Source organism: Arthrobacter sp. MYb227, assembly GCF_002975435.1.
Classification (GTDB): Bacteria; Actinomycetota; Actinomycetes; order Actinomycetales; family Micrococcaceae; genus Paeniglutamicibacter.
The window spans coordinates 343,845-401,515 of the sequence record NZ_PCPT01000001.1 but is presented as its reverse complement, the minus strand read 5'-3'; the positions used below and the strand labels follow the sequence as shown (position 1 = coordinate 401,515).

Annotated in this window: 60 protein-coding genes (2 of these 60 cut by a window edge); 50 read left to right on the top strand and 10 right to left on the bottom strand. The window is 56.7% G+C overall.

Annotated elements, in window-relative coordinates; all coding sequences use genetic code 11:
* On the top strand, positions 1–38 hold the 3' end of the coding sequence (gene tsaD / locus CQ018_RS01875; RefSeq protein WP_105548265.1) for a tRNA (adenosine(37)-N6)-threonylcarbamoyltransferase complex transferase subunit TsaD. Its footprint begins 1,042 nt before the window's first position; only the last 38 of its 1,080 coding nucleotides appear in the window; its start codon lies off the left edge, out of view; its stop codon occupies positions 36–38.
* A 71-nt stretch (positions 39–109) separates the two neighbouring features.
* Here tsaD and CQ018_RS01870 read toward each other — a convergent pair whose 3' ends face one another.
* From CQ018_RS01870 to CQ018_RS01845, 6 genes are all read right to left on the bottom strand, one after another.
* Positions 110–1,252, bottom strand: a complete 1,143-nt coding sequence (locus tag CQ018_RS01870) for a glutamate--cysteine ligase (RefSeq protein ID WP_105548264.1) — start codon at positions 1,250–1,252, stop codon at positions 110–112.
* 136 nt (positions 1,253–1,388) lie between these two features.
* Positions 1,389–2,642, bottom strand: coding sequence for a class I SAM-dependent methyltransferase (locus CQ018_RS01865; protein WP_105548263.1), 1,254 nt, complete (start codon positions 2,640–2,642; stop codon positions 1,389–1,391).
* Between the two features lie 48 nt (positions 2,643–2,690).
* A complete protein-coding gene (locus CQ018_RS01860; RefSeq protein ID WP_105548262.1) occupies positions 2,691–3,065 on the bottom strand; it encodes a flagellar assembly protein FliW in 375 nt (124 codons plus the stop codon).
* Positions 3,062–3,937: a flagellar hook-associated protein FlgL gene (gene flgL, locus CQ018_RS01855; RefSeq protein ID WP_105548261.1), complete on the bottom strand. Its 876-nt coding sequence runs from the start codon at positions 3,935–3,937 to the stop codon at positions 3,062–3,064. The genes CQ018_RS01860 and flgL overlap by 4 nt, the downstream gene beginning before the upstream one ends.
* A gap of 14 nt (positions 3,938–3,951) precedes the next feature.
* Positions 3,952–5,367, bottom strand: coding sequence for a flagellar hook-associated protein FlgK (gene flgK / locus CQ018_RS01850; protein ID WP_105548260.1), 1,416 nt, complete (start codon positions 5,365–5,367; stop codon positions 3,952–3,954).
* A gap of 9 nt (positions 5,368–5,376) precedes the next feature.
* Entirely contained in the window at positions 5,377–5,862 is a 486-nt protein-coding gene (locus tag CQ018_RS01845; protein ID WP_105548259.1) for a flagellar protein FlgN, read from the bottom strand.
* A gap of 223 nt (positions 5,863–6,085) precedes the next feature.
* Between CQ018_RS01845 and CQ018_RS01840 the strand changes: the two genes are divergently transcribed.
* The 37 genes from CQ018_RS01840 (at position 6,086) to CQ018_RS01665 (ending at position 40,111) form a co-directional block, all read left to right on the top strand.
* Positions 6,086–6,904, top strand: a complete 819-nt coding sequence (locus CQ018_RS01840; RefSeq protein ID WP_105548258.1) for a sigma-70 family RNA polymerase sigma factor — start codon at positions 6,086–6,088, stop codon at positions 6,902–6,904.
* Positions 6,905–7,026: 122 nt separating this feature from the next.
* The gene (locus CQ018_RS01835; protein ID WP_105548257.1) at positions 7,027–7,890 is read left to right on the top strand and encodes a flagellin; all 864 of its coding nucleotides are present in this window, start codon (positions 7,027–7,029) and stop codon (positions 7,888–7,890) included.
* A gap of 195 nt (positions 7,891–8,085) precedes the next feature.
* Positions 8,086–9,411 carry a flagellar filament capping protein FliD gene (fliD, locus tag CQ018_RS01830; protein WP_105548256.1) on the top strand — a complete coding sequence of 442 codons (1,326 nt, stop codon included), beginning with the start codon at positions 8,086–8,088 and terminating at the stop codon, positions 9,409–9,411.
* A complete protein-coding gene (fliS, locus tag CQ018_RS01825) occupies positions 9,411–9,824 on the top strand; it encodes a flagellar export chaperone FliS (RefSeq protein WP_308728880.1) in 414 nt (137 codons plus the stop codon). The genes fliD and fliS overlap by 1 nt, the downstream gene beginning before the upstream one ends.
* Positions 9,817–10,143, top strand: coding sequence for a hypothetical protein (locus CQ018_RS01820; RefSeq protein ID WP_105548255.1), 327 nt, complete (start codon positions 9,817–9,819; stop codon positions 10,141–10,143). The genes fliS and CQ018_RS01820 overlap by 8 nt, the downstream gene beginning before the upstream one ends.
* Before the next feature lie 113 nt (positions 10,144–10,256).
* Entirely contained in the window at positions 10,257–10,598 is a 342-nt protein-coding gene (gene flgB / locus CQ018_RS01815; RefSeq protein WP_105548669.1) for a flagellar basal body rod protein FlgB, read from the top strand.
* Complete coding sequence (locus tag CQ018_RS01810) at positions 10,598–10,987, top strand: flagellar basal body rod protein FlgC (RefSeq protein ID WP_105548254.1); 390 nt, start codon at positions 10,598–10,600, stop codon at positions 10,985–10,987. The genes flgB and CQ018_RS01810 overlap by 1 nt, the downstream gene beginning before the upstream one ends.
* Before the next feature lie 5 nt (positions 10,988–10,992).
* Positions 10,993–11,295, top strand: coding sequence for a flagellar hook-basal body complex protein FliE (fliE, locus tag CQ018_RS01805; RefSeq protein WP_374954174.1), 303 nt, complete (start codon positions 10,993–10,995; stop codon positions 11,293–11,295).
* Positions 11,295–12,893, top strand: a complete 1,599-nt coding sequence (gene fliF, locus CQ018_RS01800) for a flagellar basal-body MS-ring/collar protein FliF (protein ID WP_105548252.1) — start codon at positions 11,295–11,297, stop codon at positions 12,891–12,893. Before fliE ends, fliF begins: the two co-directional genes overlap by 1 nt.
* The gene (gene fliG / locus CQ018_RS01795) at positions 12,890–13,921 is read left to right on the top strand and encodes a flagellar motor switch protein FliG (RefSeq protein ID WP_308728878.1); all 1,032 of its coding nucleotides are present in this window, start codon (positions 12,890–12,892) and stop codon (positions 13,919–13,921) included. The genes fliF and fliG overlap by 4 nt, the downstream gene beginning before the upstream one ends.
* A 13-nt stretch (positions 13,922–13,934) precedes the next feature.
* Complete coding sequence (locus CQ018_RS01790; RefSeq protein ID WP_219843980.1) at positions 13,935–14,537, top strand: FliH/SctL family protein; 603 nt, start codon at positions 13,935–13,937, stop codon at positions 14,535–14,537.
* Complete coding sequence (locus CQ018_RS01785) at positions 14,537–15,856, top strand: FliI/YscN family ATPase (protein ID WP_105548250.1); 1,320 nt, start codon at positions 14,537–14,539, stop codon at positions 15,854–15,856. Before CQ018_RS01790 ends, CQ018_RS01785 begins: the two co-directional genes overlap by 1 nt.
* Complete coding sequence (locus tag CQ018_RS01780) at positions 15,856–16,278, top strand: flagellar export protein FliJ (RefSeq protein WP_105548249.1); 423 nt, start codon at positions 15,856–15,858, stop codon at positions 16,276–16,278. The genes CQ018_RS01785 and CQ018_RS01780 overlap by 1 nt, the downstream gene beginning before the upstream one ends.
* On the top strand, positions 16,278–17,120 hold the full coding sequence (locus CQ018_RS01775) for a C40 family peptidase (protein WP_258142366.1): 843 nt from the start codon (positions 16,278–16,280) through the stop codon (positions 17,118–17,120). Before CQ018_RS01780 ends, CQ018_RS01775 begins: the two co-directional genes overlap by 1 nt.
* Positions 17,121–17,308: 188 nt before the next feature.
* The gene (locus CQ018_RS01770) at positions 17,309–18,706 is read left to right on the top strand and encodes a flagellar hook-length control protein FliK (RefSeq protein ID WP_181149690.1); all 1,398 of its coding nucleotides are present in this window, start codon (positions 17,309–17,311) and stop codon (positions 18,704–18,706) included.
* A 16-nt stretch (positions 18,707–18,722) separates the two neighbouring features.
* Positions 18,723–19,205 (top strand): flagellar hook capping FlgD N-terminal domain-containing protein, encoded by a 483-nt coding sequence (locus CQ018_RS01765; protein WP_105548247.1) that lies wholly within the window; start codon positions 18,723–18,725, stop codon positions 19,203–19,205.
* A 77-nt stretch (positions 19,206–19,282) separates the two neighbouring features.
* Complete coding sequence (locus CQ018_RS01760; RefSeq protein WP_105548246.1) at positions 19,283–20,455, top strand: flagellar hook protein FlgE; 1,173 nt, start codon at positions 19,283–19,285, stop codon at positions 20,453–20,455.
* A 266-nt stretch (positions 20,456–20,721) separates the two neighbouring features.
* The gene (locus CQ018_RS01755) at positions 20,722–20,958 is read left to right on the top strand and encodes a flagellar FlbD family protein (protein WP_105548245.1); all 237 of its coding nucleotides are present in this window, start codon (positions 20,722–20,724) and stop codon (positions 20,956–20,958) included.
* A 12-nt stretch (positions 20,959–20,970) separates the two neighbouring features.
* Complete coding sequence (locus CQ018_RS01750; RefSeq protein ID WP_105548244.1) at positions 20,971–21,792, top strand: motility protein A; 822 nt, start codon at positions 20,971–20,973, stop codon at positions 21,790–21,792.
* On the top strand, positions 21,789–22,601 hold the full coding sequence (locus CQ018_RS01745) for a flagellar motor protein MotB (protein WP_258142365.1): 813 nt from the start codon (positions 21,789–21,791) through the stop codon (positions 22,599–22,601). The genes CQ018_RS01750 and CQ018_RS01745 overlap by 4 nt, the downstream gene beginning before the upstream one ends.
* Before the next feature lie 134 nt (positions 22,602–22,735).
* Positions 22,736–23,623 carry a flagellar motor switch protein FliM gene (locus tag CQ018_RS01740; protein ID WP_105548243.1) on the top strand — a complete coding sequence of 296 codons (888 nt, stop codon included), beginning with the start codon at positions 22,736–22,738 and terminating at the stop codon, positions 23,621–23,623.
* Between the two features lie 2 nt (positions 23,624–23,625).
* On the top strand, positions 23,626–24,372 hold the full coding sequence (fliN, locus tag CQ018_RS01735) for a flagellar motor switch protein FliN (protein WP_105548242.1): 747 nt from the start codon (positions 23,626–23,628) through the stop codon (positions 24,370–24,372).
* 1 nt (position 24,373) lies between these two features.
* On the top strand, positions 24,374–24,853 hold the full coding sequence (locus CQ018_RS01730) for a flagellar biosynthetic protein FliO (protein WP_181149689.1): 480 nt from the start codon (positions 24,374–24,376) through the stop codon (positions 24,851–24,853).
* Positions 24,850–25,656: a flagellar type III secretion system pore protein FliP gene (gene fliP / locus CQ018_RS01725; protein ID WP_105548240.1), complete on the top strand. Its 807-nt coding sequence runs from the start codon at positions 24,850–24,852 to the stop codon at positions 25,654–25,656. The genes CQ018_RS01730 and fliP overlap by 4 nt, the downstream gene beginning before the upstream one ends.
* 3 nt (positions 25,657–25,659) lie before the next feature.
* Complete coding sequence (gene fliQ / locus CQ018_RS01720; protein WP_105548239.1) at positions 25,660–25,935, top strand: flagellar biosynthesis protein FliQ; 276 nt, start codon at positions 25,660–25,662, stop codon at positions 25,933–25,935.
* 1 nt (position 25,936) lies between these two features.
* Positions 25,937–26,701 carry a flagellar biosynthetic protein FliR gene (gene fliR / locus CQ018_RS01715; RefSeq protein WP_374954173.1) on the top strand — a complete coding sequence of 255 codons (765 nt, stop codon included), beginning with the start codon at positions 25,937–25,939 and terminating at the stop codon, positions 26,699–26,701.
* Positions 26,698–27,849 (top strand): flagellar biosynthesis protein FlhB, encoded by a 1,152-nt coding sequence (locus tag CQ018_RS01710; RefSeq protein ID WP_105548238.1) that lies wholly within the window; start codon positions 26,698–26,700, stop codon positions 27,847–27,849. Before fliR ends, CQ018_RS01710 begins: the two co-directional genes overlap by 4 nt.
* A gap of 63 nt (positions 27,850–27,912) precedes the next feature.
* The gene (locus tag CQ018_RS01705) at positions 27,913–29,967 is read left to right on the top strand and encodes a flagellar biosynthesis protein FlhA (RefSeq protein WP_105548237.1); all 2,055 of its coding nucleotides are present in this window, start codon (positions 27,913–27,915) and stop codon (positions 29,965–29,967) included.
* A complete protein-coding gene (locus tag CQ018_RS01700) occupies positions 29,942–31,033 on the top strand; it encodes a hypothetical protein (RefSeq protein WP_105548236.1) in 1,092 nt (363 codons plus the stop codon). Before CQ018_RS01705 ends, CQ018_RS01700 begins: the two co-directional genes overlap by 26 nt.
* Before the next feature lie 41 nt (positions 31,034–31,074).
* Positions 31,075–31,329, top strand: coding sequence for a carbon storage regulator CsrA (csrA, locus tag CQ018_RS01695; RefSeq protein WP_105548665.1), 255 nt, complete (start codon positions 31,075–31,077; stop codon positions 31,327–31,329).
* A 321-nt stretch (positions 31,330–31,650) separates the two neighbouring features.
* Positions 31,651–31,947, top strand: coding sequence for a co-chaperone GroES (gene groES / locus CQ018_RS01690; protein WP_071213005.1), 297 nt, complete (start codon positions 31,651–31,653; stop codon positions 31,945–31,947).
* Between the two features lie 62 nt (positions 31,948–32,009).
* Complete coding sequence (gene groL, locus CQ018_RS01685; RefSeq protein ID WP_105548235.1) at positions 32,010–33,623, top strand: chaperonin GroEL; 1,614 nt, start codon at positions 32,010–32,012, stop codon at positions 33,621–33,623.
* 300 nt (positions 33,624–33,923) lie between these two features.
* Positions 33,924–36,026 carry an acyltransferase family protein gene (locus tag CQ018_RS01680; RefSeq protein WP_105548234.1) on the top strand — a complete coding sequence of 701 codons (2,103 nt, stop codon included), beginning with the start codon at positions 33,924–33,926 and terminating at the stop codon, positions 36,024–36,026.
* 242 nt (positions 36,027–36,268) lie between these two features.
* Positions 36,269–37,480: a hypothetical protein gene (locus tag CQ018_RS01675; RefSeq protein ID WP_146111789.1), complete on the top strand. Its 1,212-nt coding sequence runs from the start codon at positions 36,269–36,271 to the stop codon at positions 37,478–37,480.
* Positions 37,481–37,681: 201 nt separating this feature from the next.
* Positions 37,682–39,187 carry an IMP dehydrogenase gene (gene guaB, locus CQ018_RS01670; RefSeq protein WP_105548232.1) on the top strand — a complete coding sequence of 502 codons (1,506 nt, stop codon included), beginning with the start codon at positions 37,682–37,684 and terminating at the stop codon, positions 39,185–39,187.
* Positions 39,188–39,373: 186 nt separating this feature from the next.
* A complete protein-coding gene (locus tag CQ018_RS19975) occupies positions 39,374–39,520 on the top strand; it encodes a hypothetical protein (RefSeq protein WP_181149687.1) in 147 nt (48 codons plus the stop codon).
* 75 nt (positions 39,521–39,595) lie between these two features.
* Positions 39,596–40,111, top strand: coding sequence for a GNAT family N-acetyltransferase (locus tag CQ018_RS01665; RefSeq protein ID WP_105548231.1), 516 nt, complete (start codon positions 39,596–39,598; stop codon positions 40,109–40,111).
* Between the two features lie 41 nt (positions 40,112–40,152).
* Here CQ018_RS01665 and CQ018_RS01660 read toward each other — a convergent pair whose 3' ends face one another.
* Positions 40,153–40,929, bottom strand: coding sequence for a DUF427 domain-containing protein (locus tag CQ018_RS01660; RefSeq protein WP_105548230.1), 777 nt, complete (start codon positions 40,927–40,929; stop codon positions 40,153–40,155).
* 242 nt (positions 40,930–41,171) lie between these two features.
* Between CQ018_RS01660 and CQ018_RS01655 the strand changes: the two genes are divergently transcribed.
* The 10 genes from CQ018_RS01655 to CQ018_RS01610 all read left to right on the top strand — a co-directional run bounded on the left by CQ018_RS01655 (position 41,172) and on the right by CQ018_RS01610 (position 54,162).
* Entirely contained in the window at positions 41,172–41,981 is an 810-nt protein-coding gene (locus tag CQ018_RS01655; protein WP_181149686.1) for a class I SAM-dependent methyltransferase, read from the top strand.
* 747 nt (positions 41,982–42,728) lie between these two features.
* Positions 42,729–43,973: a BtrH N-terminal domain-containing protein gene (locus CQ018_RS01650; RefSeq protein WP_105548228.1), complete on the top strand. Its 1,245-nt coding sequence runs from the start codon at positions 42,729–42,731 to the stop codon at positions 43,971–43,973.
* Between the two features lie 89 nt (positions 43,974–44,062).
* A complete protein-coding gene (locus CQ018_RS01645) occupies positions 44,063–45,208 on the top strand; it encodes a GuaB3 family IMP dehydrogenase-related protein (protein WP_105548227.1) in 1,146 nt (381 codons plus the stop codon).
* 221 nt (positions 45,209–45,429) lie between these two features.
* The gene (locus tag CQ018_RS01640) at positions 45,430–45,930 is read left to right on the top strand and encodes a PTS sugar transporter subunit IIA (protein ID WP_258142364.1); all 501 of its coding nucleotides are present in this window, start codon (positions 45,430–45,432) and stop codon (positions 45,928–45,930) included.
* 124 nt (positions 45,931–46,054) lie between these two features.
* The gene (locus tag CQ018_RS01635) at positions 46,055–46,942 is read left to right on the top strand and encodes an SURF1 family protein (protein ID WP_258142363.1); all 888 of its coding nucleotides are present in this window, start codon (positions 46,055–46,057) and stop codon (positions 46,940–46,942) included.
* Positions 46,939–47,403 (top strand): DUF3817 domain-containing protein, encoded by a 465-nt coding sequence (locus CQ018_RS01630; RefSeq protein ID WP_105548224.1) that lies wholly within the window; start codon positions 46,939–46,941, stop codon positions 47,401–47,403. The genes CQ018_RS01635 and CQ018_RS01630 overlap by 4 nt, the downstream gene beginning before the upstream one ends.
* A gap of 169 nt (positions 47,404–47,572) precedes the next feature.
* Complete coding sequence (locus CQ018_RS01625) at positions 47,573–47,923, top strand: DUF6176 family protein (RefSeq protein ID WP_105548223.1); 351 nt, start codon at positions 47,573–47,575, stop codon at positions 47,921–47,923.
* An 87-nt stretch (positions 47,924–48,010) separates the two neighbouring features.
* Positions 48,011–49,603, top strand: coding sequence for a glutamine-hydrolyzing GMP synthase (guaA, locus tag CQ018_RS01620; protein WP_105548222.1), 1,593 nt, complete (start codon positions 48,011–48,013; stop codon positions 49,601–49,603).
* 293 nt (positions 49,604–49,896) lie between these two features.
* Positions 49,897–53,697: a DNA helicase gene (locus tag CQ018_RS01615; protein ID WP_181149685.1), complete on the top strand. Its 3,801-nt coding sequence runs from the start codon at positions 49,897–49,899 to the stop codon at positions 53,695–53,697.
* A gap of 108 nt (positions 53,698–53,805) precedes the next feature.
* Entirely contained in the window at positions 53,806–54,162 is a 357-nt protein-coding gene (locus tag CQ018_RS01610) for a hypothetical protein (RefSeq protein ID WP_105548221.1), read from the top strand.
* A gap of 3 nt (positions 54,163–54,165) precedes the next feature.
* On the opposite strand, the gene CQ018_RS01605 is transcribed toward CQ018_RS01610, so the two are convergent.
* The 3 genes from CQ018_RS01605 to CQ018_RS01595 all read right to left on the bottom strand — a co-directional run bounded on the left by CQ018_RS01605 (position 54,166) and on the right by CQ018_RS01595 (position 56,086).
* On the bottom strand, positions 54,166–54,921 hold the full coding sequence (locus CQ018_RS01605) for a Flp pilus assembly protein CpaB (protein ID WP_105548220.1): 756 nt from the start codon (positions 54,919–54,921) through the stop codon (positions 54,166–54,168).
* A gap of 133 nt (positions 54,922–55,054) precedes the next feature.
* Complete coding sequence (locus tag CQ018_RS01600; RefSeq protein WP_105548219.1) at positions 55,055–55,276, bottom strand: FmdB family zinc ribbon protein; 222 nt, start codon at positions 55,274–55,276, stop codon at positions 55,055–55,057.
* Positions 55,277–55,420: 144 nt separating this feature from the next.
* A complete protein-coding gene (locus tag CQ018_RS01595) occupies positions 55,421–56,086 on the bottom strand; it encodes a 5-formyltetrahydrofolate cyclo-ligase (RefSeq protein WP_105548218.1) in 666 nt (221 codons plus the stop codon).
* A 77-nt stretch (positions 56,087–56,163) separates the two neighbouring features.
* Here CQ018_RS01595 and CQ018_RS01590 point away from each other — a divergent pair, with 77 nt between their 5' ends.
* Entirely contained in the window at positions 56,164–56,796 is a 633-nt protein-coding gene (locus CQ018_RS01590) for a GNAT family N-acetyltransferase (RefSeq protein ID WP_105548217.1), read from the top strand.
* 301 nt (positions 56,797–57,097) lie between these two features.
* Positions 57,098–57,671, top strand: partial view of a hypothetical protein gene (locus CQ018_RS01585; protein WP_105548216.1) — the 5' portion only. Its footprint extends 263 nt past the window's final position; the window shows 574 of its 837 coding nt (coding positions 1–574); it begins with the start codon at positions 57,098–57,100; its stop codon lies beyond the right edge, outside the window.

Genomic DNA, 57,671 nt, shown 5'->3' with positions numbered 1-57,671 from the left:
CTGGCCAGCCGGTAAGTCTGATCTCGTTACCCGCGTAATCTCTGAGGACCAAAGAAGGCCTGGGTCCGGTTCTGCAAATGAACTGGACCCCGGCCATCATTTTGGCCTCTTATGCAATGTTCATCCGGCGAATATTGTCTTTCACGACTTCGCGCAGATCGCCACTGTGCTCTGCAGCGACCTTGTGCTGCCACTGGTAACCTGCACCACCGTCGATAATGCGTTCTACGTCTTTGAGTTCTAAGGCGCAACCAAGCTTTTCGGCAACGGGTGCTAGCCGCTCAAGTTCCATCCGCAAATGATCGGTGACAAGCATTTCATCACCCGCAGCGTTGAGAATGATGATTGCATCCATACCGTAGCGAGCCGCTCGCCACTTATTCTCGACACGGAACCACGGGGGCATGACCGGGATGGACCCACCCTGATCCAAAGTGGTCGACATGTCATCCACTAGACATTGGGTGAGCGCTGCAATGGCACCAATATCCTGGAGTGAGGATAAACCGTCGGCAATACGCATCTCGACCGTGCCAAATCGTGGCACGGGGCGAACATCCCAGCGGATCTCGGAGATATCGTCGATAACACCCGTATGCATCATGTCTGCTACGTAAGCTTCATAGTCTTCCCACGTGGGGAAATGATATGGAACTCCTGCTGTAGGTAGTTGCTGAAACATCAGAGCCCGATGCGAAGCGTAGCCGGTATCTTCGCCGCCCCAGAAAGGGCTGGAAGCGGAAAGCGCCTGAAAATGAGCCTGATAGTTGATGAGTCCATCGACTATTGGCAGCGCCTTATCGCGGGAATCTAAGCCAACATGGACATGCACGCCATAAATGACCATCTGCTGACCCCACCATTGGGTGCGATCAATCATCCTCGCGTAGCGATCTTTATCGGTGACCGGCTGTAGCTTCGGAGGGGCAAAGGGGTGGGAGCCTGCACAGTAGAGGTCGACGCCCATGGGGTCGGTAACTTCCCGGATCGCTACGAGATTCTCATGAAGCTCGACTTTGGCCTCGGCGACTGTGTCACAGACTCCTGTAACAATTTCCACGGTGTTGAGCAACAGTTCCTGCTTGACGTGTGGGTGTTCCTCGTCTTCAGTTAACGAACCGTGCTTTGCGTGTAGCTGTGCCAGCACGTCTTCGGCCACAGAACTTAGATCTGCGGTATTTCGATCCACCAACGCAATTTCCCATTCAACACCAAGTGTTGACTGGCGTGATGATGCGAATTCAATGTGCATCGTACCTCCATGTTAATTGCGGTGAATCACCCCAAAATTCTTGCAGCTAATAGTCTATCGAGTCTGTGAGGGCTCTTGATGACATCGATGGACTAATCCAAGCTCGTGCCGCAAGTCATGGTGGCAAGGTGCGTGGTTAGGGCAGCGGTTCAACTTCGATGGCCACGCGTGTCTCGCCAATGCGTGTAAGGATCAAGGTTGCCTTATTTTTGGCCCCCTTGCCCATGCCAGCCAGCAATACCTTCCGCAGTTCTTCGGGAGTCACATCCATACCGCGTTTCTTGATATCAAGCACTCCGATGTTTTCCGCCTTGACCCAAGCACGCAGATTTTTGATGTGGTATGGACGCACATTTACTACCCTGAAAGCCTTGGCAAATGGGGTTTGAACTGGTGCTTCAGTACCAAAATAGGCAATGTGGGGGTCCAACAGGTGTCCGCCGGTGCGCTTGAGCAGTTCATCGATGAGACCTGCGCGAATTACCGCACCATCGGGTTCATAAACATAGGCAGGAACCGGCCCTACGGGCACCTCGCCACGTAGTGCCGCATCTGGATCGAAGTCCACCGAGCTAGTGATTTCGTGAGCGCCATGATCATTTGTGACAAGCGCGGCTCGACGAATGTTCGGTCGGGCCAGTGGGCCAAACCACAAGGCTGCCTCGATGACATCCCCATTGACAGAGACCCATTGGACTTCACAATTGCTCGGAATAGCTTCATGTGGGACTCCCGGGCCCATCTTGACGCCTACGGCCAGGCCCTCATCGGCGAGTTTTTCAACGAAGGACAGCGGTGGGCTGAAGGCTTCGGGGTCAAAAATCCGTGAGGTTCCCGAGGTATCGGTGGTGCGGCGTGCCGGATCGAGCCAGACCCCGTCGAATCCCTCAAGGTCAAAACTCATGGCATCGGTATTCACTACCCGAGCATTGGGCCAGGGCATGAGATTTAGTGTCGTTGCAGCTGCGGTGATTTCATCGAGCTCTACTGCCGTGACCTCAATATCGGCACTGGCAAGGGCCAAGGAATCTGCTCCGATTCCGCAACCCAGATCAGCAACCTTCTTGATCCCGGCACGGGTGAAGCGTTGGGCATGTAAGCCCGCAATATTTAGGCGTGTTGCCTGTTCTAATCCAGCCTGGGTAAAAACCATGCTGTCAGCGAAAGGCCCAAATTTTGTGCGTGCCTTGAAACGCAGCTGGGTTTGTTGGACTACTGCCGTAGCCAGTTCGGCCGAATGTCCGGCCTTACGCAGTTCGAGATTGAGCGCAAATGCTGCATCTTTAGTTCCCGCAGACGACGGGTCAACAGAATTAAGTAGTTGCCATCCTTCGGTGGTTAACAAGATTGCAAGCTGGGAGCCGGAAGCATCGGAACTATGTGAGGGCATACGCTTAAGCCTAGCGTCTCGGATTGACTCGAACAGTGTCCTAGCGTCCTAGGCTGGCAGGATGTGTCGCAAGGGCCAGTCTTGACCGTCCAAAATGACTTGTGCGCAGGAGCCAGTGCCAGCGTTCACAAGGATCGGGGCAAGCAAATTCACCGTAGTTTGATTATTAGCCGTATTGACTATGACAAACACGCTTTGATTTGATTCATCCGGGGTTCCAAGAAGTAGGAGCTGATTGTGTGTAAACACTGGGCAATAATCGGGAAAATGGATTGCTGCATCAAGCACGAAAAGCCGCAATTCAGCAACCTGAACAGAGCTCAAAGAGTATAGGCCAACGGCACCCTCAACCGGGTCCAGCGACAATGTGACAGCCGTGGGGAAACCGAGCAATGGGGCTTGCGGAACCAAGACCCGGCTCATCGCAAAAAGTCCATCAAAGAAGGCTGTAACGTACGAGCAGCAGCAGACAATGCCGCTTGATAAGCAAGTTCTTGCTTCTTCAAATCGAGCACAACGGCCCCCAAATCTATGTCTTCAATGATGCTTCGGCGTCCTTCGAGAGCCACAGCATCGTTCAGTAAAGATTCCTCGGCCGCTAGGACGCTCGCGTGACTTGCGCCTATCGTTGAATGCACACCAAGTACCTGCTGCAAAAAACCATCTACCTTTGCTATCCGAGAGCCGATGTTAGTACCCAAGCGGAGCTCTGCAACGATTTCAGTGACTAACGCAAAAACGCTTGTTGTCCCGTTGCCGAACGCTTTGGTGCCATCGACATCTACGCGAACGGTGGAATTATCTCCGACCCGACGTTCCACGCTGCTACCGACAGAAAAGGTGTAGTTATCTTTGTCGAGTGCGTTCGCGCCATTAGAACTTCCCGCGAATATGTGCCGACCGTTGTATTGAGTATTGGCTACAACCATCAATGAGTCTCGAACCTGAATAAGTTCTAAGGCAATTGCTTCTTTTGCCTCGGGAGCCAAGGCACCATCGTTTGCCCCAGCAACAGTTAGATCGCGGAGTTGCTGGATAAGATCTGTGGCGGTGCTCATGGCTCGATCCGCCGTTGAGAGCCACCCATTTGCGTCTTGGGTGTTTCGCGTATATTGGTCAGTCTGCCGCTGTTGGGCGCGAACTGCCATCGCATTGGCAGTCCCGCTTGGATCATCGCTAGGACGACCGATTTCTTTCTGCGTACCGGCCTTGTTCTGTACGGTTGCCAATCGATTCATCGCGGCTTGAAGGTTGCGATCAGTGGTGTTGCTTAATGAAGCGGTAGTAATTCTCATGAGTTTATGACTGCCTATCTTCCAACGAGACCGGTGCGATTGATCAGCGTATCGAGCATCTCATCCACAGCGGTCATGACTCGTGCAGCCCCCTGGAAAGCATGTTGATGGGTTAGCAAAGCAACGTTCTCTTCATCGAGTGATACAGCAGAAACCGAGAGCTGAGCATTCACTGCAGTGGAAGCCGCGACGGCTGTCGAAACTGCTTGTTGTGCTTCGAATTTGGTTGCTACACCGATACGAATGACCAACTCGGACCATTTGGAGTCGGCGCCGTCTTTTAGCTTTCCCAATTGGGAGATCGCTGAAGCATTTGAGCCGTCCAACGGACCACCGGTAGCCGAACCGGTCGCCAAATCACTGGCTCCAATCGCCAAAACTTTTAACGAAAGAGCCGGATTATTTGTATCGATAAAGAAGAAATCAGAGCCTTGAACCCCGTCAACAGTTTTGCCGTTGGCTTGGGCAGTGTTGACAGTGGTGGCCAGAGCCAAGGCAATGGCGTCCAAGGCCTTAGCGCTTTCAGCCAATACACCACCGGTTCCTGCCGCATCTGCAGGGGCCAAGAGCGAAAGCGCACCCGCAATGCGTCCAGTTTGAGCACCAATGGCTCCAGCATTGCTATGGGTCCATTCAATGGTGGGTGCTGGCAACGAATTCATGGACAACGAACCTGTGACTTTGATGGTGCGCGCCGTAGTTCCACTGACCAGCGCATTACCACTAATCAGCACATCGATGGTGCCGTCAGGAGCCTCGCGAACAGTAGCGCCAGTTAATTCTGAGACTTGCTCGGCAAGTAGGGAACGCTGGTCAATGAGTGCATTTGGTGACCCTCCGGACGCGATAACGGAACGAATCTGCCCATTGAGTTCGGCAATGGCATTTGCGGCGCTATTTACGTCTGTGGCCATGGTTTCGAGGCCCGTCCGATGGCTATTCCACTGCGCAGCCATTTCGGAATGCGAGAGACTGATGCGGCTGGCCGCAGCCTTGGCTCGTTCAATGAGAACCGCTGCTGGGGCTGCTTTACCCGGGTCACCTGCGACGTCTTCCCAGCCAGCCCAAAAATCATTGAGCAAGGCGGAAAGCCCATTCTCACCAGGCTCGCGAAGGATGTCTTCCAGATTCGATAGCCCATCGGCCCGAATATCTGAATGCGATGCTATGGCTAAGGTGCCACGTACACGGGCATCTAAATGGGAGTCGGATAAGCGGGCAATTCCAGAGAACCCTACGCCCTGACCAACACCATTTCTGCTCGTCAATAGACCAGTTTGCGTAACTGAACCTACCGAAACAAAGTCAGCACGTTGACGCGTGTATCCCCTCGTTCCGATGTTGGCGAGATTGTTTCCGGCCGTCTCCATTGCCAAACGTGCCGCATTCAATCCCGTCATCGCGGTATTCAGTCCACTGAATGTGCTCACAGGCACTCCTTAAAGATTTGTGTCGATAATATGGGCACCAGAATCGCGAGACGCGGAAGTGCCGGCCGGACCATAAAGCGAAGGGTCTTCGCCTAATTTGGCCAGTGTCTCTTGCGTTGAACGGTACGCGGAGCGAAGATACTGGTCATTGGCCTCACGCAGGGCAGCAATTTCCGTGCTTGTAGATCGAAGTGCCGCAAGGTGGGCTGCAAATATTTCTTTCCAAGGTCCCTCAGGTGCGGAGTCAATGATTTGGGCCAAGGAAGAATCGTCATTGATTCCCCAACTTGAAGCAACGCTTGACGCTTCGATAGCGCGCAGCAAGCCTGCAGCGTTTACCTTTTCTAACACGTTTTCAATTTCACGAGTTGCAAGACTGATCCAGCGCGACTTTCCGGCCACTAAAAGTAGATGTTGTTCTTCCAATTTGAACTGCAGAAGTTCAAGCAATTCGCGTTCTTTCCACAAAAGTACTGAAAGTTCATTGGTTCCCATGAATATTCCTTCCCAAGCCTTAGCTACCCCCCCATTACGCATCCCCAGTTCGAACAACTCTATCGACTGCAAAGCGACGCGCGTTAGTTAGATTCCCACCACTATCAGATTTTGGAGCTAATATCTCTTGTGGCTTGAATTCTTTGGGGAGAAATAGCTGAGTGGCCAGGAACATATGGGTAGCCGGTCAAGTCATTCTCTCTAAGTGATAAGGAACCAACTAGTGGATCAGCACGCACGCAACAGCTTAGTTGTCGAGAACTTGCCGCTTGTCGGCTATCTCGCAGCCGAAATGTGTGCAAAGGCAACTCATCTGTCTCGAGAAGATCTTGCCTCGGTTGGCGCGATCGCGCTGATTTCGGCGGCTGAGGCCTTTGATGTGAACCTAGGTGTCCCGTTCGGTGCTTATGCGCGTCGCCGCATCATTGGCGCCTTCGCAGACGATATGCGTTCAAATGATTGGGCTCCGCGCGGTGCCCGCAAACGCATTACCGAGCTGCGAACCATACAAGAAACGCTGACCGCAGCCATCGGACGTACCCCAACCCTGGCTGAGCTGTCAGACGCTTTGGGCACCGACCAAGAATCCACGTTGTCAATACTCAGTGATTCCGCCCGCACCGTGGTGGGGATCGATGACGCGATGAACGACTATCTCAGCTCCGGCAACCTGACGCCTGAAGAAACAGTACTTGAAGCAGAACACGTGCAGATTGTTCGGGCAGCAGTCGCAGCGCTGCCCGAGAACCTACGCTCAGTGATTGAGCGAATTTACTTCCAAGGCCTAACGGTTAAGGACGTGGCCGCCGAAATGAGAGTTACACATTCGGCTGTGTCGCAGCGCCGAACTGCTGCAATGAAACTTCTGCAAGAAGGGCTGCAATCGCTCTATCTGGTTGATGCCGAACCGGTGCTAGAACAAAGGCTAACTCGGGCAGCCACACAACGCAGGGAACAGTATCTCGGTGAGTTTCATGACCTTGCCGCCGGTGGTATCACCAAGCCGGAGGGCTCTCGAGAAGCTCTTACCGCGACGATGTAGCGACAGTCACTCGAGAATTATTGTTGTGAATGGCTAACCGGATCATGGTGCCGGCCGATAGTTGGTCTTGAGGTCCATGGATGGACCTCGTCTAAGACACCCGTCTCACGGAGGAATTCACCATGGGTATGCAAATTAACACCAACATTTCGGCGCTCAACGCTCACCGAAACCTTTCCAACACGCAGAACGACCTGTCCAAGTCGCTGGAGAAGCTCTCCTCCGGTTTGCGCATCAACCGTGCAGCCGATGACGCAGCAGGCCTGTCCATCTCAGAAGGTCTGCGCGCGCAGTCCAACGGCCTTGGCGTTGCAGCCCGCAACGCCCAGGACGGCATCTCGGTCATCCAGACCGCTGAAGGCGCCCTGACCGAGGTCCACTCGATCCTGCAGCGCGTTCGCGACCTGGCTGTCCAGGCCGGCAGTGACTCGAACAACGATGATTCGCGTAAGGCACTCACCACCGAAGCAACAGCCCTGGGTGACGAGCTGGCGCGCATCGCCGATACCACGAACTTCAATGGCATCAACCTGATGGACGGTGCTGCACTGAGCTTCCAGGTCGGCGCCAACGGCGATCCGTCCTCGCAGATCTCGGTCAACCTGACCGACCTGGCTGACGCAGTGAAGACTGTTACGGCCCTAGTAGCTGGCACCGACGTCGCCGCCGGAACCTCAACACTGGCCATCGATTTGACTTCAGCCACGGCGGCCGCCACGTCGATCACCGCCATTGACACGGCCATTACGGCTATCTCCTCGAGCCGCTCGGAACTGGGTGCAAGCCAGAACCGCTTCGAGTCGGCAATCAACTCGCTGAACGTCTCGCGCGAAAACCTCTCGGCTGCAGAGTCCCGCATCCGCGACGTTGACATGGCTGGCGAAATGGTCAAGTTCACCGCCAAGAACATCCTGTCCCAGGCCGGTACCGCCATGCTCGCGCAGGCAAACCAGTCCACTCAGGGTGTTCTTTCCTTGCTGCGCTAAAACCCAAGGCAGTAAGGCGGTTCCTTGATCGGCATGAGAGTTTGAAACGCTCATCAGGTGCTAGCTATGCAGCTGGCCATTGAGGAAACAAGAAGTTTGACTCATGAATCTCCCGTGGCATCCGCGGTGCACGAAGTGCACGTATGCCACGGGAGATTCGCAATATGTATACAAGACTGAAGAAGCGGAGACGGTATGGGCCTGTCATTAGACGGACTATCCAGTGGCTTGAACACCACTGAACTGATCAAATCACTGATGCAGGTCGAAGCGATTCCGCAGAACATCTTGAAGAACAAGGTCAAATCAACGCAGACCATGGTTAGTGCTTTGCAAGCGCTAAATACAAAGGTCGCGGATCTGGCCGACTTGACCAAAAAACTTGCTATGCCGGAGTCACTGCAGCTCTTCAGCACCTCCAGCAGCTCCGATGGTGTCAAGGCCACGGCCAGTGCGGGGGCCAACCCCGGCTCCTTGGACGTCACCGTCACAAAACTGGCCCAGGGCCAGATTCATGTTTCGGAAGCCCTCACTGAATGGCCGGGATCCACCTTCGACATCAAATCGGCAGACGGTACCAAATCCACGTCCATAGTCGCTTCCTCGAGTTCGCTTGACGACGTGATCAAGGCCGTCAATGCCTCAGATTCCGGAGTCAAGGCCGTCAAGGTTGCCACGGGGGATGGCACAACGTTCCGTGTACAATTCTCTTCGGTAGAAACCGGTGCCACCAACGGGTTCACGATTACCAAGGCGGACGGAAGTACGCCGGAGGATTTGAAAGTCATACGGCAGGCACAAGATGCCGAGCTGACACTGTGGTCCGGCACCGAGGCCGAACAAAAAGTCACCTCCGCCACTAATACCTTCGCGTCGTTGCTGCCGGGCGTGGACATTACAGTGTCCAAGGTTTCTTCAGAACCGGTTACCGTATCGGTGGCCCGGGATACTGAAGCATCCACCAAGGTCGCTTCAGATCTAGTGGATAAGCTCAATGACCTCTTCAAATTCATCGCGGTCAACTCGGCAGTTAGCAGCGGGGCCGGTGGCGCAACGACGGGTATGATCTTCACCGGTGACAGCACTGTTCGGGATGTCAAACAACGTGTCATGGAAGCCGTGACTGCGCCGATTGATGGAAAATCTCCCTCCGAGGTCGGTATCTCGATCACTAAAGACGGCAAGTTGGAATTCGATGCCGAAAAGTTCGCGAAAGTACTTGCCGAGGATCCGGCTCGAATAGATGCGACATTGCAAACAGTTTCCTCCCGAGTCTCTGGTACGACATCGACGTTGTCTGATAAATACGACGGAGCAATTACCTCGCGTATCAAGGGCCAAGAATCCATGGTGTCCAGGCTGGACACGCAAATTCTTGACTGGGACCGTCGACTGGCAACCCGCGAAGCAACACTTAAACGAACCTATTCGGCCTTGGAAGTCCAGCTGAGCAAGCTCAACTCCCAACAGTCATACATGGCCTCACAACTTTCCTCCTTGAATGCTGGAGCACAAAACTGATGATGAATCCAGCCCAAAAACGTGCCCAGCTCAACAGGGAAGCCATTCTTTCGGCTAGTCCAGCTCGGCTGCTGATCATGCTTTATGACCGGCTGGTACTTGACCTGAGCCGAGCCGAAGCTGCCCAGCATTCAGCGGACTGGGCAACAGCGTCCGAGAACCTTGTACACGCCCAGGAGATCATTGCGGAACTTGCTTCGTCCCTGAACGCAGAGGCTTGGGACGGCGCCCACGGGCTGCAAGGCCTTTACACATATGCAACCCAAACACTGATCAACGCAAATATCCGTCGTGACCCGGTACTGACGAGCCACGTCAAAGGACTCATGGAGCCGCTGCGGCAGGCCTGGCATGAAGCCGCGATAGCACCGCTTGTAGCAACCTCACTTAGCACTGGTATGCAAATTGGATAGGGAACCCACCACGGAAGCGACGGAACAAGCCTGGATTGCCGTGTTGGAAGCACTGGAAGCGGACATGGCAGGACTGCGCCGCTTCACGGCCGACCATGAGGTTCTCTTTGAGCTGCCCACCGGGTGGACAGCACCCGCGAATATTGGTCTCATGCCCGCTACCCTGAAAAATCGTGCTCAAGCGGTTTTCGGTCAAATGCAGGAATTAGCCCGAATGCTGACCGAACGCCGAGATGAGACTGCGCGCCAACTGCGGGTTGTTGATTCGGTGCCCCGTTATGAATCGCCTACTTCTCTTTATTTAGATGTGGAAGGTTAGCGAAAACAGCTAACGGCTAGGGATTGTTGGTCGATTGTCTGAGGTGAGCATGGATTGCTCATCCATTTTTGTGCCCAAGGATGGGCCGCATTTCGATTCTGGAGCTTCGTTTCGTGTTCGATTCCGTCACGTCATTGGCATTGGAAAGTGCCCTAGACGGGTTGGCCTCGCGCCAGCGTGCCATCGCCAATAACATTGCAAACGTCAATACCCCCGGCTACCATGCCCGCCGCGTAGATTTCGAAGCCGCGTTGACGCGGTCCGTGGCAAACCGTGACGGCAAGAGTGCAGCGACCACCTCTACCTCGCTGGAGCCCACCCGGCTCGACGGCTCAAACGTCAATCTTGACACCGAGACGCTCTCCAACATTGACACAGTGCTGCGCTTCCAATTCGCTACACAGGCTGCATCGGGTCCCTTTAACAGCATCCGCACAGCACTCAGGAGCAACTAATGCCAGACGCAATCGGCATTGCCGGCACAGCATTGACAGTCCACCGAAAATGGCTTGATGCAATCTCGGACAACCTTGCAAATGCAAATACAGTGACCTCCACCGATGGAGAAGCCTTCCGTGCCCGCTACATCGTGGCGCAAGCCAGCGGGAACAATCAGGGAGTATTCGTTTCGGGTACCGAATTCGGCAACGCCGATGGCCGGATCGTTCACGAACCGGATCATCCCTTAGCCGATGCCGAGGGCAATGTGCGTTACCCAGACATCGACATGTCCGAGCAAATGGGTGCACTGATTCTGGCCCAGCGCGGTTACCAAGTGAATGCCGCGGTAGTGGACCGCGCCAAGGAAACCTACCAAGCTGCACTGCAGATCGGACGCAACTAATGCCCATGAACATTACCCCAGTCACCGGTGTCAGCCCCACTACAGCCACCGGGTTCGCTCAGTCACCTGCCAAGGCCGGAACCGAGGGTGCTGCCTTCGCCAATGCGCTGGGCGGCGCGATCAACGAAGTGCAGAGCCTTCAAAGCACCTCAAATGACCTGTCGATTAAGGCCGTCACCGGGGATCTGACCGACATTCATGCCGCGACGCTTGCTTCAACTCGTGCGGCAGTTGCACTTGAAATGGTTTCAACATTCCGCAATCGTGGGGTTGAAGCATTCAATGAGATCATGCGGATGCAAGCCTGATGGCCGCTGTTCCTGCCCCCTTGGGCAAGCTGATGGAATCCGTGCGTGGGTTCAGCTTGGCACAGCGAACCATCATGATCATCGGCGTTGCCATCCTTGTCATGGGTGCGATCGCTCTTGCTACGTTTCTGAACCAACCCAAAATGACACCCCTGTACTCGGGGCTTGCCCCCGAAGATGCCGCTGGGATCGTCGAACAGCTCAAGACCGACGGCGTCGCCTATGAATTGACCGGCGGTGGTGGAACCATCATGGTTCCCGAAGCAAGCGTCTACGACGCCAGACTCAAGGCAGCGGCGGCAGGCCTTCCCAGCGCGGGAACCGCCGGATACTCGCTGCTGGACCAAATGGGCGTCACCTCCAGCGAATTCCAGCAAAGCATCACCTACAAACGCGCACTGGAGGGAGAACTTGCCGCCACCATCCAGTCAATGGATGGCGTCAAGCTGGCCTCGGTGAAACTTGCCATCCCCGAACAAACAGTTTTTGTGGCGTCCAAAACCAACCCGACGGCCTCGATTTTTGTTGAGACCAGGCCGGGTTCAACACTCACCCGCGATCAGGTGCAGTCCGTGATCCACCTGACCTCGGCATCGGTTGATGGACTCAAGCCCGAAGACGTATCGCTCGTCGATGCGGCAGGTAACCTGCTCTCGGCCGCGGGGGTGGGCATGACCGGGGGAGCAGACCAGCAAGCCTCCGACTATGAGACGCGAGTTGCCAGCTCCGTTCAGGGAATGCTTGACCGTGTGGTTGGAACGGGTAATTCAACTGTTGCCGTGGCCGCGGAGATGAGTCTAGAGTCTGCCGAGCGTACCGAGGAAACATTTACCGATCCCGAGGGTTCTCCTGCCCTGACGGAATCCGAAAAGGAAGAAAGCTATGAAGGAAACGGCGCTCCATCCGCGGGTGTCTTGGGCCCAGACAACATTGCTGTGCCCGAGAATGCCAGTGGCAACGGGACCTTCACCTCAACTGACAATCAACGCACTAACGCCATTAACAAAGTCACCGAAAACCGCATGATTCCATCCGGAACATTGCAGCGCCAGAGTGTTTCGGTGGCGGTCAATGAAAGCGCGGCCCGGGAGCTAAACATGGAGCAGCTAACCGAAATGGTTTCCAACGCAGCAGGGATCAGCGCTGCCCGTAACGACCAAGTCAGCATCTCGGTGGTTCCTTTCAACACAGATTCTGCGGCAGCGGCCCAAAGCGAGCTAGCGGCTGCCGCCGCAGCTGAGACAGCACTGCGTAATGCGGCCTTGCAACGCCAGTTGATCTATGCCGGTGTCGTCGTGCTTGCGCTCATCCTTGCCGTCGTATACGCCTTGTATGTGCGCCGCAACAAGCAGAAGCGTGAGCCGATCGACCTGGGTGAACTGCACGACTACGCGTCCCTGTCTGCGGTGCCGGTGCCCATGGAAAACCCCCATCCGGAGACGGTGGCCCTGACAAACGTGGTGTTACCGCAACCCGTTGCGACGTTCCCCATCTCGCACAACGCCAAGCGTGAGGAACTCTCCGCCCTGGCCGCCACCGACCCAGCACTCATGGCCGACTACTTGCGCACCGTTATGGATGATAAGAGGAACGAGTGAAGCCCCTCGGACCGGGTGGTTCAGCGATGTTGAGCGGAACCCAAAAAGTCGCCATTGTCTTGATGCAAATGGAAAAGGAACACGCCGCGGAAGTGCTACGGCACTTCAATGAATTCGAGGCGGACGAGATTGCCGGAGAACTGGTGCGCCTGCGCCGAGTTGATGCTCAAACCGTGCAAGATGCAATCCACGAGGTCCATGAGCTTGCAACTTCCGGGCAATTGAACGCACGCGGTGGGCGGGAAATTGCCGCCGGGCTGCTGGAAGCATCATTTGGTTCGGACAAAGCCAATTCGGTGATGGACAGGCTCTCCTCATCACTTGCTGGAATGACCTTTGAGTTCTTGGAAGGTACCGATGCCGCACAAGTTGTTGCGCTGCTTGATGGGGAGCTGCCGCAGACAGCTGCCCTAGTCATTGCCCACCTGCGCCCAGATATTGGATCGGCAGTTCTTTCCAGCTTTGAATCAGGTGTTCGAACCGACGTAGCAAGCGCGCTGGCGACCATGGGATCGGCTGCACCTGAGGCCGTGCGTGTGGTGGCCGAGGCACTGAAGAAACGCACCGGAAACATCACCACACCGCGTGAGCCAGTGGAAGCCGTCGGTGGTATCCAACCCTTGGTGGAAATCCTTAATAGGTCGGATGTGGCCATCGAGAAGGATGTGCTGCAATCCCTTGAACTGCGTGATCCATTGCTTGCCGAGGAAGTACGTTCCCGCATGCTCTCCTTCAGTGACATCGTGAAGTTCGAACGCAAAGACGTCCAGCGGGTACTCCGTGGTATCAACCCCACCATCCTGGCCTATGCACTCAAGGGGGCCGGGGATGGTGTCGAGACGACCATTCGGGCGAACATCTCCGACCGCACCAAAGAAGTGTTGGATGCGGAAATCGCTTCAATGGGTCGGGTGCGTGTGTCCCAAGTTGAGGAAGCCCGTGCCGATATTGTTCGATCCATTCGGGAATTGGAAACCACTGGTGAAATAACTATTGAGCGTGGCGACGAAGATGACTTTGTCCTCTGAACCGGAGGGCCTTATGCCACGGGGATTTGAACCTGCCGTATTTGGCCAACTAGAGGTGTCCGGTGAGGCAGCGCGCCAAGGTGCCTTATCGCAAACCCATGGCTACGCAGCAGGATATGCAACGGGTATGCGGGCAGCAGAAGCCGCTGCGCGCAGGCAACGCGAGCACCTTGCCCAAGTTCAGGCAGCGGCCGAAGCACAGCACGCTGCTGAACAAGCACGTGCTATTAGAGCCTTAGCGGCAGCCGCCGACGCGCTAACCCAGCGCACCGTTCCAGTACTTGAGCAGGCGTCATCGGTCATGGCCGAAACCGCCTTGCTCCTTGCCGAAAAGATCATTGGTCAGGAACTGTCCAATGAGTCTCTGGGCGCCAAGGCCGCGATCGATAGGGCACTAGCTGGCATTGAGGCACATACCGTGCGCGAAATTCGGATGAACCACGAAGACCTCTCGCTGCTGGGACTGAGCAAGGTTCCCGGCACGGATATTGCGTTGGTTGCTGATTCATCGCTTGCGCGCGGGGATGCCATGACGGCGTTTGCCGAAGGCTTCTTGGACGCACGCATCAAGACAGCCTTCGAACGCGCAGCCAAGGCATTACGGGGTGGGCTCTAATGCGTTCGAACACGCTTGCCTGGCCGGAACTTGAACTCGCGCTGACAGCGGCTGCCCCAGCTCGTCTCGGCGTCGTCACCTCTGTGGTGGGCCTGGGGCTAGAGATTTCTGGACTCAACGCACCCTTGGGCACAGTTCTTGAAATAGGAGAGCAAAAGGTATCCGCCGAGGTTGTAGCCGCCCGCCGTTCCACCCTGCACTGCATGCCGCTGGGTGAAATCGAAAAAATCAGCGTCGGTGATCTAGTGTTCAACAGCGGATCCGCAGCGTCAGTCCCCACCGGCCCCGGCCTACTTGGACGAGTCCTCGATGGTCTGGGTAATCCCATTGATGGAAAGGGACCGCTGGGGGAACAACAGCTAGTTCCGATGGAGCATACGACGCCAGCCGCACTGGAACGCACCCGCATCACCGAATCCCTACATTTGGGCGTCCGAGTGATGGACACGCTCACCGCAGTGGGCGCTGGCCAACGTATCGGCCTATTCGCAGGCTCGGGGGTTGGTAAATCTTCGCTTCTATCGATGATTGCTCGCGGCTCCGCTGCCCAAATCAATGTCATTGCCCTAGTGGGGGAGCGCGGCCGTGAAGTTCGCGAGTTCCTCGAAGAAGACCTGGGTCCCGAGGGCTTGGCACGCTCCATTGTCGTTGTGTCCACGGCGGATGAGCCCGCTCGTATGCGCCTGCGGGCAGCCTTTGTTGCCACTCGCATCGCGGAGTCTTTCAGGGAATCTGGCGCGCAAGTCCTGTTGATGATGGATTCATTGACCCGCGTGGCCATGGCCCAACGCGAAATTGGGCTTTCCGCGGGCGAACCACCGGCAACTCGCGGATACCCACCATCAACGTTCTCGTTGCTGGCCCGCCTATTGGAACGTGCCGGAAGCGACGCACATGGTTCAATCACCGGGATCTATACGGTGCTCGTTGACGGTGATGACCACAATGAGCCAATTGCCGATTCCACTCGATCGCTACTCGATGGGCACATTGTGCTGGATCGGAAACTTGCGGTCGCCGGGCATTTCCCGTCTATTGATGCACTTGCATCGGTGTCCCGTGTGGCCAACAGGGTCACTACCCGAGAGCAGGCTAAGGCAGCTGCAACACTGCGTCGGGTGATGGCGGCCCGCCGCTCGGTGCAAGATCTGCTGGATGTTGGTGCCTACCAACGCGGCAGTAACCCCTTGGTTGACACAGCGGTTGATAACGAACAGGCAATCAATAATTTCTTGCGTCAGCGTCTGGAAGAGCCAGTGCCCGGGGAACAAGCGTGGAGCGAATTGGCTAACCTGCTACAAACTTTGGGAGTGAACTAATGGGTAGGAACTTTCCTCTTTCGGGACTCCTGCGCTTACGAGAATTGCAGGAAAATAAGGCCGCGGGCGAACTGGCGGCGGCCAACAAAGCCCTGCGCGGTGGGCAAGCCACCATGCGTAAGGTCCGTGAAAATACAGCTCAGACGGAGCAGAATCCAGTCGATGCAGCAACAATGCTCGCTGCTGCCGCGGCAAGAGCATCAACTAGCTCAATGCTCGTAGAACTCAATGCCTTGGTTCAAACCCTCAATGAGAAGGCACAGCACGCACTCCAACTGCACCAACATGCCAGAAGTGATGTTAAGGCACTTGAAAAACTTGCCGAGAAACATGCATGTGAATTGCGTCTTGAAGACTTGGGCCGTGAGCAGGCATTGCTTGATGATCTGAGCTCTAGCGGCTCCCGAGGAAGGGACACATAGTGGGCTACCACGAAGTTGCTTCGCGCATTGGCGCCATCCAAGGAACTCTTGCCACGATGACTGGCTCCAAACCCAGTGCATATTTGGCACCCGCCCCGGTGAAGAGCCTCAATGAGAACTCGGCTCCCGGAGGCCTAGCTTCAACCACGGGTTCGGGAATACCAACCGGGCCGTTTAATGACACCAACTCCACTGATTTCACCAAACTTCTGCAACAAGCCCTAGAACCTGCAACCAGCCGTGTGGACGAAACCAAGACCATTCCCACAGCACCTGAAACTCTTGCCCCTGCAGGGAACCCTACGAGCAAGAAAACAACTACGGAAGTCGAAGCTGTCAAAAAGGTCGCCGATGGCCCCAGCTCGGGTGTCGACGTGGTTCGAGAAGCTCGCAAATATCTGGGTGTTCCCTACGTATGGGGCGGTAACAACCCGAAGATTGGCCTCGACTGTTCATCATTTGTCCAACACACATTTCGCGATCTGGGCGTGGAATTACCGCGTGTGGCTCGCGACCAAGCAAAGCAGGGAACCGAGGTTCCTTCACTGACACAAGCCAAGCCCGGTGACCTGATTGTCACCCGTGGCGGGGCACATATCGGCATCTACCTGGGTGAAAATAAAATGATTCATGCTCCACGTCCCGGTGAAAGCGTGAGCATCCGCAAACTTTTTGAAACCGACGCCCAAATTATGACGATTAGACGTATCGTTCCCGCTCAGGAACCCCCCTCGTCTCAAGAAGCGACGGAAACTCTAATACGCGAAGCCAGCGTCAAAGCCGCGGAACTTACTGCATCGGCCCAACGTGCAACATTCAATACGGCGGTGAAAAATCCTTGATTCCATTCCTCTCAGCGCTCCAACCAACGCCGGGAACATTCCTGCCCTCACGCGGCGGTGATTCATCATCAAACGCATTTAGATCAATAGTTTCCTCGATGTTGCCTTCCGACGCACCAACTTCGCAGCCGCCCGGGTACCTAGAATCGGAGCATTCCCTCGCTGAAGAGAACACGCAGGAGATTCCGGTGAGCCCAGACACGGAAAAGTTGCTCCCCACAGCAAAGATCTCTGCCATGTTCGTGATTCCTGCACAGACTCCTGATAGCACTGCCGTGCTGCCCCCTGCCAAAGAGGAAGCCGTAAGCGAACCGCTTTGCTCCCCGAGCGCCGCACCGGAGGACGTCTCCGCCCCACGGCAACCGGATGAAAACGCAGCCAGTCTTTCGCACCGGGAACTGTTTGAATCGACAACGCCGCTCAAGCAACCGACGCCCGAAACTCAAGGCACACTGCCAGCATCGACAACCGGCCCTGCCGCTCCAAAGGAAAACGCCGGCGTAGCAACCAACAGTCCGCAGACACAAACCGGGATGTTGCCTCATCCCTTGATGGAAGCAACACTGCTAGCTGAGTCCGGCTCAGCCGGGCAGCTTGAACCGGAAGTCGTGGGGAAGCGCCCCCTTGAACAAATGGCAGAGGAACCTCGGCTAATTTCCAGCAGCGTAGAAGACAGCTCATCGAGTGCGACGGCTTTCCCCACGGGTGCTTCGGTAAATACGGCAGTGCTTGGAGCAGCAAGCCAGAACACTTCGCTGCCGCCACAAGCCGCCCTGATCGGTCATCCGGATCTTGCGCTGGCCGAACCTTCAGTTGAGGTTCCGAGCCAGTTTTTCCGTCCTAGCGCTGTACCTGCAAACCTTGCGACAATGCCGGTGAGAACTTCATCCACGGAACAGCACACAACCGTTGTCGATACCTCGCAGACAACGGCGCTAGCGCCGCAGGATCCGATGGTGATCGATGTCCCGCAACCAGCCGCGATGCATCCGCAGGGATCCACTGTTCACCTTTCACCTCAGATACCGGCGCTTGTCTCGCCCGGAACCATAGTTCTCGAAGCACCAGAGACAACCACCGCGAGTCTCGAAGCAACATCCGGGGTTAGTGCGCTCGCCGTGGAAAGCGCAGTAGCCCGAGGCGCACAGACGGTATCGCTGCACCGGCAACTTGTAGGTCCCCTGGTGGCCTTGGCAACGGGTCCTCATGGGGAGAGGACATTGAGCATCAACGTTGCCCCAGATTCGCTGGGTCCGGTAACCGTCAGGGCCTACCTCGGGCAGGAAGGCCTACGCGTCGAATTGAGCGCACCTACCGAGGCCGGGCGAGAGGCCTTGCGCGCCCTGTTGCCAGAATTACGCCGTGATCTGGCAGCTACTGGTGCAGGAACGCTCAGCCTCGGAACGGCAACTGATCTCGGAACCGGAAGTGGAAACCCCAGCGCCGCGGATGGTCAGCGTTTCGGTCCTGGACTCCCCACCCATGTATCGAGGGAACGGCAACCCAGTGATGTACCGGCTGTCCTTCCTATTGCAGACCTCGTTTTACCCGCACCGAATTCCACCCACCTCGACGTGCTGGCCTAGGAAGGAAGCTCACACCATGACAATTTCACCCATCGAAGTATCTCAATTTGGATTGGGAAACCAGCCGGTTCGTGCCCCCAAACAAGCAATGGACGGGGAAATGTTCATGCATCTGTTGGTCACTCAACTAGCGAACCAAGACCCGAGCTCACCCATGGACACCAACGACATGATTGCGCAGACCACTCAGTTAGCCTCCATGGAAAAGCTGAACATGCTCAGTGCCACGCAAGACGTATCTCTGGCCATCCAGCAACGAACCGCTGTCTCATCCTTGCTCGGCCACCAAATCACCTCCGGCGGGAAGGACCCGGTCACCGGCGTTGTCACGGCCGTGTCTTTCGCCGGCATTGATCCCATTGTCACGGTCGATGGTAAGCAGATTCCCTACTCGCACATCGTGTCTATCGGAGCTATTTCTCCGGAAGCAACACCTCCAGAAGACACCGGTGATCAATCACCGGATCCCGAGCCTGAGCCGGAAATAGCACTGCTCTAAACCGAGTCCTTGATCTGTCGCACCAAATTTTCAGCCAACACCATTTGCCCACGTATCCGTAGAAAAGAGTCAGCCACATGCTTCGTTCACTGTATTCAGGAATCTCGGGCCTGCGCGCCCACCAAACAATGCTCGATACCACCGGTAATAATATTGCCAACGTCAATACCGCGGGTTTCAAATCCTCATCTATCCAGTTCCAAGACACGCTGTCCCAAATGACTCAGGGCGCGACCACTCCAGGTGCCAATGCCGGAGGGCGCAATCCCGCACAGGTCGGGTTGGGTGTGCAGGTCGCTGGTATCAGCACTAACTTCGGCCAAGGATCGGCGCAGAACACCGGTCGATCCTCGGACATGATGATCGCCGGCGACGGATTCTTCATTACCCGCAACGGCGGATCCACCACCCTGACGCGTGCCGGTGCCTTTGACTTTGATGCCATGGGTCGGCTGACTAGCCCCAGCGGTGGAATTGTCCAAGGTCGCATGGCAAACAACGGTGTCATGCCAAATGGTGGTGCCCTGCAAGATATTGTCTTGCCCAAGGACCTCGTTGCACCAGGAATCGCCACGACAAACGCATCACTGATCGGGAACCTGCCCAAGGAAACAGCTGTGGGCGAGTCAATTGTTCAGGACAAGGAAATTTTTGCAGCAGATGGCACCAGCCGCACCCTGTCAATGACCTTCACCCGTACGGCCGGCGGTTGGAGCGTTGCTGCAAATGACGGTGCGGGGGCAACCGGAAGTTCCAACCTGACACTCGCAGCAGATGGAACCCTCAACGGCGGCACCTTAAACGTCGGAGGTATTGCCGTGGACCTCGGCAAGATCACCGGGTACGCGGGGCTGAAGACTGTCTCTATCAGCGAACAGAACGGTCGCTCTGCGGGCACTCTTGAGTCATACACCCTTGGCTCGGATGGAACCCTCACCGGCACCTTCTCCAATGGAGCCCAGCAAGCGATCGCACAGATCATCTTGGGTTCCGTGGCGAATCCTGCCGGTCTGCAAAAGGCTGGCGGGTCTGGCCATGCTGTCACCGCGAACTCCGGAGGTATCGAGTTCGGTGCCCCGGGTGATCCCGGTATGGGGAACATTGCCGGGGGCATGCTGGAAATGTCTAATGTTGACCTTTCCCAAGAATTCACTAACTTAATTGTTGCCCAGCGTGGCTTCCAAGCGAACGCCCGCATCATTACCACCAGTGATGAAGTACTTCAGGAACTTGCAAATCTGAAGCGCTAGCGAACGAAACTGTGACCGGAATCTACCTCAAGAAAGAACCGTGCTGGGTTCCGGTCACGGTAGGTCGGATCTTTTGACGATCGTGCTCGAGTGCTGAAGTACAACCGTTCCTGCTCATGATCCGAAGGATTTAGGTCGTGCCCAAATTTCTTGCCTGGCGGGCCGCCCAGCACCTGGTGGATCCGGGATGACTTGGCATCCTTGGGGCCGACCAGCTAACGGAAACTGCGCCGCTGCCGACAGTTCCCTGCGAAAGGACGGGTCACATGATTGTTGTAACAAGGCTGAATAAGAGCCGCTTTTCTATCAATCCGGACCTCATTGAACGGATCCAGGAAAACCCTGACACCGTCATTGTCATGGTCAACGGAGCCAAATATGTGGTGACCGAATCCATGGAAGAGGTCATTGGACTGGTCGTTCACTACCGTGCGGCAGTGATTTCACTGGCAAGCCTGCAAAAAACCGAAGACCTATCCTCGGTACCACCTTCGCTTCGATAGAGGACATTTTCCTTGGATCCCGCAACAATCATTGGCCTACTACTGGCCTTCGGCGCAATGTTTACCATGCTTTTCATGGAGGGTGCCAGCGTCTCGTCGATTCTTTTGCCGGCCCCCATGATCATTGTGTTCTTTGGAACCATCGCCGTGGGAATCGCCAGTGGCACGATTAGCGACACCATTATTGCTTTCAAGACGCTCCCTTCGGCATTCCGCGGCAAAATCACACCCATCACGGAACTAATATCCCGGCTAGTCCAACTTGCCGAGATTGCGCGCAAGGACGGATTACTGGCCCTCGAAACAGAGGCACAGGAGAGCAAAGATCCGTTCCTAGGACGTGCCCTGCAATCAATGGCTGACGGTATCGACGGAGATGAACTTCGGGACCAGCTCGAAGACGAAATTGCTACGCGTGAAAGCACCGACGCAATTGCACACAAGTACTTCTCTACACTTGGTGGTTACGCACCGACGGTCGGCATTATCGGTACCGTAGTCTCGCTGACACACGTTTTGGAAAATCTATCTAAGCCAGACGAGCTCGGACACATGATTGCTGCGGCCTTCGTGGCAACCCTGTGGGGCTTGGTCTCGGCAAACTTCATCTGGCTACCGATTGGCTCACGACTACGTCGCCTCTCCGAACTCGAAGTTGAACGCATGAGCCTTGCGGTTGAGGGTCTACTAGCCATCCAGGCCGGAAGCCAACCGATGCTCCTCGAAGAGCGGTTGCGTGCCATGGCCCCGGCGCACGAACTCAAATCCAAGGGCAAGAAGCCAAAGGCAGAAGCGGAAGACAACCTGCTCAAGGACTTCGAGGAAGCGGCTTGAGTTCCCGGCGCGGTTCCCGGCGCTCACGTAAAGCTCCCGCGGAGCATCACGGCCCCGACGAACGCTGGATGGCCTCATATATGGATATGGTCACGGTCCTTATGTGCCTCTTCATAGTGCTTTACGCAATGTCAACAGTTGACCAGGATAAGTTTGCTGCGCTAAAGAATTCGTTGGCTTCGGGGTTCGGGGTTGAAAGTAGCCAAATCGCCGATACGGCCCAAGGCATTGTGGTTCCTCCCGAACTTGTTGGCTCCGAAGGACTCCTTGCCAATGCGGAAATCGATGATGCGACAAAACAAAAACTTGTCAAACTTGCCCAGGCCGAAGAAGAAGCTCTTTACGACCTGAAGATTCGCATCGATCAGCGTTTGGAAGCCTCGGGCCATAAAGGTGCAGCCGAATTTTCCATCAATCAACGCGGACTCACCGTTCGTTTAGTTAGCGCGGAAACGTTTTTTAGATCCAATAGCGCCGCACTGACCAGCAATGCCAGAGAAATTATTAACTCAATTTCCCCGGTGCTGGCACCAACTAACCGGCACTTTGAAATTGAAGGGTTTGCCGACGAAATTCGGCCCGTGGATCCATACCCGACCAATTGGGAGCTATCGGCAAGCCGGGCCACCGGAGTGCTACGGGCCATGGTCGAAGACGGGGGAGTGAAACCGCACAGGATTTCCTCGGTCGGATACGGCGACGCACGTCCGTTGAAGGGAACCAAAGACCGATCAAAGAACCGGCGCGTGGACATTGTCGTACTCTCTAACCAGCCGGAGAACGTCAGAAACCTACTTCCGCAAACCTAAGGCAGGCCCCGGAGAAATCTTCCGACACTGAGAATTTTTGTGTCGTCTCAACACCACATGACCAATTGGCTAACCATTTGCCGAGGCCGTCCGATAGTGGTGCCAGTGACCCCTCTGTGTGTGGGCCGCCAGTGATGGGCGCCCCGATTCTAAATTCTCCTGCCGCGGCACTTGCCGTGGTCTATGACTTCCGTAGGCCAACTACATTGGCCCGCGAGCATGCGCGCGTCCTTGAGCTGGCCTTTGAGACCTTCGCCCGCCAGTGGGGGACTCAGCTCACTGCCAAAATCCGTGTCATGTCTCAGGTGACTCTCGAATACGTGTCGATGCAGTCCTATGATGACTACGTCACTGGGTTGCCGCCGACCACAGCCATGGTTTTATGCGAATCCGAGGCAACAACCGCCCGCACGGTCATCCAGTTCCCCGCATCGGCGGCGTTGAATTGGATATCGCATATGCTTGGCAGCCCCACGGCGACAGATGTTCCCGAACGTAAGTTCACCCGGATTGAACAAACCTTGGTTCGCGGGCTCATGGACGAAGCGCTCGAAGATCTCCATTATTCACTGGGTGCACTCCTGCAAGATCAGTTGAGTGTGGCCAGCATCCAGCACAATTCGCAATTTGCTCAGGCAGCTACCAAATCGGAACTGGTTATTGCCGTATCGCTGCGCGTACGTGTGGGTGAGCGCAGCACTTTGGCCAGCATCGCGGTACCCGCGGAATTGATCATGGCGCAGCTGGGCGAAACCAATCCCTCTGGCCCCATCGAAAACGCCGGTGAACTGCTCAGCGATTCCTTGGCCGGGATTCCGGTGGATGTTGCCTTGGCGCTGAGCCCTGCCGTGGTGACCTCCGGCACTATTTTGAATCTGGCGGTGGGCGATGTGCTGCCATTGCCGCATCCCACACATAAACCCTTTGAGCTTTCCGTGGAGGGACGCCGTATGGGCACCGCCGCGGCTGGCACCCGGAGCGGTCGGATCGCCGCCGTTATCGTTTCTACCGAGGAGACCTAAATATGATTCCCGCGCCATCAGGCACCCCAGCGCTACATTCGACGGCGCTTTATTCAGCATCCGCCGAAGCTCTTGCCGCGATGCTTCCCACCCCGGCGCCGGTGCAGGCCAGGCTCCTTGCGGGGGCACGGGATGCCTCAATGCTCACGGCCATGGGTGAAATTGTTGGTGCAACATTCGTCGGGCAACTTTCGGCAGACGTGATCATTTGCATCCAGGCCCCACTGCTTGGCGGAACTCCTGGCGGAGCCGGCTCACTGATCTCCACCGCCGATGTTTTGCGTCCGGCGTTGGATGCCGCAACCGGGGTGCTCGGCGCTGGGGCTTTGTCCACCGATGCCATCGTTGGTGCCGAAGCGTTGCTCGGGGATGCCGAGACAGTGTGCTTTGAACTTGCCAGTGACGGATCTGTCATTGGCTGGTATGCCCTGCGGATCCGTGAACACGCAACTCTCGAATCCACTGCGAATACGCAGCGGGAAGACCGCGAGGACGTCTCTGCCCGGCTGGGTCGCATCAGCAATGTGGAAATGGCCTTGACGGTAGAAATTGGGCGTACCCGTATGTCGGTGCGTGACGTGTTAAATCTTGAACCAGGCGCCGTGGTGGAACTTGACCGTTCCGCCGGAGCACCCGCAGACATCCTACTCAATGGACGCTTAATAGCGCTCGGCGAAGTTGTAGTCATGGATCAGGACTACGGTGTGCGCATTACCAAGATCCTTGATGTGAATGAGGGTTTGTCCTAGCTTGGAGAATTTTTTCCTGTTGCTACGGGTCATTATTTCACTGGCCGCGGTGCTCGGGCTCCTGTTTTACCTACGCAAGCGCATCCTTCCACGTTTCGGCACGCAGCAGACCAACCGGGTGAATGTCGTTGAACGCCAAAGCATCGGACCAAAATCCGCTGTGGTGCTCCTAGACGTACAGGGGCGCCGCTATCTGCTGGGCGTGGGGGAGTCCTCGATTAACGTGCTCGACAGCTTTGAAGCCCCCGAACCCCTGGTGCTTGATCCGGTAGCCGGGCAAGACCAGGATGGTTCCGCCGAACAACGCTCGCGATCCTTCGCCGCGACCCTGCAGAAGCTTACCGGCGCCGCACCAACGGAAACCGGAAACCACGGTGAGCCTTCGAGCCTTGCAGCTACCTCACCACTGGCTGGGTCGATTCTCTCTGCGCAGACCTGGCGAAATGCCTGGACAGCGCTGAAGACGGGACGCTCGCTGTGAGTCTGCTTGCCTCGAAACGTTTTCGGCCCCTGGTGCAGCTCTTCGCGGTGCTCGTCCTGGTGGTGCTTTCGAACCTGGTGAGCACCGGTGCCGTGTGGGCAGCACCCGTTGACCCCTCCGCCCCCGAGGGCGGTGGCCTTTCGGTGGAAATTAACGGACCTAACGGAACTCCTAGCTCGGCCATTGTCACGCTGATCGCCATCACCTTGCTCTCGGTGGCACCGGCGCTGTTACTGATGATGAGCTCCTTCACGAAGATTTTTGTGGTGCTTGCCATGACTCGTAACGCCTTGGCGTTGCCGACGATTCCGCCCAACCAGGTACTCGCGGGCCTCGCCTTGTTCCTGTCCCTCTTCATCATGTCTCCGGTGCTCACTTCCATGAACGAGCTGGGTGTTCAGCCTTATCTGGCCGGCACACTCGATTTCAACCAGGCCATGGAGGTCGGGGTTAAACCGCTTGCAGATTTCATGCTGGCGCACACCCGTGAGGCAGACATTGCACTGATGACCCGCGCCGCGGACTTGCCGAACCCGGAAACGGCTGCCGATGTTCCGCTGACAACGTTGATCCCGGCATTTATGATCTCCGAGCTGCGTGCCGCGTTCATCATCGGCTTCGTCATTTTTGTACCGTTCTTGGTCATTGACCTGGTGGTTTCCTCCGCGCTGATGTCCATGGGCATGATGATGCTTCCACCGGTAATGATCTCGCTACCGTTCAAGATCCTGCTTTTTGTACTGGTTGATGGGTGGGGACTGATCATCACGGCCCTCATTGGCAGCTATCGGTTGGGCGGCTAGCACATGGACCAGAACGCCGTATTGGACATTGGACTCTCCGGGCTACTGATCGCGGCCAAGCTTGCGGCCCCGGTGCTCATCACCTCCCTAGTGGTCGGATTCGCGATTTCCCTCTTCCAATCGATGACCCAGATCCAAGAGGTCACGCTTTCCTTCGTGCCCAAGGCCGTCGCAGTTTCCATTGCGCTGCTTGTCTGCGGTCACTGGATGATTTCCGAAATTGTGCTGTTTACTCACGAACTCTTCGACAAGATTCCGGCACTGCTGAGGGGCAGCTGACGTGCAGGTCGTGCTGCCCCTGGAAACCATTGAAGCGATGCTTTTGGCGGCGGTGCGGATCACCGCGTTCATTGTTATTGCTCCTCCCTTCTCCCATAATGCGATTCCCGGGCGTATCAAGGGCACTATCGCCCTGGGACTCGCGCTGGCCGTGACTCCCAAGCTCAGCAGTACGCACCAGCTGATGGACACCGGGCCCTTCCTGGGAGCCGTGATCCTGGAGCTTGTCACCGGGGCAGCACTCGGTTTCTTGGTGATGGTGTTGTTTTCCGCAGTGCAGAGCGCCGGTGGACTAATCGACCTATTTGGTGGCTTTGCCATGGCTCAGGGCTTTGACCCGCAATCGATGGTCAACGGCGCACAATTCTCCCGGTACTTCCACTGGGCAGCCCTAGCCCTATTGGTCTCCTCAGATGGCTACCAATTGGTGCTCGCCGGGCTTTTTCGTTCCTTTGACGCCATCCCGCTGGGCGGCGGCGTGGGGCTTGATGCGCTTGCCGAGAATCTTGTGCATTCGGTGGGACAGATGTTTGTTGCCGCTATCCAGATCGCCGGACCGTTGCTGGTGGTCTTGGTACTTGCGGATATTGGGCTGGGCCTGCTGACTCGTGCGGCGCCGGCACTGAACGCCTTTGCCATGGGCTTTCCTCTGAAAATCTTCCTGACGCTTTCGCTGGCCGGCACCGTGTTTGTGTTGCTGCCCTCGGTGGTCTCCGCATTGGTGCATTCGGGCCTTGAAGCCATGGGCAAGGTGTTTGGCACATGAGCGAGGAATCGGGGGAACGCAGCGAAAAGGCAACACCCCAACGCATGAAGGAGGTGCGTTCCAAGGGCAAGATGACCCGCTCGCAGGATTTGACCGCTTGGTTGGGTATCGCAGCGGCAGCACTCATGCTCCCGGGGCTGCTGTCTCTGGCCGAAGATGCAGGGCGAGAACAATTTGCAGCCATCGCTCGGGTGATTGGTGACCCACAGGAACAATCCGCGGTTCAGGTGTTGGACCTTGGTTTTGGCTCGCTGGCCAAAACCCTAGCACCTTTGTTCATTGCCGTGTTGGTGGTGATCTTGGCGGTTGCCGCATTACAGGGTGGCATTAGGTTTAAGAAATTCAGGCTCGACCCAGCAAATCTGAATCTGCTCAATGGCTTCAAACGTGTTTTTGGTTTGCAAGCATTATGGCAGGGTGTCAAAGCGCTGTTGAAGGTCTGCGTGATCGGTCTGGTGCTCTGGAGCGTAGTTTCTTCACTGATGCCATTGCTCCTGCAATCTGGTTCTCTGCCGATCAATTCGCTGCTCGGTGCCGGGGCCGGCGGGGCAGCCTCGTTGATCAGGGCCTCGGTCCTCGCCGGGTTGGTGCTTGCGGCCCTCGATGTTTTTGTGGTGATGCGCCGCAACCGCAAACATACACGGATGACCCGTAAAGAGGTCACCGACGAAAACAAACGATCCGATGGTGACCCGTTGATCAAATCGCAACGGCGCTCACGGCAAATGGAGATGAGCCGAAATCGTATGATGGCTGCGATCGCCGATTCCGATGTGGTGATAGTGAACCCCATCCACGTTGCCGTGGCGCTGAAATATGAGCCGGGAAAATCCGCGCCAAAGGTGGTGGCCAAGGGATCTGGGAATATTGCATCGCGCATCCGTGAGGAAGCAAGTACCCACCGGATCCCGATGGTGCAAGATATTCCACTGGCCAGAAACCTTCATTCGGTCTGTGAGCTTGGAGATGAGATCCCGTCGGATACTTACAACGAGGTGGCCCGGGTCCTCGCGTTCGTGATGACGCTCAAGACTCGTGGAAGTGCTACAGGAGTGCATACGCTCCCGGGGCCACCGGCACCCCCAGCGAAAGAACATGCGTCTGTCACTATAGGCAGGGGCCGTCGCGCGGCCCGGCCACCTACGTAACTAGCTGCACCACACACCGCTTCTCATTCATCGCCCCCGAAAGTCTCTAAGGAACACCTCTTCATGAAATTCGCGAGTGTCTCAAAGATTGCAGTGCCGTTGGGCGTTGTAGGCATCATCATGCTGCTGGTGGTTCCGATCCCCGCATCCCTGTTGGACGTGCTCTTTGCCGTAAGTATCCTCTTGGCCTTGGTGATCCTCTTGACCACCATGTTTGCCAAACGACCCCTGGATTTCTCGGTATTCCCTTCATTGCTGCTGGTTGCAACCTTGCTGCGCCTGGGTCTGAATGTCGCCTCAACTCGACTGGTGTTAGGAAATGGGTACGCGGGGGAGGTCATTGCAGCATTCGGGAATATTGCCGTGGGTGGGTCACTGATCATTGGCTGTGTGATTTTCCTGATCCTAGTTGTTATTCAATTTGTGGTGGTCACTAAGGGTGCCGAACGTGTGGCAGAAGTTGGGGCACGATTCACCCTCGATGCCATGCCCGGTAAGCAGATGGCGATTGATGCAGACCTAAACGCGGGACTTATCACTGATGCTCAAGCACGTGAACGCCGTGCAGAGGTAGCCGCGGAGGCCGACTTCTACGGTGCGATGGATGGTGCATCAAAGTTCGTCAAGGGCGATGCCATTGCCGGGGTCATTATTATCATCATCAATCTGCTCGGTGGCATCGGGATCGGCATGTTGCAGCGCGGAATGCAGGTTGGCGAAGCCCTGAACACCTATGCATTGCTGACCATCGGTGATGGTTTGGCAACGCAGATCCCCGCACTGCTGATGGCGGTATCCACGGGCATGATTGTCACTAGGTCCAATGCGGCCGATGACATGGGATCCAGTGCTTCAACCCAACTTGCTCAATCTCGCACCGCCCTGCTCATTGCCGGTTCGGCAGCCATTGCCCTTGCCCTGGTGCCGGGCATGCCAAAGTTGCCCTTCGTCCTGATCGGTGGGTTACTGATCTTCAGCGCGCAACGGATCAAGGCACAGAAAGCTAAAGCCGAAGCGATCGCGGCTGTGCAAACTCAAAATCAGGCCTCGGCCCCACAGAAAGAAACTACCGAAGACCTGATCGAAAAAATGCGTGTGCACGCACTAGAGATTCAGCTGGCACCAGACCTAGTCGATGTGGTCAACGGAGGCGGTGACGATTTGCTGGCCCGGGTCAGGGCGCTACGCAAGCGAGTCGCCATGGAACTTGGGGTGGTCCTGCCGCCGGTGCGCACCCGGGACTCGGTTGAACTGCCGCCAGCGACGTATGTTGTACGTATCGCAGGGGTCGAGGCGGGACGCGGCAGTGCGCCGCGCGGAAAAATTCTTGCGCTGGGCGACCACCTCGAGGCACTTCCCGGTGCCAGCGTCGTGGAACCGGTCTTTGGCCTGGCCGGCAAATGGGTTCCCACGGAGCTTCGACACAATGCCGAGATGGCCGGAGCCACAACGATTGACAGGGTTTCGGTGATCGTTACGCATCTGTCCTCGATTGTGCATGCTCATGCGGCCCGGTTGCTCAGCAGGGAAGACGTACGCGTACTGACCGATTCTGTGCGGGATATTAACCCTTCCGCGGTTGAGGAGTTGATCCCTGGGCTGCTTTCCTTGGCCGAAGTCCAGCGCGTGCTTCAAGGCCTACTCCTTGAAGGCGTGCCGATCAATGACCTGCAGCGTATCTACGAGGCCTTGTCGTTACGGGCCAAGGCGAGCACAGATCCGGAAGGGCTCATCGAGGCGGCCCGCGATGCCTTGGGCCCGGCAATTGCTGCAACACATTTGGAAGGTTCACTATTGCGGGTCATCATGATCGATCCCTCCCTCGAGCAGGGGATGCTTGAGGGGTTACGCCCCTCGGAACTCGGTACACAGATCATGCTCGATGCCCATCGGCTCGAATCGGTACTGAGCTCGGTGAAAGACATTACTGCCCAGCTTGAAAGTCGCGGGCTTTCTGCCGTACTGGTCTGTGCACCGGCGCTACGTCCTGCCATGCGGCGTTTGGTCGGTGGACAGGTCAGCGGGTTGGCGGTGCTTTCCTATCAGGAAGCAACAGCCGGCGGAGCCGAAATCGAAACCGTAGGGGTGGTACGTGGTGCCGACGCAATATCGGCGTGAGGCCGAAAACCTTGGAGCGCTCAAGGCACGCATCACCAAAGAGTTTGGTCCACACGCACGGATCCTCAGCGCAGCCTGGGTGAGCCAGGGTGGTCTGGGAAAGTTCATGGCCAGGCGCTTCATTGAGGCGATCATCGAGGTGCCGGGTGAGCCGGAGCTAAATGCCCCGCATGAGCTTTTGAAGCGGGCAAGGATAGCCACCGAAGCATCCCCGAGGGGTGAAACAACGACGCAAACTTCCGGTGTTTCCCCGGCAGGTCCGCATGGCTCGGCGCCGAGCAAACCCACACCGGTGAAATCAGGAATGGCCGAACTACTTGCCCTGGCCGATGCGCAGGAGGAATTTTTGGCCGGGAGGGAAACTGCTCCGCGGAGAAGTGCCGGTAACTCCGAGGCGGAGTTTAGCCGGTTGCTCGATGATCAGAGCTTTGCCTTGAGTCCGGCCACCGGGGTACGGGCTCTAGGTGCGGGGTCGCAGGATTCAGTAGCCGGAAGATCCAGGGAGCCTCTGATAGGTGGTGCAGGGATCAAAGCTGAGCGGGAAGTCACAAGTTCCTTGGCCTTGGACTTGGGACAGTTGTTACCATCGCCGCTTTCGGGACCCGGGGACCTCGTGGTGGTCGTGGGTCTCTGGGGCGATGGGGTGGCTGCCGGGGATCAATTAGGTGAGGATGTCTCGATGCGCCGGCATGCGGGGGAGTTGGCTGCCAAATTTGCCGCTGGAAGTAGCACTCAGCGCCGGCCCATACATGACCGGCGCGGCATCCTGCGAGCTCGGGCCGGTGCCGTTTCGCAAGGGGTTCCGCTGGTGGTTTCGGTTGCCTTGAACCCTCTTGAACAGCTGGGGGTGCAACTTGAGATCTTGCAGGTGTTGGGCGCAGATCAATTATGGGTTGCTGTGGATGCGGGTCGGAAAAGTGAAGATACCGCGGCTTGGGTGAAATTCATTGCCCAGCGGCATTCTCTCTACGCGCTGGTATCTTTGCATGCCAATGAAACGCTGAGCCCGGAATCGGTACTCGATTTGGGGTATCCGGTATTTGATATCACTGCGCCGTTGCCCTGATCCCACGGTGTACTTGATAGCCGTTGGGCTATGATGATGCGGTGCTGGTACTTACACGGAAAGTCGGAGAAAAAATCCTGATCGGCGAGGACATCGTGCTGACGATCCTTGAGGTGCGTGGTGATTCGATCAAGGTTGGTATTGATGCTCCGCGTGATGTCAAAATCCAGCGTGCAGAAATGGTTGCCGCGGTGACCGAAGCCAATCAGGAGGCAGCCGCCGCGGCTTCTGCTGGATCGTCCACGGAGGCACGGCTCAAGGAACTCTTCGGAAACAAACCGCCAACCGGTAACTAAAGTTCTTTCGGAGGCTATGTTGCGCCGCGCGCCGCAACAGGCGATCCATGCCGTGCGTTTATTTTTCATCTTTATGTACAGAACCTTCCTTACCTCGAAGCGACCTGCGGGTCTTTGTAGACTCTGCGCCGAGCGCGAAAATGACCCCGAAATTAGCACTCGCCTTGACCGAGTGCTAATGGTTGCCTAAAGTCAATGGTGTTGCTTGTTGATTCAACGAGCAGCGAAAGCCTGAGGTAATTCGCCAGCTGGCACCGCGACGACGGTTGGTACCACCCGCACGGCCCGTAAACCATTGGTAACTTACGCAAAGGAGAGACGATGTCCGTCTCCATTAAGCCTCTCGAGGACCGCATTGTCGTCCAGCCACTCGAAGCAGAAACCACCACTGCTTCAGGTCTGGTCATCCCCGATTCCGCCAAGGAAAAGCCACAGGAAGGCAAGGTCGTAGCAGTAGGACCGGGCCGTGTCGATGACAACGGCAACCGCGTTCCTGTCGACGTAGCCGAGGGCGACGTCGTAATCTACTCCAAGTACGGCGGCACCGAGGTCAAGGTTGGCGGTGCAGAGTACTTGGTACTCTCGGCCCGCGACGTTCTGGCCATCGTCGTAAAGTAGTTTTCCTTCATAGAGCCCCGGCCCCAAAGCCGGGGCTTTATGTAGCTTACAAGGAGTAAGACATGGCAAAGCAGCTAGCTTTTAACGAGGACGCTCGACGCGCCCTCGAAGCGGGAATTGATAAGCTCGCAAACACCGTCAAGGTGACCCTCGGTCCCCGCGGTCGCAACGTTGTCCTGGCCAAGGCCTGGGGCGCACCGACGATCACCAACGATGGCGTGACCATTGCTCGTGAAGTTGAACTCGAGGACGCCTACGAAAACCTTGGCGCGCAGCTGGCCAAGGAAGTAGCAACCAAGACCAACGATGTTGCAGGCGACGGAACCACCACCGCCACCGTGCTGGCCCAGGCACTGGTCAAGGAAGGTCTGCGCAACGTCGCGGCCGGAGCCGACCCACTGAGCCTGAAGCGCGGCATTGAAGTTGCCGTCGAGGCAGTTGCCGCACGCCTGGCCGAGAACTCGGTTCCGGTTGCCGGCAAGCAGGTTGCCAACGTTGCAGCGATCTCCGCACAGAGCGAAGAAATCGGTGAACTGTTGGCTCAGGCCTTCGAGACCGTTGGCACCGACGGTGTCATCACCATCGAAGAATCCTCAACCACGGCAACCGAATTGGTTGTCACCGAGGGCATGCAGTTCGACAAGGGCTACCTGTCCCCGCAGTTCGTCACCGACGCGGAGCGTCAGGAAGCCGTCCTTGAGGACGCGCTGATTCTGGTTAACTCCGGCAAGATCTCCACGGTTGCAGAATTCCTGCCACTGTTGGAAAAGGTGCTCGAAGCCAAGAAGCCACTGCTGATCCTGGCCGAAGACATCGAGGGCGAAGCACTTTCCACCCTGGTTGTTAACAAGATCCGTGGCACCCTGAACGCGGTAGCGGTCAAGGCTCCTGGCTTTGGCGATCGCCGCAAGGCCATGCTGCAGGATATTGCCATCCTCACCGGTGCACAGGTTGTCTCCCCGGACCTGGGGCTGTCCCTGGATACCGTGGGTCTCGAGGTATTGGGTTCGGCTCGCCGCATCACCATTACCAAGGATTCGACAACCATCGTTGATGGTGCCGGAACCGCAGAGGATGTTGCGGACCGCGTATCGCAGCTTAAGGCAGAACTGTCCCGCACCGATTCCGAGTGGGATCGCGAAAAGCTCTCCGAGCGTCTGGCAAAGCTTGCCGGTGGCATCGGTGTCATCAAGGTTGGCGCAGCCACCGAGGTCGAGCTGAAGGAACGCAAGGCACGCATCGAAGATGCTGTCTCCTCCACCCGAGCCGCGCTCGAAGAGGGCATCGTTGCAGGCGGCGGTACGGCACTTGTTGACGCGCTTGCCGTGCTGGACACCAATGCAGATGTGCTCGCCCTAACCGGCGACGCGGTGGCTGGTGTTGGCATTGTTCGCCGTGCCTTGGTTCAGCCGCTGCGCTGGATTTCGCAGAACGCTGGCTTCGACGGCTACGTAGTGATCTCCAAGGTTTCCGAATCCGGACCCAACGAGGGCTTCAACGCTCTGAGTGGCGAATACGAAAACCTGATCGACGCCGGTGTCATTGACCCGGTCAAGGTCACCCGCTCGGCGCTGCGTAACGCAGCATCGATCGCTGCTCTGGTGCTGACCACCGAAACCTTGGTTGCCGAAAAGCCGGCCGAGGAAGAAAACGCACACGCAGGACACGGCCACTAGCAAACGCTTAAGGAAGTGGCGGGGTGTTTCTCAGGTAGTACTGGGCAGCCCGCACTAGATGCCGCCGGATCTTGTTTCTCTTGTCTCAAACGACGGGAGGACGGGGCCCGGCGGCATTGTGTATTCCGTCGAGAGGCTGGGGACCCCACGGTGCGATGCAGCATCTGTTCCTGGGTGCAGGCCAGCCCCAAAGCATGAATAACGAATAAGTAACGATTCTTTGATATTCTGAAGAGCCGCGGGGCACGCCGTTCGACCCCCCGCCGAAAATCCCCAGACTCCCCAGGATGTGGCACTTCTATGAGCGCACGATCATCTACGAGTAAGGTAGCGCCGAAAACACGAATAACCACCGGGCTCACCGCAGAATTCAGGCCAGAGCTCCAGGGCTTGCGCGCGCTCGCGGTGCTATTAGTGATGGTCTACCACGTCTGGGTTGGCCGCGTCTCGGGCGGCGTCGATGTCTTCTTGATGCTTTCGGCATTTTTCCTGACCGGGTCCTTTATTCGTAAGGTTGAAACCGGGAGAAAACTTGCGCTGAGTAGCTACTGGCTCAATGTTTTTAGGCGGTTACTTCCGGCGGCAGTAGTGGTGCTCCTAGCTACTCTCATTGCCAGTGCTGCACTCTTGCCCAAGGCTAGGTGGAGTTCCATCATGGAACAGATCACCGCAAGCCTCTTCTACGTCCAAAATTGGCAATTGGCCAAGGACTCGGTTGATTATTATGCCGCTAACCACGCAACAGCTAGCCCCCTACAGCACTTTTGGTCCCTTTCAATCCAGGGACAAATCTTCATTCTCTGGCCACTCTTGTTGCTGGGCGGCATGCTCATCTGGAAGAAGCTGCGTGGCAAGTTCCCAGTACTGAGCTACCGAAGCGTCATGGGCATCATTTTTGGTGCTGTATTTATTGCCTCGCTGGGCTACTCAATTAGTACAACGGCAAGCCGGCAGGAATGGGCCTATTTCGATACTGTTGCACGCCTGTGGGAATTTGCCCTCGGTTCGCTGATAGCCATTTCTCTGCCATTGTTGCAAAGAATTCCCCGGGTGATTAGTGTCCCGCTGGGCTGGGTAGGACTTGCCGCGATCATTAGTTGCGGAATGCTGCTGCAGGTCGAATACCAATTTCCCGGGTACCTTGCGCTTTGGCCGGTGCTGGCCGCGGGAGTAATTATTCTTGCCCCTGCTAGCCGTTGGGGGGTCAACCGGGTTCTGGCACACCCGGCGCTGGGCTGGCTGGGGGACGTCTCCTATGCACTGTATCTGTGGCACTGGCCGGTAATGATTTTCTTTCTCGTGGAATCCGGACAAGATGGCTTCTCCTTAGGGGAGGGGCTTGGATTGATGCTGATTTCATTGTTGTTGGCATGGGCAACCACCCGCATCATTGAATCTCCCATGCGTTCATGGACTTGGCTTTCGGCCAAGCGCCGGCGTGTGGGTTGGGGCATCGCAGCATTGATCGCAGTGGTGATGGTGCCACTTAGCGGCTGGGAATACCAGGTAAGCGCCGAAGAACGCCGCGCAGCAGCACAGCAGCCCTACGATAATCCCGGAGCGGAAATTCTCCTGCCCGGATTCACCGACGAGGCAAACCCTAATGCGGTAATGATTCCCTTGACCAGCAAACTCGATGAACAATGGTCAAACTACGGTGAAGACTGCTCAGGAGAATGGGCCCCGGAGCAGGACAGTATGGAAAACTGCCAACAAGGTGGTAACCCACAAGCAAGCAAAACCATCGTGCTGGTTGGCGACTCACACGCCCAGCACTGGAGCGGTGCCGTGGATGTCATGGCCACCAAGCAAGGCTGGCGCTGGATACTGCTGACCAAACCCTCTTGCAGATTCGGGGGACCTTCTGAAACTAGGGGGGAAGAATGCGCAGCGTTCAATACCGCGGCATCTGAATACGTCCTCGAACATAGCCCCGATGCCGTGATCACCCTTGGGTCATTTAGCGTGCTTGGCGAAGACGAAGACGGAAACACTCCCGCGGCACAAGAACATATTGTTCCCGGCTATGAACAAGGCGTGCGGCCCTTCCTTGACGCAGGGATACCTGTGGTCGCTCTGCGAGACACCCCGCGCTTTGTTAATCCGCCACCAGAATGTGTTGACCGGTTTGGATCCGAAGCCCCCGAGTGCCAGGCCTCAGTCGAAGACCTGCTCGCCACCGATTCCCCGCTGCTCGAGTTGGATGAAAGCGGCAGTCTGGGCGAGAACTTTTCGACAATGGATATGAGCGAGGTACTGTGTCCCGATGGTATCTGCAAACCAGTCATTGGAAACGTCCTCGTTTATATGGACGAATCCCACCTCACCGGGGTATTTGCCCGAAGTGCGGCAGCCGAATTTGAGCGGCGTTTTCTCGCATCGCTTAACCCCTCCTTGCAATAAAGTTTGTTTCACAATCCGACCAAGGCCAGAACACCTGGAAAGTTCCGAGACCAAGGGACTGCCACACATAACTTTTTGATGGCCGATAAAAAACCTTAGACGGTATCGTAGTCTTTTCTAGAGGGTCAAGAGCGGATTAGAGGTTTCATCAGTTCCGCACCAAGGGAAGGCAACGAAGAAACCAATGACTTTTCGCGGGCCCCTGCATTCCCGAGTTTCTCACAAACACCGCATCCCAAACCATGGGTAGGTACGAACAAGACGATTCGCGACCCTATGGTGAGTTTGGAAGCACAAAGCTTGGCCGATTGTTGCTCGCTATCCTGAGCTGGTGCCAGCGTAAGCTCATTGTTCCGCCAACCGAGCTGCTCGCACGCAGCAGAAGCAAACGAAGGCTTCTTGCCCACACTCGACGCTGGCGGATCTGCGGGGCCATGGGACTGCTCGTACTGATCATTGCCGCAGCATTCACCGCCGGAAGCATCGCTATTGATCAAAGAGACTTCGAACTGATCAAGTCGCAAGAAATAGCGCAAGGGACGCTGCTTCTTGAGGACTATTCTGCTTGCCTGATGGACATTGACCTGCACGGCCAAACCATCACCGCAAATACATCGTGCAGCACCGGATTTACATTCCCCGCAGGTACACAAATTTCTGTCGTACAAGATCCAGCTGACTCCACACGATATTTGGCTGTGGCACCAGGCCAAGACTGGGATCATGACCCGGTAGACACGATCATCATCGGCTCCATGATGGGCTTGATGATTGCGGGATTCACTGTCGTCATGGGCCACCGACTACTGCCTCGACCGAAGATGCCAAATCGACAACCTGCCATCGAAAGTGCGCCCCTGGAACAAACAAATGACCAAGCGCGATATGCATTCTCTGCCGCGCTCGAGAATACCGATGCGGCCTTGGAACAAAAGAAGCATCAGATCGCGGGTACCTGGTCGAACCTTGCCGAAACGAATATCCGGATCCGCGGCACCCTGTTAGGAATCTTATTGATTGCGGTGACAGTGCTGGCATTCATATTTGGTGCAGCAAATACCGCTGAACTTTCTCGAGACAGGTATCTGGTTCGCAGCGAACCCGTGCTCACCACAGTCATGCTAGAAATTGGAGGGCGGGGTAATAACGCTAAAGTACGGCTCGGAATTAAAGTCTACGAACTCGAATACGGGTTGCGCTGGGAACTCTTGAGGGAAACAGGCCAAGAGATTCAGGTTGTCAAAGACCCTGCGGATCCGGAACGACTGATACCCGTCGAAATTGATAATCGGCGGGGGCTGATTGGATTTGTACTAATCAACTTACCGACGATCCTTGTGTGGATCGCTTCGATCAGTTTCTTAGTCTGGATGTTTATTCCAGATGAAATCGTGGCGCTCGCCGAGCGCATAAACAAACGACTTGGCATAAAGAAACGAACCCCGCGGCATTAGGTGCACTCACCAAATTCTCCTCAAAAGGGGCAAATGCTTGAGACTATCTGGTGGGAGAGGGAATTTGAGGGACGTAAGAGGTCACCCAAATTTCGGCTCAATAAACGTTGCGTTGGCCACACCTATGCCCCGGGGAATGTCGCTTGCATCAGAAGCGTTCTAGGATGTAATCAATCCCCGCACCGGCGTGAAAGGTCCACCGTGACTGAGTTCAATCCATTTGCCTTTGAAGGCCTCACCTACGATGATGTTTTGCTGCTTCCTGGCCCAACGGATGTGATTCCTTCCGAGGCGGATACAACCACGCGCCTGACCAAGCGCATCAACATCAATATCCCGTTGCTTTCCGCTGCAATGGATACGGTTACCGAAGCCCCGATGGCCATCTCCTTGGCACGTCAGGGCGGCATCGGCATCATCCACCGCAACTTGTCAATTGAAGATCAGGCCAAGCAGGTTGACCAAGTCAAGCGCAGCGAATCGGGCATGATCACCGATCCGGTGACCGTTCACCCCGGCGCAACGCTTGCAGACTGGGACGATTTGTGTGCGCACTACCGCGTTTCCGGACTTCCGGTAGTCGATGAGAACCGCAAGCTGCTGGGTATCATTACCAACCGCGATACCCGCTTTGTTCCGCGCGAAACCTTCATGACCACCAAGGTCTACGAGGTGATGACAGCGATGCCGCTGATCACCGCCAAGGTCGGGGTGCCGCGCGACGAGGTCATCAATTTGCTGGGCAAGCACCGCATCGAGAAGCTTCCACTTGTCGATGACAATGGCATCCTGCAGGGCCTGATCACCGTCAAGGACTTCGACAAGGCCGAGCAGTACCCGCTGGCCACCAAGGACGAAGACGGCCGGTTGCGCGTTGGCGCAGCGGTTGGATTCTTCGGCGAAGGCTATGACCGCGCCATGAACCTGATCGATGCCGGTGTAGATGTACTTGTCGTTGACACAGCAAACGGTCACTCCCAGGGCGTGCTGGATATGATTGCCCGCCTGAAGAAGGATCCGGCGGCAGCACACGTGGATGTCATCGGTGGCCAGGCAGCAACCCGCGAGGGCGCCCAGGCATTGATCGACGCAGGTGCCGACGCCATCAAGGTTGGCGTAGGCCCGGGCTCCATCTGCACCACTCGCATTGTTGCTGGCGTCGGTGTCCCGCAGGTTACCGCCATCTACGAGGCAGCCAAGGCTGCTATCCCCGCAGGTGTTCCGGTGATCGCCGATGGCGGTCTGCAGCACTCGGGCGACATTGGCAAGGCACTGGTGGCCGGTGCCGACTCGGTAATGCTCGGATCCCTGCTTGCAGGTACCGCAGAATCGCCCGGTGACCTAGTCTTCATGAACGGCAAGCAGTTCAAGGCCTACCGTGGCATGGGTTCACTCGGGGCCATGGAAACTCGTGGCAAAAATACCTCCTACTCCAAGGACCGCTACTTCCAGTCGGATGTTCCGTCCAACGAGAAGCTCATCCCGGAAGGCATCGAAGGCCAGGTTCCATACCGTGGCCCGCTTTCGGCGGTGTCCCACCAGTTGGTTGGCGGCCTGCGCCAGACCATGTTCTATGTCGGTGGCCAGAACATTGCCGAACTGAAGAAGCGTGGCAAGTTTGTTCGCATCACCGCAGCTGGCCTGAAAGAATCGCACCCGCACGACATCATGATGACCGTCGAGGCCCCGAACTACCGTTCACGCTAAACCTCATAGGGCTCTGACCAATGGCTCCTCATGCCTCCCGAATACTCGGGTGGGCGTGGGGAGCCATTGGCATTTCACCGCCATCATCCAAAAGGCCACCACGACGTTGACAGTCGTGGGCAAGGTTACTGTCGGTGGGAACCTGCCCGCAGAAAGAAGCGCTCAGGGAACACTAAGATTGAAACTATGACTTCCGAACGTAAGGTACTTGTTGTCGCGATCGTCCTTGGTGCTGTGGCTATTGCATCATTCATCTTTTTCATGGCCGGAGGCCTAGAAATGTTTATGGGTCTCTTGCCTGATATCAATCTAGTTTTGGCACAGGCACATTGATCTTGGAGGCCCCGCGAAGTGAACGACAGTTAGATCATCTCGAAGCCGTACCTTCCGCGCAGGATACCTAGCACGGTGATCCGCCGTGCCGTTTATGAGGATGCCCGGTCGATAGCCCAGGTGCTGGTGGAAGCATGGCAGGCAGGCTACAACGGAATACTTGAGGAGGCTTTCCTTGCCTCCATGGACGTCGAGACGATCACCAAACGTTGGGAACGTACTCTTGTAGATCAAGACATTGTTGCGCACCCTTTGGTCCTGGAGACGCACGGACGAGTAATTGGCTTCAGCCATTTTGGTAAGCCTCGCGACACCGAGGGCACCTGCATCGGCGAACTCTATGCATTGAATGTGCTTCCCGAAGTGTGGGGACGCGGGTTTGGTAGCCAGATACTTGCATCAGCCACCGCTGAACTACATGAGCTTGGCTATGAACGCGCATATTTGTGGGTGGCTGAAGGCAATGAGAGAGCCAGCGCACTTTATGAGCGAAATGGTTGGAAACCTACGCCTAACACCAAAGAAGATTCTCGCTTCGATCCGCCCCTGCTCGAACATCGCTACGAGCGCCGATTGCGGGTAGCCCGCTAAAGCGCTGGAGTGATTAGCGATCTAAAGCGCCCGGTGATTCACTAATCGAAAGGTGACCGTGGTCGTGGAGCTAAGATTCCATCAATGATTAGATCTACTCGTTCGTTGTAAAAGCACACGAGTCCAGATAACCGCTCCAACCCGCGTACCGGCTCGGCGTAGCTCCAAGCAACTTCGGTTTGGGTAGCATCCTGCGCCTTCCAATAGTTTGCGCGTCCCTTGTAGGGGCACATGCTACTCGAAGTGGTTGGCTGCAAGTGCTCCCACATCACCGAATCGTGCGGCAAGTAGTATCTGGCCGGAAGCATCGTTTCGAAGAGTATCTCCGGGGTGCGTGTCTCGGCGAACAGCACACCATTGAATTCAACCCTCACATGTCGGCTACTTGAACGAACATCGATTCTGTGAAAAGCATCTCTGGCGTGGGCAAAGAGTCGCTCTTCTTCCTCAAACCAGTCAATCGCGTGAAAGTCGAACTCAATATAATCTGCAAGTTCGGGATCCGCAAACTTAAATGCGGCACCTTCAAGCACCTGACCGGCAACAAGGACGTCCAAGATCATGCCGGTGGCTGAATGCAAGAGGAATGCATCATCTGGGAAAAGCATCCGAGGAGTATCTATTTGCTGCGGCCGTGCCGAAGACTGCGCAAGTGGTACCAGCACATCGGAGGCTGGAACCGCATAGATGGGAGTGATGCGCATAGGCTCCCAAATCAAGACCGCTTCCCGCGTATCAAGCACGGCGATGCCCCGGCTAAACGCTCGAATCCACTTGCTTGTGGGTTCATAGCGAAGTTCCGGCAGTATTTGGTTCATAGTGTTCAATACCCGAGTGGCCACGGGGCAAGTATGAACCCATCAAATCCGGGAAGCAAGATCAAATTTCTGTCACTTTGGCAAGTTCTCACCGGCGAGTGCCGATCCGCTAGAAAACAGTCACGAACGAACGCCGACGCAGCGGCATGCACGGCCTAAGATGAAGTTCAAAATGGATGGGTGTACCCATGTTGTTTCCACCGGAAGCCACGCCCGTCTGGTCTCCTAAAGGGGGAACCAAAGTGAGCGAGACCGAGGAAACGATTAAGCGTTATAGCACCGGCATGCTGCGTGAACGCGTTCATACAGCATTGCGCGCTGAAGGACACGAACCCGAAGTCCTCAAGGCAAGTGATCTAGGCGAAGCCGATCACTTCCATATTGGTGGCCGAGAGGCAACACAATTCGTTGCCCTGAAGCTGCACATTGGTTTGGGAACTAGGGTGCTGGATGTCGGAAGTGGACTGGGCGGACCCGCCCGATACTTTGCCTCCCAAGGGGCCGTGGTCACGGGAGTGGATATCACTTCCGAATTTGTGGATCTTGCAAACGAACTGGATAACGCCTGTGGGATGGGCGGTTCAATCACCATGCTCAGACACCCCGCGCAACACACCGGCCTAGCCGCAGAATCGTTTGATACAGCGGTGCTGATGCATGTTGGTATGAATCTTGGGGAGAAACGTGCGGTGTTCACAGAAATTTTCAGGGTATTGCGTCGTGGCGGATCGCTGGGAATTTACGATCTGATGGGTAGCAACGAGCTGACTTATCCACTTCCTTGGGCAGACTCAGCAGATACATCCCATGTGGAAAGCGGTGAGGCATATATTGACCACCTCATCGGGGCAGGCTTTGACGTTTCACAAAATATTGATCGTCGCCACGAAGCACTCGCACTCGCCACCCGCATGCAAGCGGGTAGACCGGGACCACTTGATATCCCGATTGTGTTGGGCGATCGACCTGAGCTGCGCATGAAACATGTCTTCGAAGCGATCGCTGCTGATCTGATAACGCCACGGCTGATCGTTGCGGTTAAACCGGATTAGATGTTCGAACTCGCCTAGCCGTGCAAAGGTGGGGGAGCGCCCCCTGAGTTACGATCATGCCCGGCTGTGAGCTCATTCCCTTCAAAAGCTGGGGCGAAGCCTCTGCTTAGAAACGGATGAATGGCTTGAGCGTGCTTCCACTTTTGGAATCGGCACCAGCATTATTGATGTCATTAATCATGTAGTTCTTGGTGAGTTTGTCGGAAGAGAATTTTCCGTCGTCGTAAAGATTGATCTGTTTCGGGATAAAGGGCCGTGGAGCGGTATCTCCGTCGATGAGCAGGCTCAGCTTCAGGCCACTGAGCAGGACCGGCTAAAGATCAATGCTTGCTTCGGTACTCGGAGCGACAGCGCCCTGCAAAGTACCATGCCCGCGTAGTCCCCAAGAGCCGCCCATCTGGCGGAATACGGACTTATTTCCCGTGGTATCCAGCGGCGAATGATATTTCAGCAACCGGCTTTCTAGCCCGTGCGTATTTTGGGCCGATGGCAACCAGAAATCGACCAATTTCGCCACTGTCAGACCATCCACGCGGGGTCGTGCTGACCCCCGAAAAGCGCGGAAAAATCGCTTGGCACCAGCACCCCCCTGCCTGCAGATTATGGCTGATCACGGCCGCTAGCGAGCGCTACATAGGTGCGTACGTGGGACCTGGTGAGCCGCGTAGAATGTTCAGATGGCGTTGCCCCTTCAGATGAGCGGGAAACCCCCGCACCCCCGCGCACGTAAATAAGGACAACACTTCAATGGCTCAGCCAAAAAACCTAAAGAAACTCACCCGAGACCGCATGGCTCGTACCGGTGAGAGCTATACGACCGCACGCAAGCACATTCTTGCGGCCAAGCCGGAGCGTCCGGCCAATGCGCTAGAAGCCGCAGAGGCAGCGGCTGCCGCGGAAGAAGCAGAGCTGCCAGAATACCCAGCACCAGAAAATGTCATCCAATACGACGCAGCACTCTGGCACCGGGTACTCACACAAGCCGGAGTTACCCACCCGATCACCGGTGAACCAATTTCCGAAGCAATGCTCGCTGGGCTGGCAGGTGGCATCGGATTCATGATCTTCACCTTCGAATATGACTCTGTCACCACTGCGACAATCGTCACCCGTGCGCACCCCGAACCGTACACGGCAAACCTGCTGACACGCTGCGGTGCCAAGGTCAACGAACGCACCACCGGCAGTGCCCGACTTGCCGCCGAATATCTGGATGCCGGATTGGACGCAGGCCGTGCCGTGGTGGTCCGCGCCTCCGTTGCAGCGTTGCCGTGGGTTGATGCCGAAGCCATTGAAGAATCCGATGCCATCGACCTGGTGGTGGTGGGAGAGCACGGAGATGACCTGCTTATCGACGACGGCTCGGGATCGCTGACCCCAATCTCACCTTCAGACCTTGCCTTCGCACGTGCTCAACGCAAGCGCGATAAGCACTGGCAAGCCTGGATCCCCACCAGTACCGGGCCATCGGCCTCGGCGCTGGCCAAGGCGGCTCGCGAAGCGATAGACCAGATGACTTCACGTATGTTGGGCACCAGCGAACTTGAAGGAATCCCTACCCACTTCGCGAAAAACTTCGGCATTGCAGGGATGAACAACTGGGCCGAGCGCCTCCGCGACACCACCACACGCAAGGGCTGGACCAGAATCTTTGAGGATCCAACGCGCCTAGAATCCGGGCTCAACCAAATTTTGGGTTTCCTCACCGATACCCGTTTTGGCGGAATCGGTGCATTACGTGGTCAGTACGCAGACTTCCTCACCGAGGCGGCAACGCTTCCGGGTCTCCGCGCGCTGGAAACACACGTAGCAGATTACTCACACCTAGCCCAGGACTGGATCGTCTTCACCGATTTGATCGACCCTGAGATCGATGTGGAAGAGCGTTCGGCACATTTCGCTACACTTGCCGATCAACTAGAAATCATCGCTCAGGGTGAACACGCCGCCGCGACTGCACTTAGCGCAACGCTAGAGCAGCTAGGGAAATAGCACGGACTACAGATGCTGTTGTGGGCGGGGAAGCTGCGCGGGTAGCTGCAAGCCCCCGCCGCTCGCATCGTAGCTGGTAGGCTGGTTCGGTGACTTATGAGATTGAAATCGGCCGCTCCAAGCGTGCAGCCCAGGCGTACTCCCTTGATGATGTGGCGATTGTTCCTAACCGTCGCACCCGTGACCCACATGATGTCTCGGTCAAGTGGCAGATTGACGCATACTCCTTCGAGACCCCGATCCTTGGTGCCCCCATGGACTCGGTCATGTCCCCGGCAACAGCAATTGCCCTTGGCAAGCTCGGTGGCCTAGGCGTTCTAAACCTTGAGGGTCTGTGGACCCGCTACGAGGACCCGACCAAGGTGCTCGAAGAAATCGCGGCACTGAAGTCGGCCGATGGCGGCCACTTTGACCCGGCAATCACCAAACGATTGCAGGAACTCTACGCAGCACCGATCCAGCCCGAGCTGATCACCGCGCGTCTTGCCGAGATCCGTGAATCGGGTGTAACCGTTGCAGGGTCACTGACCCCGCAACGCACCCAGGAACACTACAAGACGGTTGTTGAGGCCGGCGTTGACGTATTTGTCATCCGCGGCACCACCGTCTCCGCAGAGCACGTCTCCAAGAACCATGAACCGCTGAACCTCAAGCAGTTCATCTACGAACTCGACGTTCCGGTCATCGTAGGCGGCGCCGCGGGCTACACCCCGGCCCTGCACCTGATGCGCACCGGCGCCGCAGGTGTGCTCGTGGGCTTCGGTGGCGGTGCCTCTGGCACCACCCGTCGGGCGCTGGGCATCCATGCACCGATGGCCACCGCCATCTCCAACGTTGCAGCAGCACGCCGCGACTACCTGGATGAATCCGGCGGCCGTTACGTCCACGTGATCGCCGACGGCGGACTGGGCACCAGCGGAGACATCGTCAAGGCCATCGCCATGGGCGCCGACGCAGTAATGCTCGGTACCGCACTGGCGCGCGCCGCAGAAGCGCCTGGTGCTGGCTGGCACTGGGGCATGGAAGCCACCCACGAGAACAACCCGCGTGGCGATCGGGTCAAGGTTGGCACCGTCGCACCACTGGAGCAGCTGCTCTACGGTCCTTCGCACCACACCAACGGAACCTCAAACCTAGTTGGCGCACTGCGCCGCTCGATGGCCACCACCGGCTACTCGGATTTGAAGGAATTCCAGCGCGTGGACGTGGTAGTTTCACCCTACGAAGCGGACTAATGTATTAGTTTTTTTGCAACACCGTCGAAGGCGACCGTGTTTCAGCATCTTGTGATCAACAATTTACTGAAATCGGTCGCCTTTTGCGTAGCTCCACCACTTATACTTTGTGCGCTAATAAAGCCTGCGCCATAGCGCAAGGCTCCTGTACGCTACAAAACAGAGCCACTAGCGCCCCCCCGACCGCCAAACCACGCTTCCCCGAATTGATGCAAACAACAATGCAAACCCCCCTACAGCATGCTCCCGCTCAGAACACTGAACCAGTGGCCAGCGCGGATCTTGTGGTGTTGGAACTTAACGTGCCACATCGTGAGGCAGCGGTGGGAGTGCTTGCCGAAAAACTGTATGCGGCAAGTCGTATTGAGAACCTTGAAAAGTTCTTGACCGAGGTCGACAGGCGCGAACATCAGCTAGCCACGGGACTTCCCGGCGGCATCGGCATTGCTCATGCTCGCTCCGAAACAACGACTCAAACAAGTATTGCCGTGGGTGTTGTAGCCTTCGGTAAGGGCATTGATTTTGGGGCTGTAGATGGCGCAGCCCAGGTGGTACTGCTACTGGCAACACCGGCAACCAGCTATTCCGCACATCTGAATATGCTTGCGGCCCTAGCTAGATCGCTGTCTAAGGATTCCTTTAGAACCTCGCTACGGCGCGCCCATGATGCCGAAGTTATTGCCGAACTTATCAACTCAACAATCGATTTTTCAACGGTTTAGCGTCCAAAATAGCTCGTGGTACGGCGGGGTAGCGGCACAGCATGTGGCCAATCTCGCGTGAACGAATGAGACAGAAGATTAGTTCCATTCGCTCTTAGCTGCCGAATCGACGTACGGTTGTATAGTGCTGAAAACTGCCCTTAAACCTCGTTGGATTCTGTCCCTGCTCGGTGCCCTAGTGGTCGCCACGGGCTTTGTCCTGCTTAGCCAGTGGCAGTTTAACCGCTCCGCCACAGACGCCCCACCGCCGGTGACCACCACCGAAAATCCCGTGGCTCTCACCTCTCATTTCAAGCCCACAGAAGTTCTGATGGCTAAAATGGCCGACCAAATGGTCGAGGCCACCGGGCATTTCCTACCCGGAAAACAGATCCTGATCAGTAACCGGCTCGAAGGCGGTGAGAAGGGCTACTGGGTAGTCGCACCCTTCGAAGTTGATGGCGCTCCGGACAACAACACCATCCCTGTGGTACGTGGCTGGCAACCCGATGAAAGCGACCCGGCACCGGCTCCCACCGGAACCCTGCAGCTCACCGGGCGTCTATTGCCTACCGAGGCGCCCAAAACACGAACGGGTGATGGCATCGTCTTTGACTCATTGTCGGTAGCCGAACTGATCAATATTTGGGATGTTCCTTCCTACAGTGGATTCCTCGTGGCCGGACCGGTCACCGGTGAAAACCAGATGGATCGATCTGCCGAAGCCACAGGGCTGATCCAAGTTGATGTGGGCCCGCAGCCGCAGGAACGCCAGATCAACTGGCTCAATATCTTCTACGGCATCGAATGGGTTGTCTTCGCCGGATTTGCAGTATTCCTGTGGTATCGCTTGGTGTCAGATGACTACCGTCGCCAACAGGAAGATATTGCCGATGCGGCGGCAATCGCCGCCGGATTAGACCCGGTCGCCGTCTACCAAAACATGGCCGGTGCACCAGGGGCAGACCCGGCGCAACGCACCCAAAGCACCTCAACACCTATTGAAACCAAAGACACGAAGGACCAGAAGTGACCGAGCAATCATCCACACCTAAAGTGCGCCGCTTTGCCGGCACCCCGGCCCAGATCCGTAGCGCCTCAAACTTCTACAAGGTGCTTGCCTACGCAACCGGTGTGATGCTCCTGCTGCTCTGTGCTGAAATGATCATCAAGTACTTCTGGCATCTGGAACTCTTCATCGGGGGCACCTTGCTTGATGGAACTTCTAACGCGGTCAGTTTTGTCAACCGCGCGGATATCACCGGTGGCATCAACATCTCGCTGATGATCCTGATCGTGCACGGCTGGATGTACGTGGTTTACCTGCTTGCAGATTTCCGTCTCTGGTCCCTGATGCGCTGGCCCTTTAGCCGCTTCATCACCATCGCGCTGGGCGGCGTTGTCCCGCTGCTGTCCTTCTTCATGGAGAAGAAGGTCCACGTTGAAGTCGAGCGTGAACTTGCCTCGCACCCGCAGGCAGCCAAGCGCTACTAGACACCGACACCCAAGCATCACGGTATATCTTGCGAAGGTCCGCACACTGTTCCATCCGGTGTGCGGACCTTCGTCGTGTGGCCATCAGCAGCAATTGTGTGCTTCAAGAAACTCTTGTCCCGAAGTCACTGATCGATCTTTCGACAAGGACGTTGCCTAGGCTGAAAGCATGAATATAGAACTTAGCCGTTTTCGTGTCCGACCAGGTGCCATGTCAAAGGTTGGGCAATGGCTGGAATTTTTGAACCAGAACATGGATGCGGTACTCCAAACCCTTGACGGGGAGAATATGCTCGTCGAAACCATCTTTCACGAGCACCTCGACGGTGTCGACTACTTGTATTGGTTCAGTATCCAAAATGCGGGCGGTATCGCGATCACCGACTCAACGCACTGGATCGATGTGAAACATCTTGAATACTGGCGCGCCTGCATCGACGATAGCTACACCCATATCGACCTCACTCCCAAGGTCACCATGATCCCCAAACCTATTCGTGCCAGCTTCATAAACGCCTGAGAACCACCCATTAGTGCTCAGGCTAAGTAGTATGCGTCACGCTTAGCCGATTCAAGGTGCGGGCGAGCGCACCGTACGGCTAAGCTAATGAGCGTGACCAACACTCCCAGCACCCCAGAGCAAAAGCCGGTTCTGGTCGTCGATTACGGGGCCCAGTACGCACAGCTGATTGCTCGGCGTGTACGCGAAGCCAACGTGTATTCGGAGATCGTCCCGCATACCTACACCACCGAACAGATTCTCGCCAAGAACCCGGCGGCAATCATCCTCTCAGGAGGCCCCTCAAGCGTTTACGCCGAAGGTGCCCCGAGTGTCGGTGCCGACCTATTTGAAGCAGATGTCCCGGTTCTGGGTATCTGCTATGGCTTCCAAGCCATGGCCAACGCCCTGGGTGGCGTTGTAGCCGAAACCGGATTGCGCGAATACGGCGCAACCGATGCCACAGCCACCGGAGCGGCACGCTCCATCCTGGCCGGCATCCCGGAAACCCAGAACGTTTGGATGAGCCACGGCGACTCCGTCGCCCAGGCTCCCGAGGGCTTCGAGGTACTGGCAACTACCGCCGGCGCCCCGGTAGCCGCGTTCGCCAACGAGGCCAAGCGCCTCTATGGCGTGCAGTGGCACCCAGAGGTCAAGCATTCCGAGCACGGCCAGGACGTTTTGAAGAACTTCCTGTACAACGGTGCAGGCCTTTCCCCCTCGTGGACCGCCGCGAACATCCTTGATGACCAGGTCGAAAAGATCCGTGCCCAGGTTGGCACCGGACGAGCCATCTGTGGCCTCTCCGGTGGCGTCGACTCGGCAGTGGCCGCAGCACTCGTGCAGCGCGCCATTGGAGATCAGCTCACCTGTGTCTTCGTCAACCACGGTCTGCTGCGCGAAGGCGAAGCGGAACAGGTCGAAAAGGACTTCGTTGCCGCAACCGGAGCCAAGCTCTACATTGCCGACGAGCGCGAACGCTTCCTGACCGCTCTGGACGGCGTGACGGATCCGGAAACCAAGCGCAAGATCATTGGCCGCGAATTCATTCGTGCGTTCGAGGCGGCCGAAACCGCGATCCTCGCCGAGGCAGCCGACTCCGGCGAACCGGTGAAGTTCCTGGTCCAGGGGACCTTGTACCCGGACGTCGTCGAATCCGGAGGTGGCGAGGGAGCAGCAAACATCAAGAGCCACCACAACGTCGGCGGGCTACCCGAAGACCTAGACTTCGAACTGGTTGAGCCGCTGCGGGAGCTCTTCAAGGATGAGGTTCGTGCCGTGGGCAAGCAGCTTGGTTTGCCGCACGAGATCGTCATGCGTCAGCCCTTCCCGGGCCCCGGCCTAGGCATCCGCATCATCGGTGCGGTCAACGAGGAACGTCTGGCGCTGCTGCGCAAGGCAGACGCGATTGCTCGCGCCGAGCTGACCGCAGCCGGCCTGGATGAAGAAGTCTGGCAGATGCCGGTAGTCCTGCTCGCGGATGTACGCTCCGTGGGTGTGCAGGGTGATGGCCGTACCTACGGTCACCCGATCGTGCTGCGCCCGGTCTCCTCGGAAGATGCGATGACTGCCGATTGGTCACGCCTGCCGTACGACCTGCTGGCAAAGATCTCCAACCGCATTACCAATGAGGTCGACGGGGTCAACCGCGTGGTACTGGATGTAACGTCCAAGCCACCGGGAACCATCGAATGGGAGTAATCCCGGCGCGCGGTTAGCCGCGTTGCACAGAACTGTAGGGGGGGAGAAGTCGCATCAGCGCGGCTACTTCCCCCTACAGTGTTTAAGCCAACAGTGGATCGCCGATTCACTAGCGACCGATCCCCACCAGCGATGATGCGTACACGAGCCTAAGAAGCTACGCAACAACGTGTTTTGGTTCGGCATCGCGATGTCTTTTTGCACTACGTTAGTAAGGGCCGGATGTACACGTTGTGGCAATGCGCCCAACACGTGCCGCGGCATTCGGTTTGAGGGAAGGGACGGTAGCGACGGTGTCAGAGCACCAGCAACATACGGATGAAATGGTCTCCACATGGGTTGAATCATTGGGACCCGGTGTCGGAACCGATACGCTGCTGCGCTTCGCCCCTTCGGCGTCAAATAGCATCGACATCACTCATGCGCATCCTTCAGGCCTGGCCCAGTTCCTAGCTGGGCGCCGCACCCGACTCTCCACGCTGCTACGTGATTCGGACCAATACGAGGTTGCCCGCCGTACGGCCGAGGCACTGCGGACAAAAATCCGTGAACTTTGGGACGAACGTGGCATCGATGTTGGATACCTATCTGCCGGGATTGCTAACTGGCGTGCTGCCCACGAGGGCCGCAACGAACTTTTCAATGCCCCCATTATGCTCGGGCGCATCGTCCTATCCGCACGCGATGACCAAGATGACTATGAAATTCAGTTGATGGGCCGCGCCGAATTCTCTCCGGCCCTGCTGCGCTATTTCAAACGCCAATTCAACCTCGAGATTGATGTTGCGGCGATCAATGCCGCAGCCTACTCGATCGCACGTTTTGACCCGACCCGCGGCATGGACGCCCTGCGTTCTCAGGTAGCGGATACCGGTGGGGTGATCATCGCTCACCAACTATTGATTTCAACTTTCGCCGACCTTGCCGATCCGGCTGATCCGGGCACCTTAGATCTCACACATCCGGTGCTTGATGCACTGCTTGCCGCCGAAGAGCGGCAGAGCGCACAGAACGGGCAAGAACCAAAGAAACTCTCAACCCCGCAGATCCCCGAACGCACCAGCGATGATCGGGATCCCCAGGATGAGCTATTGCTCTTGGATGCCGATGAATCTCAGCAGCGCGTCCTTGACCTAGTGGAGGCCGGTGCCTCGGTAGCGGTGAGCGCACCTGCCGGTTCGGGGCAAACCCAAACAGCACTGAACACCGCGGCAATACTTGCCGCAGCCGGTAAACGCGTGCTGGTCATTGCCGAACGCCGCTCAAGCGCCGAGGAATTTGTTGCCAAATTTGCTGAACTAGATTTGGCGGGCACGGCCCTGCTGCTTTCCCCTGAGGAAGACCCGGCGGCATTGCGTGAACTGCTCACGCGTTCGATCCTGCGTAATGAGCGTGCCACCGAGCCACAGCTGGGCCAACTTCATGCAAAGCTGCGCGAACATCGTCATGCGCTTCTTGACCACGTGCGCTCGCTGCATTCAACACGTCAGCGGTGGGGCTGCTCTCCGTACGACGCGATGCAGGAACTTGCCCGGCTTACCTCTCTTGACCAGGCCCCTGCCACCACGGTGCGACTGAAGCGTTCGGTTCTTGACTCGATCACCGATCGCGAGGCAACCACGGCACAGCTGGTTCGTGCCGCGGAACTTGGGTCTTTCATTAGTGCGGCAACGCAAAGCCCCTGGTTTGGTGCACGGCTGCGCAACAAGCGCGATACCGATACGGCAATTGATCTTGTCGATGGCCTATCTCGGGATCTACCGATCCTGCGTGAGCACATGCTCAAGGTTGCCGACCACTCCGAGATCCGGCTTGCCGATTCCTACAATAAGTGGGGCGAACAGCTTGACCTATTGGTCGCCGTGCGTGGCTCACTTGATAAGTTCGAATCAGATATTTTTGACCGTCCCGTCGAAGATTTGATCTCCGCCACCGCCTCATCGGCATGGCGTCGGGAGCGCGGTATCGAAATGAGTTCGATGACTCGTTCACGCTTGCGCAAGGTTGCCAAGGATTATGTGCGTCCTGGCATGCATGTTGCGGATCTGCAATCTGCACTCGAAGCGGTACAGGTACAACACCTGGCCTGGCGTCAGCATGCAACCAGTCAGCGCCATCCCATGGTGCCGGCGGGATTGCTGGACGTCAATGCCGGTTACCAGGATGCCGGGGCACGCATCGATAAGCTCGCCTCGCTGCTCCCATCAACTGTTGCCGATCAATTGCGTGACGAGCCGGTGACAAAACTGCTTGAACGCATCGATGCGCTGATCGAGCACAAGAGCGAACTAGATCAGTTGCCCGAACGCACCCTGATTTCCGAGCAGCTCAAAGAGCAAGGACTCGGTGAGCTCATTGCCGATTTCCGCGCCCGCAACATTGATCCTGACGTCGTCGGTGCGGAACTCGAACTTGCCTGGTGGCAGTCTGCGCTGGATGCGATGATCTCCGGGGATGACTTCCTAGCGATGAACGATGGCGCCAAATTGCGCAGGCTCGAGGCCGAATACCGGATTACCGACTCCGCTCATGTTGCCTCAGGTGCTTCACGCTTACGTTGGGCCCTGGCCAAGGCCTGGAAGGCAGCGCTTGCCGACCATCGTGCCGCATCACGCGAGCTGCGCGCCATGCTCAAGGAACAAGACCCGAATATTCCGGCGTTGATGTCCTTGGGCGATGCGCTAGTGAACTCGTTGTGCCCCATCTGGGTCGGTTCCCCGTTGCTGGTACCGGCGACGGTTCCGGCGGGAATGAAGTTTGATGCGGTAATCCTGTTGGATGCCGATTCTCTGTCGCTGCGTTCGGTGCTTGGCTCGATCTCTCGTTCCGCCCAGATCATCGCCTTTGGTGATTCAATGATGGGTGGACCAAATCCCTTTGAGGTCTCCGTTGATCCCACGGCACATACGAGGGTTGAGGCGGCACCGATCTCGGCCATGTCGGCATTGTCCAAGATCCTGCCGATGGTGCGCCTGAGCACTGCTTATCGTGGGATCGATGAGGGACTTACTGCATCGCTTTCACACGATTTCTATGCGGATTCACTGTCCCGCCTGCCAGCTGCCCGATCCCTTGGTGCAGGTTCTTCGGCGTTGCGTGCCGAGTACGTAGCCGATGGCACCGGTACCTTGGGGATGAATGGCGAATCAGTGGAAACCACTGTTGCCGAGGTGCGGCGCGTTGTAGATTTGGTCTTTGCACACCTTGCGCAGCGTCCTACCGAAACCTTGGCGGTAGTTGCAGGAAACCGCACTCATGCATCGGCGATTGCCGAAGGAATCCGCGTTCAGCTTCCGAACCACCCCTGGGCCATCAAATACTTCCGTGCCTCGCACGAACGCTTCTTGGTGACAAGCATCGATAAGCTTGCGGATCTGCAACGAGACGCAATCATTTTGGCACTGGGCTACGGGCGCACCACGCATGGGAAAATCGTGCACGATTTTGGTGCGCTCTCACAACCCGGCGGTGACGAACTCTTCGTCAATGCAGTAACCCGGGCGCGTACCTCGATGACGTTGGTTTCTGCCTTGCGCCCCCAGGATATGGATCTGGCCCGCATGCGTTATGGGGCACGCCGTTTCCTAGAGCTTGTTGGGCGGGTTCTGGGTGGCGATTCGGGAATGATCGCGACTACCACACCCTTACAAGACCCCTTGGTCACCGACCTGATGGGCAGGCTTGAAGAGCATGGGTCTTTCGTAACCCAGCATTACCGGGGCGTTCTTGATATCGCTGCCCATGCGCTCGATGTCACGGGTTCTGGAACCGCTACACCGCTAGCCGTTGTGTATGACGGTACCGAAAACTATCGTAAGTTCTCGGTGCGCGAACGAAGCCGTCTGCGTCCGCAGCTCTTCGAATCCTTAGGCTGGCGCTACGTTCCACTATGGACGATCGATGTCTTCTCCGATCCTGCGGCCGTGGCAAACACCCTGGCTGGCTACTTGGGACTTAACGAAGAAGCCCCAGCCGCTCCCGGTTCGGAAGCTCGTTCAGGCTCCGAGAGCGCCGAGAGTGAGCCAGTATTTGCCATCCCACCGGTGGCGAACCTCGCCCATGCCTCGGGCGGAAACGGATCGAACGGGTCCTAAATTGTAGCTAGCCCTCCCGGAGACGCTGAGTGAACCGGAAAGGGGGCTAGCTGGCCCACGGATCACTGGATTGAATACTTGAAGCAGGATGAAGCAGGATGAAGCAGCATGGAGCAACAACAGCAGCCCGGGCGTAAAAAGCCGCGGCGGGTTACTGCGCAGCCGCAACAGGTTAGCGAATCTGTGCTTTTGGGTGTCTTTGAGCTGCCGCACGGGGCAGGTCGGCCCGATCCGAAGAACGTACAGCTCGGTGATCAGCCGGTGACTACCGATGCGGCAAAGGATTCCACGGCCACGCCCACCGGTTCACCTGATGCCACGGATAAGCCCGCTCGCACGGCGGCGCAGGGGACCGAGCCGATATTCTCCGAACGCGCGGCCGAGGATGATCCACGGCGCTGGGGCGATGGCGTGGACGATTTGGGGGAGTGGATGAAATCTCAACGCCCCCCACATTGGGATTAGGACCTAGTTCACCAGGACCACCGAAAGCTTGCCTCGCTGTGCACCCGTTGCAAGGGATTCGGCAACCTCGGGTGGGGCTGCAACAACAATCAACCCCGCTTCTTCTGAGGTGCCCGAAGAACCCCAAGCAGCTCCCTGCCCGGGGTCTGTTGGCACCGCCGTCCACAGGATCGTTGCCGAACGAGCCAAAACCCGTGAGACCACTTTGGACTCAAAACCATTACCCTCGGTAAGCACAACATTTACATGCTGCCCCGACTGTAATAGCGTGGACGTCGATGCGTCATTGAGGCGTAGCGGTACAGCAACGGTGCCAGATGGTGTTCCGGCAAGTAGCCCGGGCCCAATGATCATCGTCTCAAGCAGTGGTGTTCCGGCCAAGAGAGGGATTGCCAGACGTGATCCCTCGACCGGGACCGTCGTACCAAACCCTGCTGCTGGCAATAACGCCACAGAAGCTCGTACAACACGCAAATCTTCGGCACTCAATAATGTGCCAGCCGGTAGATCGCGCCCGGCAACAAGAACCGGGAGAGTTTCTTCACGTTTGGGTGCCAGCGCGGCTAAGGACACCGCGACGGTGAGCATGGCAATGCCTGCGGCTAGAATCCTGCGGTACTTGGCGAATATTTCACGTGGACTGCGCCCCGGTTCCCGAGTTTTTGTTCCACGAACCCCTGGCCTGGCGCTTGGTGCCTTGCGAAGCGCTTTGCTGCGCCCCGAGTCGCCTAATTCGTTACGTCGATGCATGGTAAACATGCATTAAGCAAGCCATGGGCACAGACCTCAGTGGTTCGCGCCCATGGCTTTGGTGTACATCTATATCAAATTCTTAGGTGACCTCAAGCTGTGCGAAGAAGAGCAATGACGCGCCAGCTGAGGGGTGGCGATGCTATGCGGATGAAGTGTTCGAGGCAGGAACACTTGAACTGCCCGAAGATCGTGAATCGTTGCGGTAGAAGCCGGATCCCTTGAAGACAACTCCAACACTATTGAACTTCTTACGTAGTTCCCCCTGGCATTCGGGGCAGATGGTTAGCGCTTCATCGCTGAAGGACTGGACTACCTCCATCGCGTGGCCACAGTCTTTGCAGGCGTAAACATAAGTAGGCATCATGATCCTTTCGCAAGATGATCAAAGTTCTCCCGCGGCCGAGCCTGGCACAACAAGCGTGTACCGATTGATCCTGCGGAGGTGGGGTCAGGACGGGGAGATGGATACCGCGTCCGTATCTAATTCTATCGCACACCCGGCCGGTCAATCGGTGAGGTTACGCACGCCCAACGCCGTGACTACGGCATCCACCCGCTGATCAAATTCTTCTACCGGGAAGGAACCAGCACTCATGAACTCGTGTTCGAAAACCATACTGAGCAATTTGGGGCCTTGAGTGATGGCGCCGGAGCCGGCACGTTCGTTCATTGCCGAAATAAACCTGTCGTAATACCCGCCACCTTGTCCCAAGCGGTCTCCTGCCTCATCAACTGCCTGGGCAGGAACTAGCACCACGTCAATTTCGCCCATCAGCTCGACACCATAACGTTCACCGACTGGTTCGTTAATGGGTGCAACAGCGCTACGTTCCATTTCAACACCCGGATACCAGCGAACCCAAGAAAGTTGCCGGGCGGGTTCACAGACCGGAACATAAATTCTATAACCGCCAACATGCAGCGTATCGAGTAGTTCCCCAGTGGGTGGTTCTGCCCCATACGAGAGAAAACATGTGAGGGTTTTGCGTGGAGCGTTTACGTCGAGCCAAGGGACTAGGTGTCTTGCCAGTGCAGCGGCCTGCCGTTGGCGTTCGGTTGCGCCAAGCTGACGGCGTTTTGCCCGGAGCTGATCGCGAGTCGTGTCCTTGTGTGCCTCGAGTGCAACAAGGTTGGTTTCGTCGCTCGTTCTCGGCGCTGACCTCTTATCCATAACTCTTAGTGTAGGACGAGGACTTCAGATACTATCGATGGCCTGCGTGAGGCATCGGCAATGACTAGGATTGATGTATGTCCGAATTTGATCGTCATTGGCCTGCCACAGTCCATGGACCACACCTGATCTTGCGTCCCATGCGCGCGCGTGACAAGGCCGAGTGGAATGCCCTGCGTGCGGCCAACGCCAGTTGGTTGGCACCGTGGGATGCGACGGTTCCCGATGGCACCGGATATCCGGCAAGCTTCGTTGCAATGGTCAATGGACAAAACCGTGCAGCCCGAAACGGACAGTGTCTACCGTGGGCCATCACCATGCCCAGCCCGTATGCCAAACGCCCACCCATCGTTGGCCAATTAACCGTCTCCTCAATCATGTGGGGCGCAGCCAGAAGTGCTTCAATTGGCTATTGGGTCGATGCGGGACATGCTGGTCGAGGTATTGTTCCCGAAGCTGTGGCAATGGCCACCGACCACTGTTTCAATGTTTTGGGTTTGCATCGGATCGAAATTAATATCAGACCAGAAAATTCTCCGAGCCTGCGCGTTGCAGAAAAACTGGGGTTCCGTGATGAAGGATTGCGCAAAGACTATTTGCACATTAATGGCGCTTGGGCCGATCACCGGACCTTTGCATTGACAGCCGAGGAAGTTCCAGAGGGGCTACTAAACCGGTGGCAGGAACGCCGCTGGCAACAAGAAGGGTAGAGTGCAAAATTTCGAGGTAATCGGTAACAAAATTCAGCAGGTAGCTAAAAAGGCCGCTAAACCACAAAAATATCGTGAGTATTCCCGGACACACCGAGTCGAATGCGCCACCGCGGGGCTTTACCTGCTTAATGTTGTTTGACGTGGACGTTCCAAAATTCATATGTGCCGCACGCTACCGCATTTCGGTACCTCGCGGCATGTGCGCAAATTAGTGAAGCCACATGCGAAATGAAGTCGGTATGTTCCTGCACTTTCATCTTTGCCTCAAGTAGTAAACGTCCACCGACGAAGGAGCAGCATGGCACCGGCAGCACCCAAGGCTTCAGTCGCGTCTAGCGCCAAGGGACAGGTTCCCTTGCGCATTTACTATGACCGAGTGGCAATAGCACTTTTGGGCTGCCTATCGGTGCTTACCTTGGTCATTGGTGGAGTCCTCGCCCTGGCTGGTGTTTTCTCCGGTTGGGTGCCACTGATCGGTCTGCTAGTGGGAGTGGGGAGCTTTGCCGCACTGCGCGTCATCGCTGTGCGTGCACGCCGCGCCAAATTGTTAGCGCGCATGGAATCAACTCGCAAACTTGCGATGGAAACAGTCGTCGAGCCCGTTACACAGTCCCCAAAGAAACAGACAGCAGTTTTCGATGCTCAACCAAATTCCAATAAGCGTGCACCTAGATTGACGGTTGAAGAACTTCGTGCCGAGGCCTTGCGCATCGCTGCCAAGGGGTCACCAATCCAGCGTCCTGCTGCCTGGGAACCCACTGAAGTGCCACTGCCGCAATATGTCATGAAAAATGCTGTGCAACGCCCGACCCCGGAGGCAATCGAACCTGCCGCGGTGCTCAAGGCATCGACTAATGCAACTCTTCGTGCAC

What these genes read in the sequence shown, in the direction of transcription:
- CQ018_RS01590 (WP_105548217.1), top strand. Translation starts at nt 56,164, where the DNA reads ATGTCCGAATTTGATCGTCATTGGCCTGCCACAGTCCATGGACCACAC.
- CQ018_RS01605 (WP_105548220.1), bottom strand. Translation starts at nt 54,921, where the DNA reads ATGTTTACCATGCATCGACGTAACGAATTAGGCGACTCGGGGCGCAGC.
- CQ018_RS01660 (WP_105548230.1), bottom strand. Translation starts at nt 40,929, where the DNA reads ATGAACCAAATACTGCCGGAACTTCGCTATGAACCCACAAGCAAGTGG.
- CQ018_RS01600 (WP_105548219.1), bottom strand. Translation starts at nt 55,276, where the DNA reads ATGCCTACTTATGTTTACGCCTGCAAAGACTGTGGCCACGCGATGGAG.
- CQ018_RS01650 (WP_105548228.1), top strand. Translation starts at nt 42,729, where the DNA reads ATGGCTCAGCCAAAAAACCTAAAGAAACTCACCCGAGACCGCATGGCT.
- fliQ (WP_105548239.1), top strand. Translation starts at nt 25,660, where the DNA reads ATGGACCAGAACGCCGTATTGGACATTGGACTCTCCGGGCTACTGATC.
- CQ018_RS01780 (WP_105548249.1), top strand. Translation starts at nt 15,856, where the DNA reads ATGGGTAGGAACTTTCCTCTTTCGGGACTCCTGCGCTTACGAGAATTG.
- CQ018_RS01710 (WP_105548238.1), top strand. Translation starts at nt 26,698, where the DNA reads ATGAGCGAGGAATCGGGGGAACGCAGCGAAAAGGCAACACCCCAACGC.
- flgL (WP_105548261.1), bottom strand. Translation starts at nt 3,937, where the DNA reads ATGAGAATTACTACCGCTTCATTAAGCAACACCACTGATCGCAACCTT.
- CQ018_RS01675 (WP_146111789.1), top strand. Translation starts at nt 36,269, where the DNA reads ATGGGTAGGTACGAACAAGACGATTCGCGACCCTATGGTGAGTTTGGA.
- CQ018_RS01765 (WP_105548247.1), top strand. Translation starts at nt 18,723, where the DNA reads ATGACAATTTCACCCATCGAAGTATCTCAATTTGGATTGGGAAACCAG.
- CQ018_RS01785 (WP_105548250.1), top strand. Translation starts at nt 14,537, where the DNA reads ATGCGTTCGAACACGCTTGCCTGGCCGGAACTTGAACTCGCGCTGACA.
- fliN (WP_105548242.1), top strand. Translation starts at nt 23,626, where the DNA reads ATGATTCCCGCGCCATCAGGCACCCCAGCGCTACATTCGACGGCGCTT.
- CQ018_RS01640 (WP_258142364.1), top strand. Translation starts at nt 45,430, where the DNA reads ATGCAAACCCCCCTACAGCATGCTCCCGCTCAGAACACTGAACCAGTG.
- groES (WP_071213005.1), top strand. Translation starts at nt 31,651, where the DNA reads ATGTCCGTCTCCATTAAGCCTCTCGAGGACCGCATTGTCGTCCAGCCA.
- CQ018_RS01705 (WP_105548237.1), top strand. Translation starts at nt 27,913, where the DNA reads ATGAAATTCGCGAGTGTCTCAAAGATTGCAGTGCCGTTGGGCGTTGTA.
- fliF (WP_105548252.1), top strand. Translation starts at nt 11,295, where the DNA reads ATGGCCGCTGTTCCTGCCCCCTTGGGCAAGCTGATGGAATCCGTGCGT.
- CQ018_RS01870 (WP_105548264.1), bottom strand. Translation starts at nt 1,252, where the DNA reads ATGCACATTGAATTCGCATCATCACGCCAGTCAACACTTGGTGTTGAA.
- CQ018_RS01610 (WP_105548221.1), top strand. Translation starts at nt 53,806, where the DNA reads ATGGAGCAACAACAGCAGCCCGGGCGTAAAAAGCCGCGGCGGGTTACT.
- CQ018_RS01740 (WP_105548243.1), top strand. Translation starts at nt 22,736, where the DNA reads ATGGGCGCCCCGATTCTAAATTCTCCTGCCGCGGCACTTGCCGTGGTC.
- CQ018_RS01760 (WP_105548246.1), top strand. Translation starts at nt 19,283, where the DNA reads ATGCTTCGTTCACTGTATTCAGGAATCTCGGGCCTGCGCGCCCACCAA.
- groL (WP_105548235.1), top strand. Translation starts at nt 32,010, where the DNA reads ATGGCAAAGCAGCTAGCTTTTAACGAGGACGCTCGACGCGCCCTCGAA.
- CQ018_RS01595 (WP_105548218.1), bottom strand. Translation starts at nt 56,086, where the DNA reads ATGGATAAGAGGTCAGCGCCGAGAACGAGCGACGAAACCAACCTTGTT.
- fliD (WP_105548256.1), top strand. Translation starts at nt 8,086, where the DNA reads ATGGGCCTGTCATTAGACGGACTATCCAGTGGCTTGAACACCACTGAA.
- CQ018_RS01790 (WP_219843980.1), top strand. Translation starts at nt 13,935, where the DNA reads ATGCCACGGGGATTTGAACCTGCCGTATTTGGCCAACTAGAGGTGTCC.
- CQ018_RS01845 (WP_105548259.1), bottom strand. Translation starts at nt 5,862, where the DNA reads ATGGGAACCAATGAACTTTCAGTACTTTTGTGGAAAGAACGCGAATTG.
- CQ018_RS01755 (WP_105548245.1), top strand. Translation starts at nt 20,722, where the DNA reads ATGATTGTTGTAACAAGGCTGAATAAGAGCCGCTTTTCTATCAATCCG.
- CQ018_RS19975 (WP_181149687.1), top strand. Translation starts at nt 39,374, where the DNA reads ATGACTTCCGAACGTAAGGTACTTGTTGTCGCGATCGTCCTTGGTGCT.
- fliE (WP_374954174.1), top strand. Translation starts at nt 10,993, where the DNA reads ATGAACATTACCCCAGTCACCGGTGTCAGCCCCACTACAGCCACCGGG.
- CQ018_RS01680 (WP_105548234.1), top strand. Translation starts at nt 33,924, where the DNA reads ATGAGCGCACGATCATCTACGAGTAAGGTAGCGCCGAAAACACGAATA.
- CQ018_RS01835 (WP_105548257.1), top strand. Translation starts at nt 7,027, where the DNA reads ATGGGTATGCAAATTAACACCAACATTTCGGCGCTCAACGCTCACCGA.
- CQ018_RS01810 (WP_105548254.1), top strand. Translation starts at nt 10,598, where the DNA reads ATGCCAGACGCAATCGGCATTGCCGGCACAGCATTGACAGTCCACCGA.
- CQ018_RS01865 (WP_105548263.1), bottom strand. Translation starts at nt 2,642, where the DNA reads ATGCCCTCACATAGTTCCGATGCTTCCGGCTCCCAGCTTGCAATCTTG.
- CQ018_RS01625 (WP_105548223.1), top strand. Translation starts at nt 47,573, where the DNA reads ATGAATATAGAACTTAGCCGTTTTCGTGTCCGACCAGGTGCCATGTCA.
- guaA (WP_105548222.1), top strand. Translation starts at nt 48,011, where the DNA reads ATGAGCGTGACCAACACTCCCAGCACCCCAGAGCAAAAGCCGGTTCTG.
- CQ018_RS01860 (WP_105548262.1), bottom strand. Translation starts at nt 3,065, where the DNA reads ATGAGCCGGGTCTTGGTTCCGCAAGCCCCATTGCTCGGTTTCCCCACG.
- fliS (WP_308728880.1), top strand. Translation starts at nt 9,411, where the DNA reads ATGATGAATCCAGCCCAAAAACGTGCCCAGCTCAACAGGGAAGCCATT.